The following is a 57,294-nucleotide window of genomic DNA, read 5'->3' as shown; positions in this document are numbered from 1 at the left end:
CCTCGGAGGCTGCGCGGTTCTTATTGTCCGTCAGACATTCAATCAAAATCGCGGTACCCTGCGGACCATACCCTTCGTACATGATGGTCTGGTAATCCACCGCGTCGCCGAGCTGGCCGGAGCCGCGCTTGATCGCGCGATCGATATTGTCCGCCGGCACCGATGTCTTTTTGGCCTTGGAGACGGCGAGTTCCAGGGACGGGTTGCCCACCATATCGGCGCCGCCGATGCGGGCGGCGACTTCAATGTTCTTGATCAGCTTGGCAAAGGACTTCGCACGCCGGCCGTCAATGACAGCTTTTTTGTGCTTGGTGGTTGCCCATTTGGAGTGCCCTGACATGCTTTACGCTTCTCCTCTAATCATGCGGATAAACAGCTCGTGGATGCGCCGCTCCCCCGTGACCTCCGGATGAAAGGAGGTGGCGAGCAAATTCCCGGACCGCACCGCCACTGCTCGGCTCGTACCTTCGATTCTAGCCGTCCGGTCGTTTTGAGGGTGCGCCGGGCCGCCAGCTGCCCGTAATTCCGCTCCCGTTAAGCCCGGCATGGACAATTTCGGGGCGGGCGGGAACTGCACAGTCGCCAACACCTCCACGGAATCGCCCACGCGTTCCACCCAGGGGGCCCGGATAAAAACCGCATGCACCACGGCCGCGCCGTGCCCCGTCGCAGCTGAGCCGGTGAGCGCGGAAAAATCCAGGTCCGTCTCGAAGGAGTCACGCTGGCGCCCGAAGGCGTTGCGCCGAACGGTGATGTCCATCCCGCCGAGCGTCTGCTGTGGGTTGCCGTCGCGGTCCGTGGCGGGATCCGCGATTTCGTTGGCCAGCAGGATCATCCCGGCGCAGCTGCCGTAGACGGGCAAACCGGCGGCAATGCGCTCCTTCAGCGGTTCGGCCAGGGAAAAGATTCGGGTCAGCTTGTCGATCGTTGTCGACTCACCGCCGGGCAGAATCAGGGCGTCGACGGCGGCCAGCTCGGCCGGGCGGCGGACGCTCACCGCGCGCGCACCGGAGGCCTCTATGGCCCGGGCGTGCTCGCGGACGTCCCCCTGCAGGGCCAGAATGCCGACGGTCAGCGGATGGTTGGAAGGTCTGGGAATGCTCACCAAGTCATCATAGTGGGCCCCCTCACCCGCGGGTCCGAGAGGGCACGCGGGCCAATCCGGCGGCGCCAACCCAGTAGCATTGACCGAGGACTGACGTACTAAAGATGAGGTTGGCAGTATGTGCGGAATCGCCGGTTACTACGGTTTTGGGGAAGATGAAGCTCTCCTGCGGGAGATGAATGCGTGCATTGTGCACCGGGGCCCCGACGGCGAGGGGTACTACACCAACGGAGAGGTGGGCCTGGCTCACCGACGGCTGTCCATCATCGACGTCGCTCATGGCCAGGAGCCCATGATCAGCCAGGACGGTCAGACCGTCCTGGTCTATAACGGCGAGGTCTACAACTATCTGGATCTGCGGGCCGAACTCGAGGCGTTGGGCCGGACCTTCAACACCGTATCGGACACCGAGGTGGTGCTGCAGGCCTACGAGGAGTGGGGCGACGACGCCTTCGACCGCTTCAACGGCATGTTCGGCTTTGCCATCCACGACGGGAAGAACAACCGGCTGGTCCTGGCCCGCGACCACTTCGGTATCAAGCCGCTGTATTACGCCAATGCCGGCACCGCCGAGGACCCGAAGCTGCTCTTCGGCTCGGAAATCAAGCCCCTGCTGGCAACGGGCAGACTGGAAACCGCCCCCAACGAGCGGATTCTCTACCGGTACCTGCAGTTCCGCATCCACGATGAGGAAGCCCAGACGTTCTTCGACGGCGTGTACAAGCTCATGCCCGGCGAAAAACTCGTGGTCGATACCAGCGCCGGCGCCCCGGCGGGCTTCACCGTCAGCCCCTACACGCGGTTCAAGGAAGAGCTCGCCGAGCTGGCCAGGATCGGCACCCCGTACAGCCAGGACGTCATAGCCGAATACCGCAGCCGTTTCACCGAGGGTGTTCGCCTGCGCCTGCAGTCCGAAGTCCCCGTGGGCACGGCCCTTTCCGGCGGACTGGACTCGTCCGCCGTCGTCGTGACGATCAACAAACTCATGCAGGAGAAAGCGGCGGCCACCGACTCCCTCGGCGCCACCCAGCAGACGTTCTCGGCGATCTTCCCGAACTCGATCAATGACGAGGAAAAGTACGCCGACGCCGTTCTTGCCACCTGCACGGGCAATGTCACCAGCCATAAGATCCTGCCCAAAGCGGAGGAATTCGCCAAGGACCTGGACGACTTCATCCGCACCATGGAGGAGCCAATCATCTCGTCCGGGCCCTACGCGCAATACCGGGTCATGCAGGAGGCCTCCAAGCACGTCACGGTGCTGCTGGACGGTCAGGGCGCCGACGAAATGATGGCCGGCTACATCCCGTACTATTTCGCCTACCTTCGACAGCTGAAAAAGAACGGCCAGCGGGCCAAGCTGGCCAAGGAGATGGCCTCCAGCGCCGACATTCTCTTCCGGCTGGGACGTTTCCGGGTGCGCGGCATGCTAACGGCCAAAAAGCCGCTGGCCATCTCGTCGCTGCTGAAGAAGGATTTCACCGCCGCGCACAAGGGCGAGAAGTTCTCCAATATTGCCGACAACCTCAAACTGCGGCTGATCGACGATCTGTTCCACAAGTCACTGCCGGCCGTGCTGCGCTATGAGGACAAGAACACGATGCGTTTCTCCCTCGAGGGCCGCGTTCCCTTCCTGGATAAGGAAGTGGTGAAATTCCTCTTCAGCCTCGATGATGAATCGATCATCAAGGGCGGCTGGAACAAGCGGATCCTGCGCGACGCCACCCGGGACCTGCTTCCGGAAATGATCAGCAACCGCCGCAACAAGATCGGGTTCACCACGCCGGAAGCGGAATGGTTCATCCTGATGAAGGAAAGAATCTACGAAATCTTCCTGTCCTCGTCCTTCGGGAACCGACCGTACTGGGACCAGAACGCCGTCCTTTACGCCTTTGAGGAGTACCTGACCGGCAAGAGCAGCGCCTCTACCATGGTCTTCTGGCGGCTGCTTAACACCGAGCTCTGGCTGCGTGAATTTTTCGACGAGCCGGAAGTCAAGGCTGGCATCGCAGACAAGAGCGACTACGTTCCGAACGCCGACAAGCAGCTGGACATTACGGTCGCCTCTGATGGCAAGGAAACAGGTGGCGGCACTTACCGCCGTTACCCGCTGCGCACCGAAGTGTTCTACAAGGACACCGACTTCGACCCGGCCGTTATGGGCTATGTGGAGCGCTTTTTCGCCGGACTTCCGGAGGCAGGCGACGAGCATCAGGCCGCCACGTCCGGAACGCCGTGGTACCTCTTCGTCAGCGAGAAGATCGTTGCCATGACGCAGGGACGGTCCATTCCGGTCTGGGACATCAAGGTCACCCCCGCCGCCCGGATACTGAGCCGCTTTGTGACCCGCAATCCGGGCGGCATCGGGCTGGCCAGCCCCTGGTCCATGCAGCTCGCCATCGACGAGGTCGGGCTCCCCCGGCTGCTGTACGCTGCCGGGCGCAGCGTTGTCGGCAAGCTGCAGGGCAAATCGGGAGTCTTCTACGAGGTCGTGGGCCACAACATCAACGCCATTGACGGAGCTGCCGGCTACCAGGTCGGCACCTCGACTCACTCCGTCAAGTACGCGCCGTTGGATCCCGAAGGTGTTGCCGTCCGGCTGAGCGCGCTGGTCCGTGGGCGCGTGCCCAAGGAATTCGCCGCCACATTCGCCGGAACGGCCATCATGGACGCCAATGACCTCGGTGTGGTCGCGCTGGGACACGACACCGGATTGGCGCAGACCGTCGTGGAAGGTATCTTCCGGGATAATCCGCAGGGCCAGACGACGGAGACCACGCCCATGTCCATGGTGTTCAGGCGCCAATAGGAGACGGCGGTTGGCCTGTCAGGCGCTGCCACGGCCGGTCCGGCTAAACGCGGCGGCGTTCATGCAGTACATCGGTTGCGTGAGCGTGTCCGGAACGCGCTGCTCCCAAGGCAAGTGACCGTCGTCGTCCGCCCAAATGGCCTGAAGCGCCCGGACCCCTTCGCCGTAGTACGTGTCCGCCGTCAGCAACACGGTGCTGGCCCGTGGAATGTCGAGCAGCTGAACCGACCGGCCCTGCAGCGCTACCAGCATGCCGGCCTCGAGCCGGCGGCCGCCGAAACGTACCATGTCGGCGAGTTCATTGAGCAGCCGCGCCATATCCTGCAGCGGGCGGCCGCTCATCAGCAGCTCCGGATGCCCCTGAAGGGCCGTGAGCCCCACGGTGTAGGCGAAGGCCGTGTTGGCGGAATCCCCCTCCACACCCTGAATGGCAACTCCGTACCGGTCAAGCATCCGGCGGAACTTCTCATTGGCTTCTTCGGCGGTGGCGCCATTGCACATGTCACACATCATGTCCTCCTTCGTGGAACAAATCCGTACGTTCATCATCGCGAGGAGCACCGACAGTTTCGGCGGCCAGTTCCAACCGGCGGAAGACATGATCGGCGGAAGAGCTGGCGCAGCTTTGAAGCAGGATGCCTGATGAAGCGGAACCGGCCTGCCGGTCAGCCCGTCCGGGTGAGATGGCGACGCCACGGGCGCCCGAAGCCCCGCCGCCCGGGGCCCAACCGTTCGGGACGCAGCCCGATGCCGATGATTCTCGCCGGCAGGACCTGCAGCATGGGTAGTCGACCGAGCAGCCGCAGCATTCGGGGCGCATTCACCGGCTCTGTGCTGCCCAGCATTGGCAGTACCAGGAAGCGCTGTGCCGTCCGCTGCAGCAGCTGTGTTCCGGCGGTCGGGAACCAACGACGCCTGTGGATCAAGGCGAGCGTCCGGCTGTCCGGGGTCCCGAGGTGCAGCGGGCCGGCCAGTATGCGGGCGGCACAGACCGCGTCCTGGATGGCCAGATTAATGCCGACGCCGCCGATCGGGGACATGGCATGCGCTGCGTCCCCGATGAACAACAGTCCTGGTACGGACCAGCGTCGTAGCCTGTCCAGCCGCACGGTCAGCGTGCTGACATCACCGAAATCGCGCACTTCGGCCACGGCGTTTGCCAGCGACGGGACCAGATCCGCTACAGATTCCCGCAGCACTTCGATGCCTGCCGCACGCACCCGTTCGTCCCCGCCTTTGGGGATTACATACGCGACCTGCCAGTACTCGCCACGGTCGATGGCCAGGAGTACGCGGCCCGGGCCAAAATGCATATCCAGCCCCTCGGCCGCTCCCGCTCTGCGGCTGAGGCGGAACCACAGTACATCCATGGGCGCCCCAAACTCCCGCGGCTGCAGACCCGCGCGCCGGCGCAGGACCGAGTTCCGCCCGTCGGCGGCCACGCTCAGTTTCGCCGTCACGTCCATGATGCCGTCCGGCCCCTCCACCCGAACACCGCGGATAACCCCGTTTCGTTCCAGCAGACCGACCGCTTCATGACTGCGCAGCAGCCGGAAGCCAGGCAGCTTCACGGCGGCACCTGCCAATACCGCCAGGAAATCCGACTGCGGCATAAAGCGGATGTAACCATGAGCCGCGTGCAGCCGGGAAAAATCGGCCACCCGATACGTGCCGTCGGCAAACGTTGTGCGCAGCTCCGCGACATCGCGGTGTGGAACCTCCGCTGCCGCCTCCGCCAGGCCCAGTTGATCCAGCACGTCCAAGGTGGACGGATGCACCGTGTCGCCACGGAAATCGCGCAGAAAGTCCGCGTGCTTCTCCAGCACGGTGACATCCACGCCCTGGCGCGCCAGCAGGAGGCCGAGCATCATGCCTGCCGGTCCGCCGCCAACGATGCACACATCAGTCTCCGGGTCCATGGTGCCTATCATGGACTCCGCATCGGCCCGATACAACCGCGTCCGTTACTACCGCCGCTGCGACCCAAGTCCGTTACGACCGGGTCCCGGCTGCCGGCATAATCCCGTTCCCTACCGTCGATGCCGGCTGGTCGCGACGCGGGATAGAACGGGTCCGCCACCGGATGGTGACGGACCCGTTCTCATGGTTACCAGCCGCGCGTGGCCAGACGATGCGGCTCGGGAATTTCGTCCACGTTGATACCGACCATGGCCTCGCCCAGCCCCCGCGAGACCTTAGCGATGACATCAGCGTCGTCATAGAACGTGGTCGCCTTTACAACGGCGGCGGCACGCTCCGCGGGATTGCCGGATTTGAAGATGCCCGAGCCGACGAAGACGCCGTCGGCTCCCAGCTGCATCATCATCGCAGCGTCGGACGGAGTGGCGATGCCGCCGGCCGTAAAGAGCACCACCGGCAGCTTCCCGGTCTGCGCAATTTCCTTCACCAATTCATACGGAGCCTGGAGTTCCTTGGCGGCGACGTAGAGTTCATCCTCCGCGAGCGTGGACAGCCGGCGGATTTCGGCGCGGATCTGGCGCATGTGGGTGGTGGCATTGGATACGTCCCCCGTGCCCGCCTCACCCTTGGAACGGATCATTGCCGCCCCTTCATTGATGCGGCGCAAGGCCTCACCAAGGTTGGTGGCCCCACAGACGAAGGGAACCGTGAAGTTCCACTTGTCAATGTGGTGGGTATAGTCCGCCGGCGTCAGAACTTCCGACTCGTCGATATAGTCCACGCCCAGGGACTGCAGCACCTGCGCCTCAACGAAGTGACCGATGCGCGCCTTCGCCATCACAGGAACCGAGACGGCTTCAATGATCTTGTCGATCATGTCCGGGTCACTCATCCGCGAGACGCCGCCTTGGGCGCGGATATCGGCGGGAACACGCTCCAGCGCCATGACAGCAACCGCGCCGGCATCCTCGGCGATGCGGGCCTGTTCGACGTTGATGACGTCCATGATGACGCCGCCCTTAAGCATCTCGGCCATGCCGCGCTTGACCCGGCTACTGCCGGTCACGTTCACTGTTGCGCCGCCGCTGACGGGACCGGACACGGGCGTTACCTCAGGTGTAGACACAAAAACCCCTATGGGAAAGTAGATGAGAGCCTCTTGCGTAAGGCATCACTAGACAGGTCAATCGTAGTCCTCCGGCCCGGCAGGACTTAATTCGGGCCAGGCACGTTGAGACACGCAGCGGATTACGGATGGCTGCCGGGTGTCTTCCGGGCTGTTGTGCCGCCGGACGGGACGGGGGCGCCCGGACGGGGCCGCGGGATCAGCGCTTTTGCCGTGCGGATTTGGGTCTCCGTACCGCACGCGCACGGGCACTATCAGTGCCGCCGTCGAGCCTGAAAGCCTGCCGGCGGACGGTCATGATTCGCTGGAAGATCGTAACCAAACTGGCCGCGGCCAGCAGGATCAGCACGATCAGCAGCAGAACTTCGCTGATGCCCAGGCCTACCAGCCCCGTGGCCACCAGCACGGAGACCAGACGGTCCGAACGCTCGGCAATGCCGACGTTGGCCGTCATACCCAGTCCTTCGGCCCGCGCTTTGGCATACGAGACGATGCTTCCGAGCACAAGACAGACCAGGGCCATGACCGCAATCACGTGATTGTTGCCGCCGGTGTAAAACCAGACGATGATGCCCGCAAAGACGGCGCCGTCGCCCACCCGGTCCAGCGTGGAATCCAAAAACGCACCCCAGCGCCCCGACCGGCCCAAGGCCCGGGCCATCAGACCGTCGATAATGTCCGAGAAAACAAAGACCGTAATGACCACGGTTCCCCAGAACAGCTGTCCCAACGGATACCAGATCAGCGCGCCGGCGGCGACACCCAGCGTCCCGGCAATGGTCACCGCATCAGGGGAGACACGGCAGCGCACCAGGAAATTGGCCACTGGGCTGAAGATGGCGGCAAAGAGCGCCCGGGCGTACTTATTGAGCATCGTTCCACGCCTCTGCAACCTGGCTCCGGACATCCCCGAGGGTCTGGGTAATGGCTTTGGTCTGGGCAATGATCGGCAAAAAATTGCCGTCACCGCCCCAGCGCGGCACCACGTGCTGATGCAGGTGGGCAGAAATCCCGGCCCCGCCGGTGACGCCCTGGTTCATGCCAAGGTTGAATCCGGAGGGGTTGGAGACCTTGCGCAGCACCCACATGCCACGCTGGGTGAGAGCGGCGAACTCCGCCGTTTCCTCCACCGTGAGGTCCGTATAGTCCGGGATATGCCGGTATGGACAGACCAGCAGGTGGCCGGGATTGTACGGAAAAAGGTTCAGCACCACGTAGACGCTTTCACCCCGGTGCACGATCAGGGACTCCTCATCGGAACGCGATGGGGCCACGCAAAACGGGCACTCATCGTTTTTGAACTGGTCCTGACCGCCCTGGATATAGGCCAGCCGGTGTGGGGTCCACAGGCGCTGGAATGCGTCGGGGACCCCGGGAAGCTCAAAATTGTCGTGCACGGTTCCTGCCCGCACAGTTCCAGCCTGTCCGGTTCCGGACGGTCCGGCGTCGTCCGATGCGTTGCTCACAGCAATCCGCCGATCCGTTACGCTGTCCGGTTCCGGACTGCCTCGACGATACGGGTCACGGCCTCATCAACCGGAACACCATTGTCCTGGCTGCCGTCCCGGAAACGGAAGGACACCGCCGAGGCATCGACATCATCGCCGCCCGCAATCAGCACAAACGGGACCTTGTCTTTGCTGGCCGTGCGGATTTTTTTCGGGAACCGGTCCGAGGAGACATCCACTTCGGCGCGGATTCCCTGCGCCTTGAGCTTGTCCACGACGTCGAACATATACTCGTTGAACGCCTCGGCCACGGGAATGGCCACCACCTGTACGGGTGAAAGCCACGCGGGGAATGCGCCGGCGTAGTGTTCGGTCAGCACCGCGATGAAGCGCTCAATCGAACCGAACAGGGCGCGGTGGATCATCACCGGGCGCTGGCGGGTGCCGTCCGCGGCCTGGTACTCAAGCTCGAAGCGCTCAGGTGTGTTGAAGTCCAGCTGAATCGTGGACATCTGCCACGTGCGGCCGATGGCATCCTTGGCCTGGACGGAGATCTTGGGACCGTAGAACGCGGCTCCGCCCGGATCCGGCACCAGGTCCAGGCCGGAAGCTTCGGCCACTTCAGCCAACGTCGCGGTAGCCTCCTCCCAGACTTCATCGGAGCCGACGGACTTTTCCGGATCCTTGGTCGACAGTTCCAGGTAGAAATCGTTCAGGCCGTAGTCCTTGAGCAGACCCAGCACGAAGTTCAGCGTTTTGGTCAGCTCATCCTTCATCTGCCCGCGGGTGCAGTAGAGGTGGGCGTCGTCTTGGGTCATCCCGCGCACCCGGGTCAAACCGTGGATCACGCCTGACTTTTCATAGCGGTAAACGGCACCGAACTCGAAAAGCCGCAGCGGCAGTTCGCGGTAGGAGCGCCCGCGCGAACGGAAGATCAGGCTGTGCATCGGGCAGTTCATCGGCTTCAGGTAGTAATCCACACCCGGTTTGCGGACCGTGCCGTCGTCGTTAAGCTCGGCGTCCACATGCATGGGCGGGAACATGCCGTCCTTGTACCAGTCCAAGTGCCCGGAGACCTCATACAGATGGCCCTTGGTGATGTGCGGGGTGTAGACGAAGTCATAGCCCGCCTCCACGTGCCGCTGGCGGGAGTAATCCTCCATGGCCTTGCGGATAATGCCGCCCTTGGGGTGGAACACCGGCAGGCCGGAGCCCAGCTCGTCCGGGAAAGAGAACAGGTCAAGCTCGGTGCCCAGTTTGCGGTGGTCGCGGCGCTCCGCCTCGGCCATCCGCTCCTGGTACGCCTTCAGCGCATCCTTGGTGGGCCAGGCCGTGCCGTAAATGCGCTGCAGCTGCTTGTTGTTCTGGTTGCCGCGCCAGTAGGCCGCGGCGCTGCGGGTGAGGGCGAAGGCGTTGGAGATCAGCTTGGTGTTGGGCAGGTGCGGGCCGCGGCACAGATCGCACCAGACGGTGGCGCCCTCTTTGCGCTCCACATTGTCGTAGATGGACAGCTCCGCACCGCCCACCTCAATGTTGGAGCCGTCGTCGACGGAGGCTCCAGCCGCGGCTGCATCATCCCCTTGGGAGCCCTTGATGCCGATTAGCTCCAGCTTGTATGGCTCGTCTTTCATCGCCTCGCGGGCCTCGTTCTCGGTGACGACGCGGCGGACGAACTTCTGGTTGCTGTTGATGATCTTCTGCATCATCTTTTCCAGCTGCTTCAGATCTTCAGGAGTAAAGGGCTCTTCGACGTCAAAATCAAAGTAAAAACCATCGGTGATGTATGGCCCGATCCCGAGCTTGGCATGCGGACGCAGCTGCTGAACGGCCTGGGCCATCACATGGGCGGTCGAGTGCCGGAGCACGTCGAGTCCTTCCGGGGAATCAATAGTCACAGGCTCGACGGCGTCGCCGGCCGCAAGCGGCTGGTCCAGATCCTGCAGCTCACCGTTCACGCGCATCACGACGACCTCGCGCCGCTCGAAAAAGAGCCCGGCACCCGTGGTGCCCGCCGTCACCGTGGTCGCTTCGCCGTCGACGTTAAGGGTGATCTGCGTATCCACTGGCACTGCTGGCTCCTAAATTCGGTTGAGTGGCTCCGTCTAAGCAACATACGAGGGGTGCTGTGAGCCACTTCCGATGGTACTGGGAACTTCCCACGCCGACCAACACACCGCAACTGCGGTGCACGCGGTTCGGCCGGTCACGGTCCTATATCCGCCAGTACCCTATCCGCCCGGTACTTTATCCACCCAGACCGGTGACGGCCAGGGTCCGGCGTGTCCCCCGCAAGGGGTCCTCCGGTGCGGGATCGCGGCTGTGTCCGCCCGTGGGTTGTGCCTTTGGAAGTGGGAGAGTCTCCACGCGGCTCAGATCCCAAGCCTCCAGCGCCTGCAGGCTGATCCCCCGCGGCCCCGTGCGGCGGGTCAGCCCCCGGATCAGCAGCATCCTCGTGCCGAACAGCAGCGGGCCCGACTTTTCCTGCGCCTCGTGGAAGAACGTCGCATCCACGCAGCCGGTGCCGTCGTCGATGCTGATGAAAACCACCCGGCGGCCGCCGCGCATCGGTGGGGTCTGGGTCGCCACCCGGATGCCCGCGACCAGCACCTCCGAATTGTTGCGCATCCCCAACAGTTTATCCGCCGTCGTCACCCCCAGGGACGCCAGCAGCGGGCGGTAGCTGGAGATCAGATGACCACTGACATCCAAAGCCAGCAGATCAAGCTCCGTGCGGATCTTCTCCACCGTGCTTGGCTCCGGCAGCTCATCCTTGAGATTATAGAGCTCCAGATCGCCGAACGGCAGCTGCAGCTGCCCCTCGATCGGTTCCGACCGTTTGCTGCGGGTGGGCAGGCTCTGCAGATGGGCAACCAGATCCGCCCGGCTGGCCGTTGACCCCGTCTCTTCCTTGGCTTTCCGGTGCAGCGCGTCAAATGCCCCCAACTGAGCGAGCCGTTGCATCGTCGGACGGCTCACCCGGGCCTGCGTCCGCAGATCCGCCAAGGAGGCATAGGGCTGGTGGGCCACAATACGTTTAAGCTCGGCGACGGAAAGCCCGTACACCCCCGCCAGGCTCATCCGGATGCCCAGCTTCCGTTGCCCCGTCCGGTCTTCCGGCCGCCGGATTGGAAAAGCCCCGGTCTCCACCGGCGCTTCGACCCACTCCACCCGGTACTCCCCCGAGCTCCGGTTAATGTCCAGCGGCAGAATCGGGATACCCATTCTGCGCGCCTCCGCGACCAGCAGCCGGCGCGGATACATCCCCGGATCGTGTTCCCAGAGACCCGCCAGGAAGGCCTCCGGATGATGGGCTTTCAGCCACGCCGACTGATACGTGGGCACTGCAAAAGCGGCACCGTGGGCCTTGCAGAATCCGAAACTACCGAAGGCCTTCAACGTTTCCCAGACCTGGTCGATGACATCAAGGGAGAAACCCCTCCCTCGTGCCTCTCTGCGGAAAGCGTCCTCCACCTGGGACTCGCCGGGCTCATTACCCAGACTCCGGCGGTACTCATCCGCTTGGGCCAGGCCGCAGCCGGTCATGACATCGAAAGTCTTCAGCACCTGTTCGTGGAAGACAGTGACCCCATGGGTTTCGGCCAGCGCAGGCTTCAGAAGCGGATGCGGGTAGACCTCCGGCGCAAAACCGTGACGATTTTCCAGATACGGCTTGACCATATTGGACTTCATCGGCCCCGGCCGGAACAGCGAAATATCAATGATCAAGTCATTGAATTCCCGCGGCGCCATCTTGCCGATCAGTTCCCGCTGTCCCGGGGATTCAATCTGGAAGCAGCCCAGGGTATGGGTGCTGCGGATCAGTTCAAAGGTGTGTTCATCGTCCAGCGGCACGGCATTAAGATCGATGCGTCCGTTGGCGCAGATATAATCCGGGCCGCTGCCCTGCTCATCCTGTGGATGGTTTCCGGCCACTGTCACCTCGGCCTTGGACGGATGGATCCGGATCACCTCCCGGATCGCATAGGCCATGGCGCTTTGCATCCGCACCCCCAGAATATCCAGCTTAAGCATGCCCATCGGGTCCATGTCGTGCTTGTCGAACTGGCTCATCGCCAATCCCAGCCCGCTGGGCTGCACCGGCGTACGGTCCAGCAACGAACTGTTCCCCAGAATCACCCCGCAGGGATGCATGGAAATATGCCGGGGCAGCCGGTCCAGCCGTTCGGTCAGATCCACCAGCAAATCCAGCTGCTGGCTTTGTTCAAATGCTCCGGCCCGTTGCCCTTCCACCCGCTCGGCAAACTCCCGAAGCTCAGGCTTTTCCGCCATAGCTTCGCGGAAATTACGTGCGGAAAAGCGCCACAGCTGTTTGGCAATGGTGCCGATCTCCTCCTCATCCATCCCCAGCGCCAGCCCGGCATCGCGCACCGCCCCCCGCGCGCGGTAGCCGTTCTGCATACTCATCAACGTCACCCGTTCGGGGCCGAACCGCTCAAAAACCCTGTGATAAACGTTGTGCCGCTCGGCGCTTTCAACATCGATATCGATATCCGGCAAGGTGGAGCGTTTCCCGGAGAGGAAGCGCTCAAAGATCAGATCATGCCGCAGCGGATCAACCTGGCTGATATCCAGCAGATAATTCACCAGGCTGGAGGCCCCGGAACCTCGGGCCGCGGCCCGCACCCCCATGTCAAGGATCATCCGGGACACTTCAGCGACCGTCAGGAAGTAGGAGGCGAAGCCCAGCATGGCAATCACACCCAGTTCCTGCTCCACCCTGTCCCGCGCACGGCGTTCGGCCGTGCCGGTGATGCCCGGGAACCGGCGCGTGATGCCGGCCTCACAGCGCTGTTTTAGTTCCAGCTGCGGTTCCTGCTCGATACCGAGCACCGAGGCCTCCGGCACCCCCGGCTGCTTCCAGCCCATATCCGTAACCGGATCCATCCGGCAGCGGTCCGCCAGTTGTTCTGTATTGGCCAGCAACTGCGCCAGCTCCGACGCGCCGTAGCCTGCTGCGTGCATAATTTCCTTGCCCAGCGACGTCATCTGGCCTGCCGATTTCAGCCACCCCTGCCCGTTGGGCTGGAGCCGGCGTTCAGCACCGGATAACACCGTCAGTGGGCTCAATTCCCGGGCGGAGTCCAGCACATCGGCTGTAGCAGCGCCGTCCCTCTCGCAGTAGCGCACCGCGTTGGTCAGCACAGCGGGGACACCGCATTCCTGCGCCAGTTTGAGCATCCGCACCGCCTGAGCCGTACTCAAGGCCTCACCCGGGGCGCTCAAATGGGTGACGATTTCAGCGGCCATGGTTCCCGCCGGCATCTGCTGATACCAGCGTTGAAACTTCCGACGCGGGATCAGATACTTACGCCCGCCCATGGCGCGGCCAACATCCGACGACGGACCCACCAGTACCGTCAGCACAGGTGCCAGTGTTTGCGGGTCCAAGGAGCGTGAGGCAAGCTGGGCCAGGGTCACTCCCACCGGGCTCCGCGGACCGGCATTGGCATGCGCATCCGACACCAGCCGGCAGAGAGCCCCGTATCCCGCGGATCTGGTCCCGCCATGGGCCAGAACCACCACCCGGCCGCTTTCGACCCTGCCGCTTTGAATCCGGCTGTTTTGAACCCGGCCGCTTTGAACCCGGCCGCTTTGAACCCGGCTGTGACCGGCGCCCCCATTCGCCGGTCCACGCTGATGGGCGCCGTCGTCGTACTGGCCGTCGTCGTACTGCTTGTCCGCCTGATGGTCATACTGGTCGCTGAGCTCCTCCAGAACCGCAAGGTCCACCCCCACCACCGGATCAATCCCCGCCTCCATGCAGGCTTTCACGTGTTTTACTGTGCCGTAGAGACCGTCCCGGTCCGTGCAGGCCAAAGCACCCGCTCCGTCAGCGGCGGCGGCCCGAACCAGATCATCGGGCCAGGAAACCCCGTAATGGGCGCTGAAAGCGGTGGAAACGTGCAGATGGGTGAAGCTCATAAGTAATCCAAAGTGTTGTTTCCCGAACCGGTCGATGTCCTGCCCTTGTCAGCAGCTGCTGCATACCAGTTGCTCGGCCAAGCGGGCGGTGCGGGCTGCATTTTTTAGGCGCTGCGCGCCTGTACGGCATCGTGGACCTGCAATAGGCGCCAGCGGCCGCTGTCCGGGTGGTGGCTCAGATCAAAGGTGCACAGCGGTCCCCGCCCGTCGAGCCTGGCCTGAATCCGCCAGATTTCATGGTCCACCAGCCCAGCGCCGTGGCCGCGCTCGGCCCGGCTTTCCTCCGCCCACCATTTGCGTCGTTCGTACCACCGCAGAGGTTCCGCCCCAATGATGTAGCTGCGCCCCTGCCAGTTCAGCCGCAGCGGCAGCCCGGCAGCGGAACGGATCACTTCTACCGGTTCGCTGAACGTCCCCATCGCTGCACCTCCGCTCCCCTTTGCCCGGCGGCTATCGGCGCCGCTCACCGTGCTGATTCCAATACCCGCGGTTTTCAAATACTTACGGTTGTGAATACGCGCAGTGTTCAAATACACGCTGTTTCAAATACACGCTGTTTCAAATACACGCTGTTTCAAATACACGCTGTTTCAAATATGTACTGTTTCAAATATGTACTGTTTCAAATATGTACTGTTTCAAATATGTACTGTTTCAAATATGTACTGTTTCAAATATGTACTGTTTCAAATATGTACTGTTTCAAATATGTACTGTTTCAAATATGATTGACTCGAACATATCTTCTAATAGATTCAAGTGTACGCCCGGCCCCGCTGAAGCACAACGGGCTCCGATCGCACAGGAAGCCCCCGCGTCACAAGTGCGTGACGAAATATAGCTGGCCCGGCAATTGCCGTCTAGCATGTGTGTACAGGCCATCGACGACGCTGGCAACGCCGCAACCTATGAGTCACAAGAGGAGCGCTCCATGACCAACATGGTCACCCTTATCGCACGGACCACACCCCTCGAACGAGACCTCAAAACGGAATCCCGGCCGGCAACCAGCACGGACATCCGCAAGCTTGGCGAGCTCTACTTCACGGCGTACGATCCAGGCGTTGCCAGCGAAAACGTGGAAGCCGCCGTCGCGGACGTCGAAGCGTCCTTCGAAGGCAAATACGGCACCTACCTGCCGGAGGCATCACACGTCGTGGTGGACGAAGCCGGTGAGATCATCGCGGCGATCCTGGTGGTGGAACGCGCCACGTGGGAGGACACCCCGGACGCACCCTTCATCATCGAACTCTTCACTGACCGGCAGCACCGCCGCCAGGGCCTGGCTGAGGACCTGGTGCGCGCCTCCCTGGACACACTCTTCCACGCCGGCCACAAGGAAGTTGCGCTGCGCGTCAACGAAGAAAACTCCGCAGCCCTGGCCCTGTATCTCTCACTGGACTTCCACCGCTGGTCTCCGGAGGAAAACGAAGTCTGACCCGGGGTAACGGATGGGTGCCGGTGCGCTGCCGGCGGAATTCAGCACGGGCCCTAGGCGCGATGTGACTGCACCCGAAGTTCGAGTTCAATAAACGCGCTGATCATGGCACGGTAGGTGGCTTCAGCCACCTCAGGATCCACCTTCTTCTCGGCGGCGAGCTGCCGCACACGATCGATGACCTGGTCGACGCGCGCCGGTGCCAGCACGGCCGCTTTGTCAGCCTTCAACGTTCCGGCGATCCTGACCAAGCGCTCTCGGCGTGCAATCAGCGTCACCATCTGTTCGTCCACTTCGTTGATGGCGATGCGGACAGCCGAGAGTTGGGCTTTCTGAGTCTTTTCACCTTTTCGGTCCATTTCATTAGCCTAACGAGCCTTGCAACCGTGGGTCCATCCAACACGGTGCGAGGTAGCCGCCGGCCCCACCGCGAACGGCGGGGTGGACACGAGGTCGACGACGCTGCTCAGGTGTGCGGCCATACTCCTGAGCTGCCCCGGCGGTGGCTGTCCAACAAGTGGGTGTCGAGGATCCCGATGGCTTCCATCAGTGCGTACATGGTGGTCGGGCCTACGAAGGCGAATCCTTTCTTCCGCAGTGCCTTGGACAGGGCCACCGACTCGGGACTGCGCGTCGGGATGTCTCCGAGGCTAAGCGGCGCCGGTGTTGCTGCCGGTTGGAAGGACCACACAAAGTTCACCAGTCCACCGTCTCCACGCAGCGCGATGGTGGCCTTCGCATTCGTGATCGCGGCCCGGACCTTGAGCTTGTTGCGGACGATGCCGGCATCACCGAGCAGCCGCTCGACATCGGCCTCGGTGTACGCTGCGACGGTTTCCGGGTGGAACTCAGCGAAGGCGCGGCGGAAGGCCGGACGCTTACGCAGGATCGTGGCCCAGGACAGGCCAGCCTGGAATGCCTCCAGGCTGATGCGCTCGTAGATCCCCTGCTCGTCACGGACCGGCATGCCCCATTCCGTATCGTAGTACTCCCGCAGCATCGGATCGACGGCAGCCCAGGCCGGGCGCGCCAGCCCGTCCTCCCCGACCACCACACCATTGACGGACCGGGGGCCAGGTGTGATGGTACCGGGGCCTCCTTCAACGGTGATCGAGGACAGCTCGGGGGTCGTGGTCTTCAATATACTTTCCATCGAGGGGTCTGCCTTTTTGTCCGGGTCTGGGTGCTGCCTACCCGACAGCGGCTCGTGTCGCCGATGCACAGCAGCTCGTGCCGCCGACGCACAGCGGCTCGTGCCGCCGATACTCAGCGGATTACACCGGCCCGCCGCCGGTTTCGTCCTTGTCCTGATGCATCCCCATTTTAGCGGTGTGATCACCGGGTGAGGCGGTAGGCCCCCTTCAGCCATGATGCGGCAGTGGCATGCCAGCCGACGCCGTCCAAGCGGTTCCGAGCTCGGCATCAATGACTCGATCCGGGACCACTGGTCATCAGTCAAAACTGCAGTACGAGACATACCGGCTACGCGGACATTAGGAAACACGCCCTAGCTTTTCGGCTCATACCGCATCGCCACCGCCCCCGAGCCGAACTCCAGCCGGCTCACGAGCCTCAAATCGACATGCCTCGATAGCCCCGCGAACAACGTCGGCCCGTGGCCCGCGAGCCTGGGCTGCACCACGAACTCGTACTCATCGATCAATCCCAGCTCCGCCAGCGCCAGCGGAAGCTTCACGCCGCCCACGAACAGTCCCTTACCCGGCTCTCGCTTGAGCTGCTGAACGGCCTTTCCCAGATCCCCGCGCACGAGCTCCGCGTTCCAATCGACCCGGTCCAGGGTGCTCGACACGACGTACTTCTTTGCCGCGTCGATCGTCCGGGCGAACGGTTCCATCCAATCGGGCCTCGCTCCAATCGGCGCCGCTCCCGTCGGCGCCGCTCCCGTCGGCGCCCGCCACGCTGCTTCCATCATCTCGTAAGTCACGCGGCCAAAGAGGAGGGCATCGGCCTGAACGAGGTTCTCGACCGCATGACGATGCAGGTCTTCGTCCGCGACCATCGCACGATGATCGCAGCACCCATCCAATGTGACGTTGATGGAATACCGAAGGGGTCGCATTACGCAAGCGTACCGATGGGGCAGTGAGCGTGCACACCACGATCAACCGTGCCCCATCAGCACGCGACGGACCTTCCCCGCGTCACGGGGGGGCTTTGTCGAGCCATCACACTCTGGCTGAGCGCATTTGGAGACTCGCCGTAGCGCTGCCCCATAATGAATACATGTGTGGCAGATACGTTATGGCGCGCAGCACCGGAGACCTTGTTGCATCCTTCGATGTCGCAGAGTCCTCCGTAGGGAACATTCGGCCGTCCTACAACATCGCACCGACCGACGAGGTCCCCCTTGTCATCGCGCGCAAGCCGTCCGGAGCTAATGAACTATCCCGGAAGCTGACCACCGCGCGTTGGGGCCTCGTCCCTTCATGGTCGAAAGACTCCAAATCGGGTGCGCGCCTCATCAACGCCCGGATGGAAACTGTGACCGAAAAACCGTCGTTCCGCCAAGCCGCCGCCAAGAGACGGGGGTTACTGATTGCCGATGGGTACTTTGAATGGCAGAAGACCCCGGACGGAAAAATACCGACCTACCTACACGGTAAAGACGAAGAAATTCTCGCCTTCGCCGGACTCTTTGAATATTGGCCCGATCCGGCGCTGCCAGACGATCATCCGGACAAGTGGCTGCGGACATGCACAATCATCACTACGGCCGCGGCGGACTCACTTGGCCATATTCACGACAGGACACCGCTGATCGTTCCACCCGATCTCTACGCCGATTGGCTGGATCCGGCAACTACCAATGCGGCTGAAGTGGACCACCTGCTTGACGCGATTCCCGAACCTAGGCTGGTGCCCCGTGTTGTCAGCACCGAAGTTAACAGCGTTCGAAATAACGGACCCCATCTGATCGCAACAGCTCCCGGCATCGACTGAGCGGATGGACTCCGCGAGGAGCAGACAGCGTGAGGACAACCGGAATCTTGGTGAGTTGTGAACTGGCCGTAGACATTCTCATGGGCTTTACTTTGGGCGCGCTTTTGCCACGAGCACGAGCGCAGGGCCTGAGCCAACCATTTCGTAGGCGATCGCCGCCGCGTCTGCAGACTGGACCGTTTGGGATGTCGTCATGGCGCTGTCCTCTCTCCTGCCGTCCCGGCTCATGCTTCCACTCCCGCGAGGACGGCGTCGAGCTTAATGAACGACTCGTTCCAGCTGTCACGGTTCATATCGCGGAGCTGTGGTGTGAAGGGGCCCTGCTGCACGGTGATGCGGGTCTTCCCGCCGTGATCGTGGAACTGAAGGCGCAGGATCTCGTTGTCGAGGAATCCTTCTCTCGCGTCATCGCACTCTGATATGGCGAGGCTTCATCCAGACGGTCGAAGCTGCCGTTCCAGAAGCGGCGAAACTTTTCCATGTACTCGGTCGCCTCCCTGAGGGGCCCTGCTTCGAGATGGCTGAAGCGGGCGGTTGCGGCCCGGCTCGGCGAGTTTGGCGACGTTGGCGTCACCTTGGCTGAGCCGGGAGAGGATGGCACACCTGGTCGGGTCCGCAAAAGCCGCAAAGACGTTCGTGAGCTGATCTTCCATAATATAACCATGTCGTTCTAGAAGCGAATAGTTACAGACTACTGCGTGATTGAGGCCGTCAAGACGGAGGGGTGAGTGAGCGGTGATGCCTGCGAACTTGGCGGCAGGTGTGCACGGACGACGGCGGCCGTCCCGCTTGGGCGCGTCGGGTGCGGTGCCGGAGCGCCGCTGCGGAATATCAGCGGCCCCCGCTAACGTTGAAATCATGGACCATGCGGTCCGCACGCCGGCGAAGGCATCACCGCCAAGCACGCGTTCAAAAAACCCGAGGAGCACCCGTGGACTACACGCCCGAAACCGGCACCATTACGATGTTTTCAACGTCCTGGTGTGGATACTGCCGCCGGCTCAAGAGCCAGCTGGAGGCTCAGGGAATCGGCTACACCGAAATCAACATCGAGGATGTTCCCGGCACCGCTGAATTGGTCGAGAAGCTCAACGGCGGCAACCAGACTGTCCCCACCGTCATCTTCCCGGACGGGTCCTCGGCCACCAACCCGTCGCTGCGCGACGTGCAGACCAAGCTGGCCGCCTGAGCCAACAAGGTTTCCCACTGGCTGTCCCGCCGGCTGCGCCGCAGAAGCCACATGAAGCCGCATAAAACTGTGCGACGCCGGTCGGACGGCCACCGCTGGCCTCCCGTTGACGGCGGTTATCCGTCCCTGCGACTCATTCCGGCAGGAATCGGCCCAGAGTGGACAACGAGGGCCGGACAGGCTGTGATAGACAGACAGAAGACAGAGCGGGCAGCCGCCTGCTGATTTCCCAGCTGAAGGAGAGAGCTCATAGTGGTGCATAAAGTTCAGGGCGTTGTTGCGCTGACCAAGGGAGCCCCTGTCACACTGGAAACCATTCTGGTACCCGACCCGGGCCCCGGCGAAGCCCTGGTGGATATCATCACCAGCGGCGTCTGCCATACGGATTTGCATTACAAGCTCGGCGGAATCAGCGACGATTTCCCCTTCCTCTTAGGTCATGAGGCCACCGGCGTCGTCAACGCCGTGGGGCCGGATGTCACCGAAGTCGCCCCGGGCGACCGTGTGATTCTGAACTGGCGGGCCGTCTGCGGCAAATGCCGCGCGTGCAAGCGGGGCCAGGCCCAGTATTGCTTCAATACGCATAACGCTACCCAGAAGATGACCCTTGAAGACGGTACCGAGCTGACACCGGCCCTGGGAATCGGAGCATTTGCCGAAAAAACCCTGGTCGCCGCCGGTCAGTGCACCAAGGTCGACCCGGAAGCCGATCCTGCCGCCGTCGGCCTGCTCGGCTGCGGCGTGATGGCCGGGCTCGGTGCCGCCATCAACACCGGCGGAGTAAAGCGCGGCGACTCTGTGGCCGTGATCGGCTGCGGCGGCGTCGGCTCCGCAGCCATCGCCGGCGCGGCACTGGCCGGCGCCACCACAATCATTGCCGTGGACATCGATCAGAAAAAGCTTGACCGCGCCGCCACCATGGGTGCCACCGACACGGTCAACTCGTCCGCGGCGGATCCCATCGAGGCCATCCGCGCCCTCACCGGCGGCTTCGGCGCAGACGTGGTGATTGACGCCGTCGGCCGTCCGGAAACCTACACCCAGGCGTTCTACGCCCGCGACCTAGCCGGGACCGTGGTGCTGGTGGGTGTGCCCTCGCCGGAGATGACGCTGGAACTGCCGCTGCTGGACGTCTTTGGCCGCGGTGGGTCGCTCAAATCATCGTGGTATGGCGATTGCCTGCCGTCCCGGGACTTCCCGATGCTGGTCAGCCTCTACCGTCAGGGCCGGCTGGATCTGGACGCCTTCGTCACGGAGCGGATCGGCATCGGCCAGATCGAGGAGGCCTTCGACAAGATGCGTGAGGGCTCCGTGCTGCGTTCGGTGGTGGAGCTCTGATGGGCCTGCGGATTGAGCGGCTGATCACCTCGGGCACTTTTTCGCTCGACGGCGGCACCTGGGATGTTGACAACAATGTCTGGATCGTGGGCGATGATCAGGAGTGCGTCATCATCGACGCCCCCCACGACGCCCAGGCGATCATAGACCAGCTCGACGGCCGCCGGGTCAAGGCGCTGCTGCTGACGCACGCCCATAATGACCACATCGGTGCGGCGGAGCGGCTGGCCGAAGACGCCCGCGCCCCTATTTACCTGCACCCCGCTGACCGGATGCTCTGGGACGCCGTGTATCCCGGCTTCGGCCCCGGCCACGAAGTCAACGACGGCGACACCTTCGACGTCGCCGGCGCCACCCTCACGGCCCTGCACACTCCGGGCCATTCCCCCGGCTCGGTCTGCTATTACCTGCCTGCCGAGGGCACCGTGTTCACCGGCGATACGCTTTTCAACGGCGGGCCGGGGGCCACAGGACGTTCCTTCAGCGATTTTCCCACCATCATCGAGTCCATCCGGAGTAAGCTGTTCGTCCTTCCCGCGGAGACCGTAGTCCGGACCGGGCACGGGGATTCGACGACGGTGGGCGCGGAATCTCCTGCCCTGCAGGACTGGATCGACCGCGGGCAGTAGGCGGCCCTCTTGGGCACAGATGGGGTACGGCGGTCATCAATGTGCGGACTGAGTTGAAGCGGTTTAAGTACGACGGCGGCCGGGCGGGTCAGTTGATGACGTTCAGTTCCGTGCGGGCGGCGTAGGCGCCCAGCACGGCCGCCGCAACCTCGTCGACCGTCAGTCCATGCACAAGGTCCGCCGCGCCGCCGGCCGTCAGTGGATTCCAGTCCAGCCCGAGCGCAGCGTAACAGTCCGTCAGCACCGAGCGCAGCGGGGCGGAATTCTCCACCACGATGACCGAGCTGAACAGCCAGGCGCCCGACACGACGCGCTGCGCGGTGCCCACCAGCTTGATCCGCCCGTCCCAGGACCCGTCGCCAAGGTCTGTTCCCGCGGCACCCCGACCGAATACCGTGTACTCCCCTGGGCAGTATTCCCGGGGAATCTCCCCCACACCGGCGTCCACACCCAGGTTCTGCAGCGCCTCGGCAAAAAGATCCCCGAAGTACCTGAACCGCGGCTTCGCGTGCACCATTGCGTCCGGCAGCGGCTCAATATGGTCCACAATCAGGCAGCCCGGGTGGTAGGCCGCAGCCCGGCCACCCGCCTTGCGGATCAAGGGTTCGAATCCCTGAGCCGCCGCCGCAGCGCCGGCAGCGGCAAAACCGGGAAGGTTGGCATCGCGTTGCCCGAAGGCCATCGTTGGCTTTGGACGGTACAGCCGCAGCGTCGGGCCGATCTCCCCCGCCCGCGCCGCCGCCAGCAGGCTTAGTCCGTGGTCAAGATCCGCCGCAGCACCGAGGGAGGTCTCCTGCCGCAGCACGGCAAGGGCAGGGGCCATGCTCACCAGGTCAGCGCTCATTCAGGCTGCCGGAAGCTGACGTACCGTGAGGATCTGGGATGCCACGCCGAACGGTCCGTGCGCGTCATTGAGCACGGAATTCGTCAACCCGATCCCGTCGGTCCCAAACGTCACGCTGGTGTCCAGTCCCAGCCATTCCCCCACCGGCTCCCGATGCAGGTGGATGGACAGATCCACGTTCGGGAACATGTAGCTGCCCGGCCCGGGAGGAATGCGGGAGGCGATGCCGTTGGCGGTGTCCACCAAGCCCATCAACCGCACCAGGTCGGTCGTCGGCTCCCCCTCAACCATTGGATACGGGCTGCGGACCCACACCTGACCGCGTCCGGGGCGGTGACCGGGGACCACCTTGACCTTTAGGGAGGCAATGTAGCCGCCGGGCCACTGATCGAGGTCGTGCCACGAGCCGGCCTCTTCCACCCCCGGCATCGCCTCGTCCTCAACGGCGGCGACGTCTGCAGTCTCACCGCGCTGAAGCCGCCAGGCGGTGGCGCGGACGGCCACCCGCTCATCGGCGATCAGCTCGGCCTGCAGCAACTCGATGGTCCTGCCGGGCCGTATCACCTTGGTCTCAATCCGGAACTTCCCGGCCGGAATGATGCCCAGAATATCGAAGCTGATCCGGGCCATCCGCAGCTCGGGTCGCGGCTGGTGAAGCTCCAGCCCACGGGTCATGATCCCTGAAACGGGCGCCATGTGCTGCTCGTGCGGGTTCCAGGCGCCCTGCGTATGGATGCTGGATTCGTAACTGCCATCGCCCAAGGACCGGTAAAAATAGTCCTGCCGTTCAGATCCGGACGGCACGTCGCCATGCTCCCTGAACATGACCGATCCGTCGTCGCCGGTTTTCTCACTCTGCATGCCAAAGACTCTACCTGCACCATGCCCGCCCCTTTGATTAGGACCCTCTGATTCGGGGCGGCGGCTCTGGAATTGCGCCTAGCTGAGGTTAACCCGGCAAATCGGCGTTAAGTTAACATGACGGGCACCGTCAATACGGCCCTCATCGTCGGTCCATGACGTCATCGCAGCTGTGTCTTGGCTCTTGGTGCAACAGCATCAGTTTCAGATGAAGCCACACATCGTGCCCTCAGCATTGGAGACCCATCCGTATTGGTGTAGGGCAAACGAATCGGGGGTAGCCGTAACGGCTACCCTCGATTCGCGTTGCGTTCAATTACTGCAAAGGCACTGTCCGGTGGTGGTGGTGCTCAGCCGTACCCGGCTTGATGGCCGCCGCGGTAACGATGACCGCAATGGCGCCTGTTATCCAGGACGTCCAGGCCGCACCCGACGCTCCGGTGTAGGACCCGATCCAAGGGGAGATGAACAGCAGCGCAGCCACAACCGCTTGCGCCCACTCCATTGCCTGCATCCCAGGCATCGCCAGATTCACCAGACCTGCGATTACCAGCAGTCCGCCGAAGATGATCATCAACGATGCGGAGGCTCCAGCATGAGTCGTCCACGTCGTCGCGAGCACCGCGTACAGACCGACTACGATGGCAGCCCAATCCTGCCAGCGCGTCCATTTCTTCATTAGAACCCATCTCCTTGAGACTTGGCTCCCGGGTGTGGGAGTCTCGACAGGTCCAGCTCCAAACAGGGGCCGGGCTCCACTTCCAGTCAACTCCTCAGCGGGCGGGCTGTCCAGTGGTTTTTTTCACCCAGGCTCCATCACCGCGCTTAGGCATAAACGGTTTTTTCGACCTTCCACTGCATCAGCCGCGGATATACCCAGAAGGTATAGATACCGAGGGTAATTATGCTTAGCAAGAACCACTTGATCCAGTGGCCGAAGATGCCCATACCGGTCCCAACGAAGCGCAGTTGCCGGCCATGCAGGTATGTATTAGTCGCCCGCCAGCGCTCTACCAGAACGACGGCGAACGGGTAGCAAATGCCGAGGGTGCAGACCGTTATCAGCGCCCCGAGAAGCCGAGTGCCGAACCACGTCGCCGCGCCTCCGCGGAATTCATAGATTCCAGAGCCGGCAATGCTGGAGATTTCCGTCTTGGGCGCACCGCCCGCCTGCCCAGAAGTCATTTGGTGCTGATTAATACTCATTCATTTCCCCAATGTTTAGAAGTCAGTGTTTAGAAGTCAGTGCGAACAGTAGAAGACTAATGCCCATTCCGGATTCCGCCGCTATTGGTCAATCTGCACCCGTGCCGCCTCCTGCATCAGCGGATCCGAGATCATCACCGTCGCCGTGCCCGGGGCAATGTCAAAGGCCACCGAGCCTCGCGCTTTATCGCCCGGAAGTACGTCGCCGGCTCCCAAAGGGTTCGCCACGAAGAGACTCTGATCCGCCTTGCGGCCTTCGGCGTCCTTGGCGGAGACATAGAACGGGTTGGAGCTTGTTTTCCCCTTCTCCGTCTCCCACAGGATGTCCAGGACGAGGAATCCGCCGTTCTTGCCGGCCACGGAGAAGGCTGGGTCGCCCACACTCTCCGTTCGCGTGGCGGAGACGATGGTGATCTTGGCGGTATTGCCGTTGCGCATGGTGACGGTGAAGGGCGTCCCGACGGTCGGAGCGGCGGGAGTGGTTTCCGCTGCGGCAGCCGGTTTGCCCTCCGCTGCCGCGGCAGCCGCATCGGGCGTTGCGGGGGCGCCGGAGCAGGAGCTCAGCGTGAGGCCGAGCAGGAGCGCAGCCGCGGGAACCAGGAGGGTCCGGCAACGGATCGCCGTGCGGGCCGGTGGCTTCTGCGGAAGTGACTTCTGCTGCGGTGCGGCGGACGAATCGGAGAGGTGGTGAAGTGTGGAGCGCATGGTGTGCCTTTCATAGGTCAAACGTGGCTGAAGAAGTTGCCGAAGAATCAATGGAGCAAGTACGAATCGGCGTTCGTGGTTACTGCTTTTCCCAGCTGCCGCAGCGGCTGGACTTGAAGTCCTGGCCGGCGGCGAGCAGCACACTGGGTCTGCCCCCGCCTGGGACATCGTTCTCGATGATCTGGCTGCCGTTGCTGCCGCTCTGGTAGATCCCCCAGTAGCATCCGGACTGCACGGCGGCGGCGGCCCGGTACGTCCCCGGCTCAATATCCGTGCCGACAACCCAGGTTCCGTCCCGGAAAGTGTTGGCTGCCTTTTGCTTTTCGACCCCCGCGACGGCGTCTTCACGCTTCTTCACGGCAGCCTGGGCATCCTTAAGGGCTGCTTCGCCCGCCCCGACAACCGTTTCCCGGGCCGTGACTTTGGCCTCGCGGTCGGGAACACCCTTCAGCAGGGCGCTATACAGGACGTTGACTCGTCCGTGATCTGCCCGCGCCGAATCCCGGTCCTGTTCAGCCGCGGATTTTTCCTTATCCAGCGCAACGTAAGCTGCGCTGGTTTTCGGATCAGGCATCGAATAACCCGCCACCGCGCCGCCGGCGAACAAGAGCACGGCCACCCCAATGCCCGCGGTCCATTTCACCGTCCACCGCCCCGGCACTTTGCCGGCCTGATGCTCCGAAACGTCCGTTTCCTCGTCGGGTAGAACTGTCATCTCCGTGGTCCTTTCAATCTTTCGGGGCGGGGCCCGCAGCGGATCCCTCACCACGTCTGCCGGGGTAGTCCGGCATCGTTACCGGTCCGGGAATGGCGCTGCCGAATAGCCTTCCGCTGGCCAGTCCGAGCACCGTACCGTCCGAGCCGTAGAGCAAAGTACGCGCTGGCGTCGAGGCGGTGTCGGTGGGAAGCCCAATTCGAGGGCCACGGTTGGTTCCCTTGGTCGGCTCGTTCACAAGGACTCCTAAGCGGGGACTAAAACGGGTCGGGTGCCGCGGCCCGTCCCCCAATCAAGGGACCGCAGCATCCGGCGGGTGCATTGCTGCTGTTCCCCGCCACTTCAAGCTAGGGCCCCGGATAGCGCCTCGCACTATTTATTGCTGATAACCCCACTTATCAACCGATGTCAGGAAAGCAGGCCGAACACCACTAAGCTAAAAGCCCAGTACAGCCATCGACAAGGACCAGGGAGGAATGCATGCCGGTTGCCGCAGCTCCCCTGGAGATGTCCCTGTCCGATGTGGCCGCGCTGGCCCGGGTGCAGCGGCCGGTCGTGTCCATGTGGCGGACCCGCAGCGCTGCGTCCGCTCATCCGTTTCCGCTGCCGGCGCGGACGGTGCGCGGGCGGGACGTCTTCGATGCCGCGGAAGTGGCCGCTTAGCTTGCGGCCACCGAACGCGGCAATAACGTCGAAGCAGCCGCGGACGTGGCAGCCTTTGCCACTCCTTCCGCGATTTCCGCGGATCCTGGCAGCAGCTTTCAGACCCTGACCGCGTTGCTGGCCCTGTGCGCACTTACAGGCCGGCAGGTTGGCACTCTGGCTGCCGATGAGCTGCTGGATGCCGCGGATGACTGCGATCCGGACGATGCGTTTCTCTTCCGCGAACTGGAGCAGACAGGGCAGCACTTGCCCGAGCTTGCGCGGTACACGGATGCCCTCGTCGATGCCGCCTTCAACGTCGCGGCGGCATTCGAGCAGCTCATGGACGGCCGGTTCCGGACCGGCCTGCGAGCGCATGCTGACGCCGCACTGACCCCGGAAGCCGTCGCGCTGGTGGCCGCGGCCGCCGGCGAACTTTCACGCCAGCTCGGACCGGACGCGGTCTTCGTTGATTCGACCCCCGGAGGCAGCGACGTGTTGCTGGGCATTATCGGGCAGAGCGGGGAGGAGCGGAGTCCGGTTTTCGTCACCGCCCAGAACGACGGCGACGAGGCGCGTCTGGTGCAACGGCGGCTGCGGGTGCACGGCGCGGATCACCGGAGCCTGCAGGTCGATGATTCGGGGGCGTTCGAGCTCGCCGGCCCGGCCGTCCACGTCTGCCAGTACCCCTCTCCTGCTTCCCCCGGCATGGCTCCCATGGACATGCTGCTGGGCATTGACAACACGCTGCTGCAGATGGATGACGCCCAACGTGCGGTGATCGTGGCCCCGGCCCGTGTGCTGTGCGACGCGCCGGGCCCAGGCGCGGGCCGGCTGCCTTCGGACCGGCTCCGCTCGGACCTGCTGCGTTCTGGCCGCGTCCGGGCGGTGATCAGGTTGCCGCAGGGGCTGGTGCGCAGCAAACCGCGCGAGGCCCAGGCCCTATGGGTGCTCGGCCCCTCTCTGGCCGGCGTGGATATCGCTGAGCGGTGGACCATGGTCGCGGATCTGTCCGGATACAGGCTCACCGAGGATGTGGTGCAGGATCTGATCGCCGATATTGCTGCCTCGATGGGAGGGGGCGCCGCCGTCCGGGCCCACTCCTTTCGGTTTGCCCGGCTGGTGTTCACCCGCTCCCTGCTGGCCGGGCAGGCATCGCTGGTGTCCGCAGCAGGGGAACGGGCACCGGCCACGCAGGGTTCCGGTGCTCAAGCCGTGCTGCGCGCCGACGAACTGCTCCGGCTGCTGGCCGCGGATCCGCCCCCCTTTACCCGCCACGGGTGCTGTCCTGCCTGCAGCCGAACCGGCCGGGGCTGCGGCGTCCACCATCGGCGCGCTGCTGGCAGCCGGGACACTGACGTATCTGCCGGGAAACCGCCTTTCGCCGGCCGACCTTGCCGCTGGTGGACCTGCCCACACCGGCGGCATTGCGTTGATTGGCTCAGCGGAGATATGCGTTCCCGGGCCGGAGCAGCTTTCAGCGCCGTCGCGGCGCAGCGTCGATTTGCTGCACTTTGCGGCCACTTATCCGAACGGCCGGCTCACAGAACCGGGCGACATCGTCTTCTGTACCAGCCCGCGGTCCGCCGCCGTCGATCAGACCGGTGGCGCCGTCGTCGTCCTTCCCGCACGCGTGCTGCGGATCAACGCCCGCGATCCGCGCGGGCTGCATCCTTTTGTTATTGCCGCAGACATCAACGCACAAACCGCCGGCGCGAAGGATTGGCGGACCTGGCGGCTGCGGCGCGTGCCGGATGCGCAGCGCGTTCCGCTGACCACTGCCCTGGAACAGCTCCAACACGCGCAGCGCGAAGCCCGGCAGCGCCTGGCCCGGCTCGAAGAACTGAGTACCCTGATTAAGGACGGTGTGGCCGGCGGAAGCCTGCGACTCGCCGTTCACCACGCTCCCCCGAAAGGAACCCCCTAGTGCCCCCGAAGTCTGCCGCGCCCAAGATTGCCGCGCTGCCCTCCACCATGAAGGAACTCAAGGACACGCTGTGGAAGGCCGCGGATAAACTGCGCGGTTCCATGGACGCCTCGCAGTATAAGGACGTGATCCTGGGGCTGGTGTTCCTGAAGTACGTCTCCGATGCGTTCGACGAGCGGCGCGGACAGATCGAGACCGAACTGGCCGCCGAAGGCTTGAACGCCGAGCAGGTGGCCCAACTCATTGACGACACGGACGAATACACCGGCCGCGGCGTCTTCTGGGTTCCCGCCCGCGCGCGCTGGACCTTTCTGGCGCAAAATGCCAAGGGCACCCAGGCCGGCGCCGCTGCCGAAGGCCCGGACGCCGGGGACGCCGCGGACGCCGCGGGGGCCGCGAAGACCATCGGCGAGCTCATTGATGATGCGATGGAACTGATCATGGGCTCCAACCCCACCCTCGCCGCCACCCTGCCGCGCATCTTCAACCGGGACAACATCGACCAGCGCCGCCTGGGCGAACTGCTGGACCTGTTCAACTCCGCCCGCTTCACCGGCCACGGCGCCACCAAGGCCCGCGACCTGCTCGGCGAGGTGTACGAATACTTCCTGGAGAAATTCGCCCGCGCCGAAGGCAAGCGCGGCGGCGAGTTCTACACCCCCGCCGGCGTGGTCCGCGTGCTGGTGGAGGTGCTCGAACCCACCCACGGCCGCGTCTACGATCCCTGCTGCGGCTCCGGCGGCATGTTCGTCCAGACCGAAAAGTTCCTGGAACACCACGCCAAAGAGGGCTCGGACATCTCCGTCTACGGGCAGGAGCTCAACGAACGCACCTGGCGGATGGCCAAAATGAACCTCGCCATCCACGGCCTCAACGCCAATCTCGCCACCCGCTGGGGCGACACCTTTGCCCGCGACCAGCATCCCGAGCTCACCGGCGACCGCGGCGCCGACTTCATCATGGCCAACCCGCCCTTCAACATCAAGGACTGGGCCCGCTCCGAATCCGATTCGCGCTGGAAATACGGCGTCCCGCCCGCAGGCAACGCCAACTACGCCTGGATCCAGCACATCATCTCCAAGCTGGCCCCCGGCGGCAGTGCCGGCGTGGTCATGGCGAACGGCTCCATGTCGTCGAACTCCGGCGGCGAAGGCGAGATCCGCGCCCAGCTGGTCGAGGCCGACCTGGTCTCCTGCATGATCGCCCTGCCCACCCAGCTCTTCCGCTCCACCGGCATTCCCGTCTGCACCTGGTTCTTCGCCAAGGACAAGGGCGTTGGACCGGGCGGCTCCGTGGACCGGACCGGCCAGGTCTTGTTCATCGATGCCCGCAACCTCGGCTATATGGTGGACCGCGCCGAGCGGGCTCTCTCCGATGAGGACATCGCGAAAATCGCCGGCACCTTCCACGGCTGGCGCGGCACCCCTTCCGCCGTCGATGCGGGCCTGGCGTACGACGACGAACCCGGCTACTGCTATTCGGCCACCCTCGCAGAGGTCAAGGCAGCCGACTACGCACTCACCCCAGGACGCTACGTTGGCGCCGCCGAGGTCGAGGACGACGGCGAACCCATCGAGGAGAAGATCGAGCGGCTCAAAGTGCAGTTGTTCGAGCAGTTCGACGAGTCCGCGCGGCTGGCAGCTGTTGTGCGGGAGCAGCTGCGGAGGGTCGATGTCTGACATCTCCGCCATTCGGCTTTACGAAGTCCTACAGGTTAAACATGGATTTGCGTTTCCTGGCGACGAGTTTGGTGACGATCCTGCCTACCCGACCCTGGTAACACCCGGCAACTTTGCAATTGGCGGTGGATTCAAGGACACCAAGCCCAAAACGTTTCTTGGTCCTTATCCCGAGTCATATAGGTTAGCGCCAAACGATTTAATTGTGACCATGACCGACCTCAGCAAGGAGGGCGATACCCTCGGCCTCCCGGCCCTTGTGCCGAGCACCGGAGAATACCTTCACAACCAAAGGATCGGACTCGTTGAAATCACGGATCCATTCCGTCTGGACAAGTTCTTTCTGAACTACATGCTGAGAACGTCCGCGTACAGGGCACACATCATCGGTACTGCTTCTGGCAGCACGGTCAGGCATACCAGTCCTTCCCGCATTGGTGATTACAAAACCAATATTCCGCCGCTAATGGTCCAGCGGGCCATTGCGGAGGTGCTGGGCGCGCTCGACGACAAGATCGCCGCCAACACCAAACTCGCCGCGACGGCCGTACAACTTATGCACGCCTCTTATAGACGAATGATGATCACTGTTCCGACGGAAACTAGGGTTGTCGAATCGTTGGTCGAGCGCATGCCCGCACCGCACAAAGTCACGAAGAGTGATATCCAAGCGGTCGGCGATACCCCCGTCTTCGACCAAAGCGAAGCTGGGCTCTTAGGCCATGTCTCCAATATGCCAAGCTTCATGGCCGATGAGGAGAACCCAGTCCTCTTTTTCGGTGACCATACGTGTAAGTTACGAATTTCGGTTCGAAATTTCGCGCTCGGCCCCAACACCATTCCGTTCAAGGCTCGTGAGTTGCCTGAAGTCGTTCTCTTCTGTGCCTTACAAGGCGTTCAACAACACGAAGAGTACAAGCGGCACTGGTTGAACTTAACAAAGAAGGAGGTTCGGGTTCCTGGGGCAGCCCATGCGGAATCCTTCAGGGCAACATTCTCTGGTGTTCTCTCACTCCTCCAGAGCCGAGAACTTGAAAGCCGAGCCCTGGAAGCCACTCGCGACGCACTCCTCCCGCAGCTGATGTCCGGCAAGCTTCGAGTCAGGGACGCGGAGAAGGTGCTCGAGACCGTGGTGCGAGCTTAGAGGCGACAGTTCCCAATGTTGCAAGGCAAACTTGCAACATTGGCCCGGGCATTTGTCGTAGCCGTGCGCAAACACAAAATCCAATTGTGCAACGGCTCGTTGCACAATTAGATCAGCTAATAGTGCAAGCGCTGCTTGCCCAATTGCCAGCTGCCAGGTTTTCGGCTTCGCCCGACTTCTCCACAGGTTGTAGCCCGGCAGCGGAAGAATGTCTGTGGCCGGCGATACGCTGCTGCCGCAGCTGAACCCCGGAAATCTCCGGGTCAGGGATGCGGGAGCCTTGGAGGCGGCACAGTGAAAAGCAACGAGCCGAAGGACAGCAACAAAGAAGATGAAGAGCCGGACGCGGGTGCATCGTTCCCTTCGACGCCGGCGCGCTCGGCGATGCCGGAGTGGTACCCGGAGTTACTCGCAACAGTCGCTCATCGCGTCTCGGCCGGACGAGCCCGTGTGGTCACATCGGTAAACCAAGAACTGCTTAAAACATACTGGTCGATCGGATCCGACCTACTGGAACGCGAATCTGCAGAGGGTTGGGGGACAAAGGTGGTCGACAGGCTTTCTGCTGACATCAGGGATGCCTTTCCCGAAACCAGAGGCTTCTCACCCCGTAACCTGCGCTATATGAAGTCTTTTGCGGAGGCGTGGACGGATGAAGCAATCTTGCAAGGATCCCTTGCAAGATTGCCGTGGTACCACCAGATAGCGCTCCTGGAGAAGCTGAAGGACAAGGATATTCGGCTCTGGTATGCCGCCGCGGCCATCGAAAACGGCTGGTCGAGAGACATTCTGGTGCACCAGATCGGCACCCGATTCCGCGAACGCTCCGGCAAAGCCATCACCAACTTCAAGGCAACCCTGCCGCCTTCGGACTCGGATCTGGCCCAGCAACTGACCAAGGACCCGTACGTCTTTGACTTTGTCGCCATGACGGACCAGCACAATGAGCGCGAGCTCGAAACCCAGCTAGTGTCCTGCTTCGTAAATTCGTTGAATAAGTGTTAAAATTGGTGTATGGCACGCACTGGACGCCCGAAGGCTGAACTGATCCTCACCGAGGAAGAACGCGATCAGCTTTCTCGGTGGACCCGCAGGCGCAAGTCCTCCCAGGCCCTGGCGCTGCGTTCGCGGATCGTACTGGCTTGCGCGGAGGGGATGGCAATCAAGGACGTCGCCACCCAGCTTGGGTGCTCGGCCCCGACGGTGACGAAGTGGCGCTCACGGTTTGTGGAACATCGCCTTGACGGGCTCAGCGATGATCCACGCCCGGGACGTCCGGCCACGATCACCACCGAGCAGGTTGAAGATATCGTGGTTGCGACCCTGGAAAGCACTCCGGAAAACGCCACCCACTGGTCCCGCTCCAAGATGGCCGAACGCGCCGGGTTGTCCAAGTCCACCGTCGGGCGGATCTGGAAGGCCTTTAGCCTTACACCCCACCGCACCGACGGGTTCAAACTCTCAAATGACCCGTTCTTCGTGGAGAAGGTCTACGACATCGTGGGCCCTGTACCTGAACCCGCCCGAATCCGCGGTGGTCCTCAGTGTGGAGGAAATCCCAGGTCCAGGCCCTGTCAAGATCACAACCGGCCTTCCCGATGATGCCGGGCATGCCCGAGAAACGGACCCATGACTATGCCCGGCATGGCACCACGAGCCTGTTCGCGGCAATGAACGTCGCTGACGGGACAGTGATCGCCTCCACCCACCGCAAGCACCGGGCCGTGGAGTTCAAGAAGTTCCTGGCCAAGATCGATGCGCAGGTCCCGGTGGGCCTGGACGTGCATATCGTCTGCGACCACTACGGGACGCACAAGAGTCCAACCATTGTGTCCTGGCTTGCCAAGCACCCGCGGTTCACGATGCACTTCACCCCCACCTACTCGTCCTGGATCAATCAGGTCGAACGGTTGTTTGCCGAAGTGACCCGGGAACTGCTCCAGCGCAGCGATCACCGCAGCGTACAGACCCTGGAGAAAGATCTGCGCAACTGGATCAAGGGGTGGAACGAGAATCCCAAACCGTTTATCTGGACGAAGACCGCCGAGGAGATCCTCGAATCACTGGGACGACTATTAAAACGAATTAACGGCGCGAGACACTAGTGAAGCATGTGCAGAAGTTCCTCCTGGAGCTGGGGCATGGCTTCGCTTTTGTGGGCGAGCAGGTCCGGCTGGTAGTTGGCGGAGACGAATTTTTCGCTGACCTGCTCTTCTACAACTTCAAGCTTCGCCGGTTCGTCGTCGTCTAGCTCAAGGCCACCAAGTTTGATCCGGGCTACCTTGGCCAGCTCGGAATGTACATGTCGGCGGTGGATGACCTTCTGGCGCACGCCGAGGACCAACCGACCATAGGCCTGCAGCTGTGCAAGTCGAAGAACAATGTGGTGGCGGAATACGCGCTGCGCGGCTACAAGTCACCGATTGGCGTGTCCGAATGGAAGACGGAGGTTGTGAACTCGCTGCCCGAGGAGTTTGCCTCCAGCCTGCCAAGCATTGAAGAGCTGGAAGCCGAGCTGTCCGAACATGGGGTGGATGACGCTGACCGCGAGCGATCCGGAGTCTAGTCGTAAGTGGGTCGGCCTTCTTCCTGGGGCGGGTGAACGACGAGCACGGGACAGTGCGCGTGAGCCACGCACGCTGAGCTGACGGATCCCAGCAGCAGGCCGCCGAATCCACCGCGCCCTCGCCTGCCGACCACGAGCATGGCTGCGCCCTTGCTGGCGTCGATCAGCGTGGATCGGGCCGGTCCCTGGACCATCCTGGCGGAGACGTTTGCCGGGGTGTCGCCGTCAAACGCTCCCTGCACGGTATCGTCGAGGAGTTGGCGAGCGGTCGATTCGAAGTCGCTGGCGCCGAGGGCATAGGGCGCCGCATAGAATCCGGGGAAGTCCCAGCAGATCATCGCATCCACGTTGGCCCCGAGGAGCGAGGCAAGCCGTGCAGCCTCCCGGAGCGCTTCAATGGACGCATCGGATCCATCGAGCCCGACGACGATTCTTGCCTGTGCATCTTGCGTGACCATGGTTTTGTCCTTTTGATCGTGCGGAAATGCGTGTTCTTCCAGTGTTGCCCGTGCCGGCGAGCGCCGGTAGGGGCCAAAGTCACATGCCCTCCCCTCCCTTCCGGTACCGAACGCGGCGGGTCGGGTAGCGGGGGTCTTTGGACCCTTGCTGCCGGATCGGCTTGGACGGAAGAATGGTCTTGTCCGCCACCGCGGACGCTGAGTGAAAAACGCTGAGTAGAAAAAGGTTCCGTGGCCAGTTCCGAATCCTCCAACACATCGCCATCCGGCGGTGTGCCGCCGGATGCAACAGAGCCGAACGACGCCAGGCATCCTTTGACGCCAGCGATCGGTGTTTACATCCTCGACGACCATGAACTGGTGCGCCGTGGGCTTGCGGAACTGCTGGAAGGCGAGGGGTTCGCCGTCGTCGGTTCGTCCGGCTCTGCGGCCGAGGCAACACGGCAGATTCCCGCGCTTCACCCCGATGTCTGTGTGCTGGATGCGCGTTTGCCAGACGGGACCGGGATCGAGGTCTGCCGGGATGTGCGCGCCGTGGACCCATCGCTACGCTGCTTAATACTGACCAGTTACGACGACGAACAGGCGGTGCGGGGGGCTGTGCTGGCGGGTGCGGCGGGGTACGTGCTCAAGGAGATCGGCGGTACTGACCTGGTCTCTTCCCTGCGCCGTGCCGCCGGTGGGGAATCCCTTTTTGACTCCGCACTCAAGGACCGTGTGGTCCGGGGACTGGCCGAACCTGCTCATCCGGATCCGAGGGTTGCGATGCTGACCGCCCAGGAACGGAAGGTGCTGAACCTGATCGGGCAGGGGATGACGAACCGGCAAATCGGCCAGGAGCTGTTTCTGGCCGAGAAGACGGTCAAGAACTACGTGTCATCGCTGCTGGCCAAGCTCGGCTTTGAGCGCCGCACCCAGGCAGCGGTGTACGTAACGCGGATCCCCTGACGCGCCAGGATATCGGTACGTCAACCCTCGGCCTCCGGCAGCGGCACGGACCAGCACAGCCGCGTCCCGTTTCCCGGCGCGCTGTCCACGCTCATGGACCCGTTGAGCTCCCGGGCCCGGTGGTCCATGTTCGCCAGTCCGCTCCGGTGCGCCGGGACGCCAAAGCCCGTGCCGTCGTCGTCCACCCTTAAGGTGACCCGGCCGTCCGCTATGGCAACTGTCACCTCGATGGTCTCCGCGCCGGAGTGCCGCACCGCATTACTCACACCTTCGGAGAGCACTGCCAGTAAATGTGCGCTGGTGGCGTCGTCAAGGGCGGTATCGACAGGCCCGGCCAGGTGCAGCCGCGGCGCGAAAGGAAGCTCGCGGGTGGCATTGCGGACACTGCGCAGGATCCGGCTGCTGAGCAGTTCCACATTCCCGGCGCTTTCCTGCAGGGAATAAATGGTGTCCCGCAGGTCCCGGATCGTGGCGTCCAGTTCGCCGGTCACCGCATGGATCCGCTGCATCGCCGTCGGGTTATCCGTGAGTCGGCCCAGGCTTTGGATGCTCAGCCCGGCCGCGAAAAGCCGCTGAATGACCACGTCGTGCAGGTCCTTGGCAATGCGGTCCCGGTCCGTCAGGACCACCAGCTGTTCGCGCAGCCGGTTGGTGCGCACCAGTTCCAAGGCCAGCGCCGCCTGGGCTGCATAGAGTCCGGCCATGTCCAGGAAGGCTGCCGAAAAGTTCCCGGCGCCGGCAGACCGGAGGAAAATCAAGACGCCATGAGCCATGTCCGCGGACCCCAAGGCCACGGCGAGGGCGGGACCATACGCCTTACCCGGGCCGGCTCCCATTAGCTCCGTGGCAGTCAGGGCCGCGGGCCCGCTCGTCTTCAGTACACGGCGGACGACGGCGGCATCAAGGTCCAGCGGTCGTCCCCGGAACGTTCCGGCGCCGGCACCGGCAGCAGCGGCGATATAGCTTGGTCCGCCATCGTCGGAGGGAACGGCGATCAGCACCATGGCCGCATCGGAGACCTCAAGCGCGCGCCCGGCGACCAGATCGGGGCCGGCTTCTCCGCCGCGCCTGCCGCTGCCCATGGCACCGGCTGCAACCTCCATGCAGGCCTCCAGCCACCGCGAGCGCAGCAGCGAATCGTCGAAGAGTTTCGCGTTCTCAATCGCGACGCCGGCAGCGGTCGCCAGCGCGACGGCCAGGTCCTCGTCCTCCTTGCTGAACAGCTCACCGTTCTCCTTCTCGGTGAGGTACAGGTTGCCGAAGACGGTGTCCCGGACCCGGACCGGCACACCCAGGAAGGTCCGCATCGGCGGATGGTGTGCGGGGAACCCATACGAGGCAGGATGATCGCGCAGGTCCGGCAACCGGATCGGCTGCGGCTCGCGGATCAGCAGCCCGAGCACTCCGTGGCCGGTGGGCAGGGGGCCGATTTTGGCGGCGAGCTTTGCATCGACGCCGACCGTAATGAAGTGGCTCAGACCACCCTCGTCGCCGATGACGCCCAAGGCCCCGTAGCCGGCATGCAGCAACGTGCACGCTGACTCGACGATTTGTTTCAGCACGGAGGCCAGGTCCAGCTCCACCCCGATCGACACCACCGCAGCCATCAGCCCCTGCATGCGCTCCTGCGTGTACAGCAGTTTGCCCGTTCTCGGGGAGTCGTTCATCCGGCACCTCCAGAGGGATCCGACTAAGTGCTGACAGACTACCGCGGGAGCGGGGGACGGCGGGGACGGGGCGGAGGTGGCGGCATTAGTTCGGCAGCTGTGAATGGAAGGTCTTGCTCTCCGTTATCTAAACCAGACGTCGTATAGTCTCTAATAACTCGCGTGGAGCGTGGTTTCACGCGGAGCCGCTCGAGAGGTCCGCCGCCCGGAGGAGCTCGTCAGCGCCGACGCAGCCTCCCTGGAACCATGGCAAGGAGACCCGAAGGACCACGTCATTCGCATCACTACGCTCAATCTCAGCGGACGACGATTCAGTGTGACGAAGCCGGACATCTGGAAGACCCCGCTGTCCGATCCGCGCCGCGCATCGTTCGAATAGGCGCCGCAAGGTCCTGAATGTCAGGGATGGTGGCTGTCGTGCCACTTCGCGTCCTGCTGTCCCGGAGTTCGCACAGGGTCCTTATGCCCTACTGCCCGCCGGCCGGCCGGATTACGCTCGGTTCCATGAGCACCAACCAGCCGGCCGCCCGCACCGAAATCCTCGAATCCAGCGTCTGTTGGGCACTGCTGCGCGGCGTCTCGGTGGGCCGGCTTGCCGTATGGGTGGACGATCACCCGGACATCTTCCCGATTAATTACACGGTGGATCATGCCACCGTGGTCTTCCGCACCGGTGAGGGCACCAAGCTTTCCGCGGCCGCGGGGGCAGTGCCGGTCGCCATGGAAGCCGACGGTGTGGACGCGGACACCGGAATTGCCTGGAGCGTCGTCGCTAAGGGTCCGGCATCTGCCATCTCCAGCACGGACGAAGTGCTGGAGACCTTTTCCCTGATGCTCTTTCCCTGGGAGGCCGGCCACAAGGACGTCTTCCTTCGCATTTCCCCCACCCTCATCACCGGCCGCCGCTTCCAAGTCACCCCGCCGGCGGAATGGTGGACCGCGCAGGCACAAGCTCCGCATTCAGCTCCCGAATAGCCATCAGCAACACGCAACCAGCTAAGGATCCTCTGTGAAAGCGCTCGTCTATCAAGGCCCCGGCAAGAAGAGCTGGACCGATGTACCGCAGCCGGTGCTGCTCAATCCCTCCGACGCAATCGTCCGGGTGGACACCACCACGATCTGCGGAACGGACCTGCACATCCTCAAGGGCGATGTCCCGGCCGTGCAGGAGGGGCGCATCCTGGGCCACGAGGGCGTGGGAACGGTGACGGAAGTGGGCAGCGGGGTCCACGATCTGGCGGTGGGCGACAGGGTCATTATTTCCTGCATCAAGTCCTGCGGCCACTGCATCAACTGCCGCTCCGGCCTCTACTCCCACTGCCTTGGCGAGGAAGGTGTGGCGGGAATCGGCTGGGTGTTCGGGCACCTCATTGACGGCACACAGGCCGAATATGTCCGCGTGCCCTACGCGGATAATTCGCTCTACAAAATGCCCGACGGGTCATCGACGCCGAGGCGGTCATGCTTTCGGACATTCTGCCCACGGGATTTGAAATCGGCGTCCAGGCCGGCGGAGTGAAGCCCGGTGACGTGGTGGCCGTGATTGGCGCCGGTCCCGTCGGACTTGCCGCCGTTATGACGGCAGGACTGTGCGGCGCTGCGACCGTCATCGCCGTCAACCTCGATCCGTCCCGGCTGGAACAGGCCTTTGACTTCGGGGCTACCCACACGGTCGTGTCCGGTTCCCCGGACTGGCGCGAGCAGATCCTCGCCTTGACCGACGGTGCCGGCGCGGATGTCGCCATCGAAGCCGTCGGCGTCCCGGAAACGTTTGCCATGGCCGTCGACGTCGTCCGGCCAGGCGGCAGGGTTGCCAACGTCGGGGTCCACGGACGCTCCGTTGAACTGCACCTTGAGGACCTGTGGATCCGCAACATCAGCATCAGCATGGGCCTGGTCAACACCAGCAGCACTGCCATGCTGCTCCGGCTGGTCACCCAGCACAAGGTCCAAGCCGACAAGTTCGCCACGCACCACTTCAGCTTCGATGAATTCCCGGCAGCCTATGACACATTCACCCGCGCCGCCGAAACCAAGGCGCTCAAGGTCATCATCAGCCGCCAACCCGAGGCCGATGAGTAAATGAGGTTTGGCCCTTATGGCACCTGCTGCGAAAGCCTAGGCTCATTCCATGAGAGATGAAACCCGAGAAGAAGCGTTAGTACCCGAGCCGGAAATCCTGGCAGCGGCCGAATGCTGGCAGCTGCTGACCGAAGTCAGCGTGGGCCGGTTGGGCATCGTCAGCGATAACCATCCGGACGTGTTTCCGGTCAATTTCAGGGTCGACAAGGAAACCGTGGTGTTCCGGACGGGCGACGGGACACAGCTGCACGCCATTGAGGCAGGCGGGAGCGTTGCCCTCGAAGCGGACAGCGTCAGCGCCGAGTTTGGCATTGCCTGGAGCGTCATCATCAAAGGCGCAGCCACAGTCGTGGAGCACTCGGATGCGGACCTGGACAGAATCGGCCGGCCCCTTTTCCCCTGGCAGGGAGTTGGCCAGGACCACATCATCAGGATTGAACCCACATCCATCACCGGCCGGCGCTACGCCACGAGGGCAGGGATGGAATAACGGCAGGGCTTAGACCCTTATTTCCAGTACCCGTCTGGGTGGATTTCCTGCCTGACCGTGACGTCGGCTGCTTCCCGAGGAGCTGGCCCTTGGTCCGGCCGAAAGGCACAAGCGGAGGTAGTTCCCGCTCCCTCAGGGCGCTCGTTGTGGTGGAAGGTATGTTTCTGCACCCCGATGAACTCCGGCAGCTGTCGGGTGAACTTCCCTCAGCGGGTATTGCGATCAGTATGCCGCGGTGGTTGTCAGTCCTGGGCACTACGAGCGGATGCACGAGCCCGCCGTAATCGATGATCATTTTCGAAACGGGTGACCTCGGTGGAAGACTGAGCTAATGGACCGTCAGCAAGCTCGAGAGCACACGTCCGTAGTGATCCGGCCCTACCAGCACTCGGATGCTGCAGAAACTCTGGCGGTGTTCATCTCGGCTGTGACAGAGACTGCTGCCGCGGACTACACGGCGGAGCAAGTACAAGCGTGGGCTCAGCCCGAGAGGCGCGACACAGGTACTTGGCACAAAGCGATGCTGGCCCGGAACAGCATCGTGGCCACCATCGGTGGCGAAATCGCCGGCTTCTCGGATGTGAGCCCCGACGGTTACGTGGACATGATGTTCGTCTCGCCGCCTCACCAGCGACGTGGCGTGGCGCACCAACTGCTCGCGCACGTGGAGGCGCATGCACGCAGCGAAGGGAAACCCGCGCTCTCAGCCGACGTCAGCATTACAGCGCGGCCGTTCTTCGAGCGGCATGGCTTCACGGTCGAAGCAGAACAGCACCCGGTGAAAGCAGGGGTAGAGCTAATTAACTTCAAGATGCGAAAAGAACTGCGATAAGGGGATGCGACGGACGAAGCGGACCGCGACAGCCCAGGTCACCGGCCGTAGGCTTCGAACATGTCGGAACCAGATGGTCCCAAACGGCTTGAACCGAGAATGACCCCGGGTAGCTTCCGGTTCCTGGTGTGGGCAGATGCCGGTCTGGCCGTTGTCAGCACCATACTCGCCCTGAATGCCCGGTTCTGGCGGGGTGCCAACTGGGACTTCTCAGCTTTCCTTCCGGCTGCCGCCTTGTTCCTGATCAGCGGGATTCTCCTGGGCTACCTGATCCACGTCCGGCGCAACGACAGGCCGTTCTGGAATGAGGAAGAGGCCAAGCGGGACGATTGGGACCGCAGGGGACGGCAACTCTAACCTTGGCAGCCTTCGTTTGTCGCCGTCGTCGGCCAGTGCGTTATTTCGCCCAGAGGAAGAGCCGCACGCCGCGGGTATAATCCGAAAATGGAAACCAATCAGCTGTTCCTTGCCTCTGATGCCGCCCTTCGCACCGTCATCGACCGTGTCACGCCCGAGGACCTCGACAAGCCCGCTCCGGCCGGATGGACGCAAACCCCCAATCCGACCATCCGCGGCATACTGAGAGCCCACGCCTACGACGAGGCCTGGGTCCCGCGAATACTCGCCGGCGGCTCGATCGCCGACGGAGACGACCTCCGCGACCGCGATCTGCTCGGCGACGATCCGATCGCAGCCTACGACGCTCTCAACGACATCGAGACAGCTGCCGTGCGCGCCGGCATAGACCCCGGTAAGACCTTCCGCTTCCAGTACGGCGACTACCCGGCGGAGGAGGGCCTGGTGCACCTGGCACTCTACCGCGCGTTCCAGGCCTGGCTGATCGCGAAGCACGTCGGTATCCCATTCCACCTCTCGACGGAGATAATCGCCGGAATGAACGAGCACGTCGTGCCCAACGCCGAGGACTGGCGCGGCTTCGGCGTGTTCCCACCCGCTATCGAACCACCGGCCGGCGCCGACGACGAGACGCGTCTGCTCTGCACCGTCGGGTTCTGGATCTCCTGAGCCCGACCACGACGCAGGCCGACTGCGCCGCGGCGCGTCATCGCCCATAGGCTGGCTCTGGGACACACGAGCCGTGGCGGCCATGGCAGTGATCAGCGGCATCGTGATGCTGTCTATCTTTGCAGCCGATGCGGTCTGTACAGTCCCGCAACCGTCCTCCACTGAGTGATGTGAAGCCGGCCATGGATGCCGCCGCCGTCACGTACTCGCGCCTCGTCTCATTTTTCCCGCCCACCCAATTCCCCATGAGGCCAGTTTCACTGCTGAGCCCGCCTCCGGGTATCACGTGCCACGGTGCCCGCGCACGTGCCGGCTCGGTGCGCTGAAGCGTGCTGCGCGTCGGTGGATATGGTGCTCGGCTGCACGAGGGGCCGGGGCCTTGTCCGGTTCCACGGTCCGGGCGAAGAATTGCTTCTTGGCGATTTCCACCAGCACCAGGTACAGCACCGTCATGGCCAACAGGGCCAGGAAGAACGGCACCGGGAGCGGATCGAAGCCAAGGAAATTTCCCAGCGGCGAGAGCGGAAGATAGATCCCCACGGCCACCACGGCCACAGTGGCCAAGAGCAGGCCCGCGGAGGGTCTGCTGCGGAAGAACGGCACCCTGCGCGTTCGGATGGCGAAAATGATCAGGCTCTGGGTGGCGATCGACTCGATGAACCAGCCGGCCCGGAATTCGCCAGGAGCCGCGTGGAAAATAAACAGCATCATCGCAAAAGTGGCGAAATCGAAGAGCGAGCTGATGGGCCCGAAGGTGAGCATGAACCGGCGGATAAAGGCAATGTTCCAGTGCGAGGGCGCGCGGAGCTGCTCCGGATCCACCCTGTCTCCCGGAATGGCCAGCTGGCCGGTGTCATAGAGCAGATTGTTCAGCAGGATCTGGCCGGGGAGCATCGGCAGGAAGCTGAGCACCACGGACGCCGCCGCGGCGCTGAACATGTTGCCGAAATTACTCGACGTGCCCATCAGCACGTACTTAATCGTGTTGGCGAAGATCCGCCGCCCCTCCCTGATGCCTTCGGCGAGGACGCCGAGGTCCTTGTCCATCAGCACGATGTCGGCGGCGTCCTTGGCCACGTCGGCACCACCGTCCACCGAGATGCCCACGTCGGCGCCGTGCAGCGCCAGGGCGTCGTTGACGCCGTCGCCCAGGAACCCGACGGATCTGCCCGTGGTGCGCAGCATCCCCACCAGGCGGCCCTTCTGCTCCGGGGAAACACGGGCAAAAATTCCGGTGACGCCCACTGCGGCACGGAGTTCGTCGTCATCCATAGCGTCAATCTGCGCCCCGGTCAGGGTCCTCCCGTAGTCCAGGCCAAGGTCCGTGCAGACCTTTTCGGCCACCCGGGCGTTGTCTCCGGTGGCGACCTTGACGGTTACCCCGAGTTTTGCCAGTTGCAGAAGCGAGTCCTTGGCGCTGGTTTTTGGATTGTCCAGAAAACACAGGAAACCCGCGAGTGCCAGGCCGGCCCGGTCAGCACCTTTGAGGCTTTCCAGGCCCGGGGATGCGCGACGGGCGACGGCGACAACCCGAGCGCCAGCGTCGAACTGGGCGTCCAGCGCCGCGCGCGCAGCCGCCGGTACGTTGGCACAGTATTGCAGGACGTCCTCAGGCGCCCCCTTGACGATCATCTGCCGGTTCCCGCCGCCGTCGTCGATCAGGACGGTGGTCATACGGCTCCGGTGATCGAAGGGAACCAGGTCCAGCCGGCGGTAGCTTGTGGGGTCCCAGGACTGGGCCGCGGGCGATTCCCACAACGCCGCGTCCAGGGAGTTCGCCCCAGCAGCACCGCTGCGCCCGTGTCCGAGGTCGGATTCGGTGGCGAGCAGGCCCAGCACATTCACCGCACTGGCCGTGAGCGTACTGTCGGTTGGAATCGCCGCCAGGAAACTGATCCGGTCATCGGTCAGGGTGCCGGTTTTGTCCGTGACGAGCACATCCATGTCGCCCAGATCCTCAATGCAGACCAGACGCTTGACCAGGACTTTCCGCTTGGCCAGTGCCCGGCTTCCGGCAGCAAGGCAGGTGCTGACGACGGCGGGCAGCAGCTGCGGCGTGATACCCACCGCGATAGCCAGCGAAAAGAGGAGGGATTCGATCAGGGGCCGGCGCAGCAGCAGGTTCGCGATCAGAATCAGGGAGGTCAGGACCGTGGCAACCTGCAGGAGCAGGTAGGAAAACTTTTTCAGGCCGCGCTGGAATTCCGTCTGCGGCTGATGCTCCCCCAGCCCGAGGGCGATCCGGCCGAATTCGGTGCGGCCGCCGGTGGCTGCCACCACCGCACTGCAGGTCCCTGACTGCACGATCGTGCCCATGAAAATGCACGAGCTAAGGTCCGCCAACGCTGCCGTTCCGGTAACCGGCGCCGGGTCCTTGGCTGCCGGCAGGGATTCGCCCGTCAGAATGCTCTCGTCGCAGAGGAGGTCTGTCGCGGTGAGGAGCCGCATATCCGCGGGGATGACCGCACCCAGGGTGAGCCGGACAACATCGCCGGGCACGAGTTCCACGACGTCCACGGTTTTTTCCGCTCCATCGCGGACGACGACGGCCCGGTGCCGGACGGAGGAATGGAGCGCCTGGGCCGCTAGTTCGGCCCGGTATTCGTTGCTGAATCCCAGGCCGACGCTGACCACCAGGATCACGCCGATGACGATGGAGTTGGTCGCATCGCCCAGAAAAACCGAGATTCCGGCGGTGATGATTAGCAACAGCAGAATCGGACTGGCAAGTTGGCGCACCAGTACCTTCCACGGGCTCGCTATGTGGGTCCGCAGGGCATTCGGACCGTACTGAAGCAGGCGCCGCCGGGCCTGGTCGGAACTGAGTCCGCCGGAACCCGTTTGCAGGGAATGCAGGACCTCGACACTGCCGGCGCGGGCCAGTTCCTTCAGGGCCGGGGGCTCAGCGGCATCCGGACGGGTGATCGTACTGACGGGGCGTTGCGGATCCAAACTGAATATCCAATGCTTGCAGGTGGTCCCCCGGAGCACCGCTCCGCCAGCCTTAGTGTAGGCCCCGGACCGGCGTCCGACTACGGCCGAAAGTCCCCTAATCGTTGTCGCACAGGCCGCTCTGTTTCATCTCCGGTGGTACGCCGGGGACCGCGGCCGGTCCTGGCTTCAGCGTGGCCGGCGTTTGCGCAGGGCCGTCCAGCCAAGGTAGGCGCCCAGGCTCCCGACGGCTCCGAGTCCGGAACCAAGCAGGGGTCGTTGCCATTGCTGCCAGCGGGAGGTGTCGGCGGTGGTGAGTTCACCGATCCCCCGAATGAAGGCTGCGGTCAACATGCCGACGACGAGCCGGTTGCCGATCCGTTCAATCCGTCCCACCAGCGGCTCGAGTTCAGCAGCCCGGAGATGGACTTCGAAGCCGTCGCGGTCCACGACGGCAAGGAGGCGGCGCAGCTGCCCGGGAAGATCCAGGCCCAGTTCGACGGCGTCGCTCCCGGCCTTACTGAGCTTTCGGGCGAAGGCAGCCACGGATATCCGCTCAACAGCAAGTTTTTGTACGTACGGACCGAGCACTTCTCCGAATTGAAAGGCCGGGTCCAGCAGCACCCCGAGTCCCTCCGTCATGAGCACCATTTTCAGCAGCATCGCCATCTCCCGCGGTAGCTGAAGATGATGACGGCGCAAAATGGCCAACGTTTCCTGAATGAGCCGGACAACCGGGACCTCTGCCAGCGGCTTACCTTCATAGAGGTCGATCAGCGACACCACATCGCGGTGCAGCCGGTCAGCTTCGTCAGCCCGGCGCGATGTGGCCAGCTCCAGCAGGGCTGCCGTGACGCGTTCGGGGTCGTGCCGGACCAACGCCAGCAGCAGTCCCAGCTGGGCGCGCAGTTTCTCGTCCACCTGGCCGACCATGCCGAAGTCGATCAGGCCGATTCGTCCGCCGTCTTCGATAAACAGGTTTCCCGGGTGCGGATCGGCGTGGAAGCCGTCCTCGAAAATCATTTTTGCCGCGGCGCCGGCCGCCCGTTTGGCCAGGTCCCGTCGGTCTATGCCGGCGGCGTCGAGGGCCGCAAGATCGCTGACCTTGATTCCTCGGATCCGCTCCATGGTCAGAACCCGCGAGGTAGTAAAGTCCCAGAAAATCTTCGGGATATGGATGCCGTCGTCGCCGGCGAAGTTGTCGGTAAAACGCTCAGCGCTCCGGCCTTCCTGCAGTTAGTCCAATTCGGCACGCAGTGTCTGCGAAAATTCCGCAGCGATGCCCACGAGGTCGTAATCATCGGCGACGGTCCATGGAGGTGGCCGCATGGGACTGGCCGATGGAGGCGCAGGCGAGCGGCTCGGGGTCAAAGGCCGCAAACAAAGCGGTCGGGAGGGCGCCAAGTTCCTGGACTATCAGTTCTTCGACGGTCCCTGCGGGCAAGGCAGGAGCGTCGTCCTGAAGCTTTGCCAGTTCATTTCTGAACTCAGGAGGCAGCAGGTCTGAACGGGTGGAGAGGACCTGGCCGAGCTTAATGAACGTGGGCCCGAGTTCCTCCAGGGCAAGGCGCAGGTGTTCGGCATTGCTCAGCGGGGCATCCTCCCGGTCCCCACCGCCCGCGCGGGAAGGGGACAAGCCTTTCGAGTCCGGTGGCACTGAGCAGCCAGGCCAGTCCGTGCCTGGAAAGGGTCTGAGCTACCTGGCGGTAGCGCTCAAGGTGGTTGGCCAATCCGGTCCTTCCAACGTTACGCAGCGAACCAGGGCATCAACAGTTACCCCAGCGTATCCGACGCGGCTCAGGCTGTGCGGGTGTGTCTTGGCCACGGCCGGTCCCGACGTGCAGAGCCTCCCGTTGGTGAGAGCCAATATGGGATCCTCCACAGGCGGACCGCTAAGGATAATCAGCTGACCTTTGTGGTCCCGACCAGCCTAGGATGGCCCTATGGACGCCAACGACGAAGTTCACTCAATCGAGCACCTCTCCACCCGCGAGTGCTGGGACGCGCTGCGCAGCGCGGACATCGGCCGGCTCGCCGTCATCATCGACGACCATCCGGAGATCTTTTGAGGTGGACGGCTACGATCGGTCCACCAACCAGGCCTGGAGTGCTGTCATCAAGGGCACGGCGTACCCGCCGCTCGCGCAGCATCGGTGAGGAGCTGGAAATAGAGTAGCCACATGTCGGCCCGGTCGTGAGAACACTGCGTCAGAAAATATCGGCCAGGTCCCCGTTGGCCTCTTCCACATCAAAGGCCTTGGGGTCCAAGGTCTCCCCGGACTGCAGGGCCAGCCATTCCCGGTACTCCTCGTGCTCCTCATGCTCCGGATCGTTGACGGCCTGCACAATTTTGGTCCAGCCCCAGGTTCCGCCGCTGTCCTCAGCCGGCGCGGCGCCCCTGCCGCCGGTGCACCGCGGAAGCTGCCCGCCGCAGTCGTCCGTCAGGATCTTTTCCACGGCGATGGCGTGCTCCCAGTCGTCGCCGAAATCATAGGTGTAGACCATTTTGCTGCCAACCTCCCCCAGCAGTTCGCCTACCGTGACCGTGGACTCGTCCAGGGATGGTTCGCCAAAGGAGTCGGAGAGGCCATCCGGATCTACCGGAGCATAGCTAGGGCCGCGGAAACCACCGGTCTGGAAGTTGTGCAGGTGGCAATCCAACCATCCGAACACGCTCTGAATGACACTGTGCAACTGGTCCAGCGGCATGTCGGCCGGGACCAGAACGCGTCGCCAGATGGGTGGTTTGGCATTTTTGAGCTGGATCTTCAGCTGCAGGACCGGTGCGGCGGTGGGAAGCTTCGCGTCGTCCACGGCTTCCCCGAGATGCAGGCGATCAATCACGTCATCGTCAAAGGCATCCAACACACAGCCGATCAACGCCGGTGGCACGCGGAAATGCGTATCGATGGTCAGCAGGCCCAGTTCAGCGAGCCTTTCCAGCCGGCCCACCGTCATGCGGCCGAGGATATCCGTAATCATCTTCTCCTCTTCCGGCACCCTGTCAGCCAGGGCGAGGACGCGTTCCACCGACGGAGGCTCAGGAGTCGACGCAGCGATCAGGAGCGACACCTCCAACCCGACCAGGGTCGCCGACATGTCGGGAAAGGCCGGGTCCATGCCCAGCACGGTCTGCTCCAGGAACCGCGTGGTGTAGTAGCTGTATTCCTCCAGCCGCTGGGCCGTACTGCCGGACAGGAAGCCGTCGGCGTCCTCGAACCGCATCACCTTCGTGGCCTTGATTTCAATCAGCTCGGCGGCTTCCATCGCGGCCCAGATCTGGGGCAGCAGCGGCACGTCCTGCATGGATCTGACGATGGGAATGGCATCGTCGGGCTGTGCGCCCTTGACGGCGCCGCGGACCGACACCCCGACGCACGCGGCCGCCGCTTCCAGGTCCTTCAGGCGCAGGGCTCCCGTGCCGGAGACGGGCCTGCCGTCGCCGATCCACCGCAGCAGGGCCATTGTCCGCTGGATGAGCGGCAGGCCGGCGAACACCTCGAGGGCTTCATCCTCGCCCAGGTCCGGTATCTCGATCAGGCCAAGTTGGTCGTCGTCGTCTTCCTCAACCGTTTTCAAGAAGTCCATGACCTGGGCCAGCTGCTCCGCCGAGCCTGTCCACCTGCCCGTTTCGGTGAGGAAATCGACGTACGCGTGAACGGCGTCGACGATGAACATGGCGTCCGTTTCCTCGTCCGTGGACACCAGAACATCGGTGGTGGCTATCGCCAGCGGTATGGGTTCGAAGACCGTCACCTCAGCTGTGGCCATGCCTTCCATGTATCGGCCGATGACGGCTTTGACTTCCGCCAGGTAGTCCAGAGCCGCCGTGGCCGCGCCGGCTGAACCGTCGTCGAACCACTGCACAAATGCCGGCGTGAGCGCGTCAATGGCGCGGCCCGCGCGGAACGTGCTCATCGAGGTCGACGCCGAACCAGCGGCACCTTTGCTGCCCTTCCGGGCCGCGGTGTCTTTGGCTTTATGCCGGTTTCTGCTGTTCCTGCTCATCGTATCCCTGCCTGGTTGCGGAATTGGCCGTATAACGACGGTACGTTCCGGGCGGCCGCGATGCCAGTTCGTGGTCTGGATTCCACGTTGTGGGCACCGCTCCTACTAGGATAAAAAGCCAGTTCCCGCGATGAAAGGCTTCCACCGGATGAGTAATGAGGCGCGGCGTAAACAACTGGGCAAAAGCGATGCCCCGGTCGAAGACGAAATCCAGGACTCGTTTAGCCGGATCGTGGATGAGGGAGCCCAGCGGCTCAACCGCACCTGGGCGTCTGTCCTCATAACCGGGACCTTCGGTGGCCTGGAAATCAGCGCCGGGATCATGGCATACCTTGCGGTAAAGCATGAAACCGGCAGCTCGCTGTTGGCCGGCGTGGCCTTCAGCATCGGCTTCATTGCCCTACTGCTGGCCAAGAGCGAGCTCTTCACCGAGGGCTTTCTGGTGCCGATCGCCGCCGTCGTCGCCCGCGAGGCAAGCATCGGAAAGCTGGCAAAGTTGTGGGCGGGTACGCTCGTTGCCAACCTGGTCAGCGGCTGGGCCTTCATGTGGCTGGTCCTGCGTGCCTTCCCGGAATGGACCGGGACGGTCCAGGAGTCCGCGCAGCATTTTGTCGGCACGCCGATGTCCGTGCAGAACATCTGCCTGGCCGTCCTGGGCGGCAGCACCATAACCCTCATGACCCGGATGCAGCACGGCACCGATTCCGACGTCGCCAAAATAGTCGCCGCGGTGGCCGGTGGCTTTTTGCTCTCCGGACTGCCGCTGTTCCACTCGATCCTGGATTCGCTGCTGATCTTCGGCGCCCTTCACGCCGGGGCGCCCATCACGTACCTCCAGTGGCTGGGCTGGTTCGGCTACACCCTGGTCTTCAACATGGCCGGCGGGCTGCTGCTGGTGACCGCGCTGCGCCTGCTGCGCAGCAAGGACCTGATTGCGGACCGGCGCCGAAACTCACCCAAGGACCCGGATGCGCCGCGGTAGAGGGGAGGAAATGCCTTCTACGACTGAGGGGACCCAGAAGGCAGGACGAAGCGTCCGCTTTGGCTTTGCCTTTATTGGTGTCCTTTTAATCGCCGTGAACCTGCGGGTTTCCTTTGTCAGCGTCGGGCCGCTGTTGAATGACATTAGTACCGACCTGGGCCTGTCCAGTACAGTTGCGGGGCTCTTGACCGGTCTGCCGTTGATCGTCTTTGCCCTCTTCTCTCCTGTTGCGCCGGCTTTCGCGCGCTGGCTCGGGTTGGACCGCGCACTGTGGGCTTCCTTGCTGATCCTCGCCGCCGGGATTGTGCTTCGCTCGGTGCCGATTATCGGCTTCGTGTGGATCGGGACGGGGCTGGTGGGAGTGGGCATCGCGTTCCTCAATGTGCTGGTGCCCTCCCTGGTGAAGCGGGACTTCCCCGCGCGTGTCAGCCAGGTGACGGGAAGCTACACGGCCGTGCAGGCGGCCGCGGCAGCCATCGGTACAGCGCTCGTGGTGCCGATCGCACAATCCTCTCCGGGTGGTTGGCGGCTGGCCTTGGGTATCTGGGTCGGGCTCGTTCTGGTGGCGATGGGGTTCCTGCTGCCCTTCCTCCGGCGCCGCCCGGCATTGGAGCGGGCATCCGGCCAGCGCCGAGCCGCATATTTCTCGCCGTGGAAATCGGCTCTCGGCTGGCAGGTCACCGCCTTCATGGGGCTGCAGTCTGTCTCGTTTTACGTCTTCATGGCCTGGCTGCCAAGCATTGAACACAGCCAGGGACTTTCCGAAGCAGCTGCCGGAGCACATCTGTCACTTTTTCTGCTGATCAACGTCGTGACCAGCTTCGCCGCCGGGGCCGTGCTGCATAGATTTCCCGATCAACGCCTCGTCGCGCTGCTCAGCAGCATCCTCGTGTTCATCGCCTATGCGGGCATGGCCGCGGCGCCTGGCTTGATGCTGCTCTGGATCATCTTTGGTGCCCTCGGCTGCGGAAGCCTCATCGTCGTCGCCCTGTCGTTGTTCAGCCTGCGCACGGTGCATCATTCACAGGCCGCAGCCCTGTCCGGGATGGCCCAGTCTGTAGGGTACGCCGTGGGAGCGGCCGGCCCCGTCCTTTTTGGCGCACTGCACGACTGGACCGGAGGCTGGACCCTGCCCCTGACCGTTATCGCTGCAGGTATGGCAGCCCTGTGCGTCGCCGCCGTGTATTCCGGCCGCGACCGGGTCATCGGGTCCGCGACCGGGTCATCGGGTCCGCGACAGCGAGCGGATTCCCGCTGACACGCTAAAGGCCCAGCCGAGAATTCCGGCCAGCGCCACCCGCTCCGCAAGGCCGAGGACGGCCGGGAAGAATCTGATGGACAACCCCAGGGAAACGAGGCCGACGGCGCCGACGCCGGCACATACGGTGGCCGCCCGGGACGTGCGCCGCAGCGGCGGGTAGCGCCGAAGCCATTGCGTCAGCACGGCGATTCCGGCCAAGGCGCCGACAAACCCCGTCCCCGCTACGACTAGGTGCACAATACCGCCGGGCGTAGCCGTTGCTGCTTGCACTGCCACGGACGCGCCCGCGGGCTCAGTACCCGCGGCGTCAGCGCTGGGGATAGGACCGGGGATGTCCGTAAAGATATCGGTGGAGAAGAAAGCCAAGACCCCGGACGACACTCCGCCGATGCCCAAAGGGTGGCGCCGGTGGTCCTCATCCGCGACGCGGGGCCCGTTCCCAGCACGGCACGCGCCACGGCGAACGTCGTGACCGCGCGGCCCAAAAAATTCAGATTCATCACCCAGCCGTACGGTCCCACCGCCAGATTGCTCTCTGCCTCTCGGATCGCGCTGTAATGCGGCGGCAACCGCTGCAGTACTGCGTCCACCCCTATATACGTGACGACACCTGCCATCGCCGCCGCGCAATATCGTCGCCGTGCGCGGATGGCGGCAGTTTGGATCGTTGCAGCCGGGAGTGGTGACACCGGGACGCGTTGCAGGATTTTCAGGGTGGCACCTCAGATTGGAGCGGCGGGCTGGTCGCTGGTTTTCCCCCATTATCCGGCGCCCGTACGTTAGCCGCCCGCCCAGTCCCGATGCGCGCAATGATGATCGCCAGGAAATGACTTCGTCGTGCCCCTCTTGGACCGACTGCTTCCGGGCATTGGCCGTGTCCCGCGTGTACGACGCAGGACCGACCAATTCGCGGACGACCTTGATGTCGATCAGCGGTGGATATGAAGAAGGCATGGCATTAACGGTACCGGCCCGCGAGGAACGGTCTGGCCCGTGAGAGCGGAGGGACGCAGCACCGGTGTCGCGGGGCCGCCCCGTCCTCGTTCGGCAGTGCGCCCTGGCCTGCCGGACCAGGCCGGAACGTTGATGGCCAGCACGCTGTGCCATTCATCGTCGTCGTTGTCGGCGATGGTGTCGGGAGGCAATACCGGCGTTATTGACGACGGCGGCGCTGCCGCCGAGATGCCGCGCTTCTCGTTTTCGGCAGTGGCGCACCTGGAGTAGTCGTAGCGCGCCGCTGACAACGGGGCGCGCCCACGAGAACGGTGCTGCCCGGCCCCGGTGTCGTGGGGCACCCCCGTTCTCGGGTGTACGGCGGCGGATCGGAGCCGCTGGGTCGGAGGACCTTGGACAGGAAAGCCTTTGGTCTGCTCGTGCTGCGGGTCGGTGCGCACGCGACGCGGATTGCCGGATTCGACATTGACTGGACCAAACCGATGTGGAAGGAGAACTCTGATGAAGACCGCGAATGAAGATGCCCAATCGAGCTTGGAGACGAGCGGGGCCTCGTTTCCATCAACACCGGCGCGGCTCGATGCCGGAGTGGTACCCAGAGTTCTTGGCAACCGTGGCAGCCCGGGTAACGACTGGCCGCGCTCGAGTTGTCGCGACGGTCAACCAGTAACTCGTGGCAACTTATTGGGCCATCGGCCAGGATATTGTTGCCCGCCAAGGAGAATAAGGATGGGGAACAAAAGTTATCGCGCGGCTGTGAGGGGACTTACGCTCTCAGTTCCCTAGCTAGCGAGGATTCTCTCCTCGAAATTTTCATTATATGCGCACCTTTTCCGCAAGTTGGGACGCCGACACAATTGGGCAAGCGCCGCTTGCCCAATTGCCGTGGTACCACCACATCGCCCTCATGCAGAACGTAGATGATCCCGCGACACGCGACGTTGGGCAGCTGGGTCGCGGAATATGCGCTGCGTGGTCTCAGCATGCCCATTGGCGTCGCGGGGTGGAAGACTGAACTCGTCGCGTCGCTGCCGGAAGAATTTGCGTCAAGTCTGCTGAGCGTGGCGGACATCGAAGCGGAGCTGTCAGGCCTGCCGAAGGATAGGCTAAGCGAATAGCCAAATGGGGGAAGACAAAACATGACACAAACGGCGACCGCGTTCTCCGAGGCCGATTGGGAAGGCCTGGCTCTCGAGCAGCTGGCTGAGCTTGGCTGGCGGCCCAAGCACGGCGAGGACATCGCGCCCGGTACCGGTGAACGCGATTCGTGGGACGAGCTGCTGATCCGTCCGCGGCTGCTGAACGCACTGCGGAAGTTCAATCCGTCCGTCCCGGAACAGTACCTGCAGCAGGCCGCGGCGGAGATCGCCGTGCCGAAGTCGCAGGATGCGATCACCGAGAATCATCGGATGCACAGCTACCTGGTGGACGGCTTCCGCGGAATCAGCTTCATCGAATCCGACGGCAGCGAGGCCAACCCGACGCTGCGGCTGCTCAGTGCGGACGAGGACGCCAACGATTGGCTCGCCGTCAGCCAGCTGACGTTGTGCGGGGCGATTATCGTCGCCGCTTCGATCTAGTCCTGTACTGCAACGGCATGCCGGTAAGCATCGTGGAACTGAAGAAGGCCGGCAGCCAGCACGCGGACGTTGCCGGCGCGCATGCGCAGCTGCAGACGTACCTGCGCGAGTTCCCCATGGCGTTCCGGTTCTGCATCTTCACCCTCGCCTCGGATGGAATTCTGGCCAAATACGGTACGCCGTTTACGCCGCTGAACCACTTTTCGCCGTGGAACGTGGACGACGACGGCGTCCCGGTTCCGCCGGGCTTCCTCTTGGAGGGGGAAGCCGTCACCCCGATGCAGACCGCTCTGGACGCCGGTACAACCTGACCCGCTTTCTGCAGCTGCTGCGGAACTTCACCGCCTTCGACGGGGGCTCCGCCGGCCTGACCAAGCGGATCGCGAAACCGCACCAGTACTTCGCGGTCACGCGCGCCGTGGGCAGCACCGTGCAGGCGGTCCAGAGCAACGGCAAAGCCGGCGTCGTCTGGCACACCCAGGGCTCGGGCAAATCCATGGAAATGGAGCTTTACACCAACCAGGTGATCCGGCACCCCAAGCTGCTGAACCCGACCGTCGTCGTCATTACCGACCGCAACGAACTCGACGGCCAGCTCTACGAGACGTTTAAGCAGAGTCTGCTGCTGCCCGAGGCCCCCCGGCAGATCCGCCGGCGCTCCGAACTGCGCGGGGAGCTGAGCAACCGGACCACCGGCGGCATCTATTTCACCACCTTGCAGAAATTCGGCCGCAGCCAGTCCGAGAAGGACGCGGGCACGGACCATCCCCTGCTCAGCGCCCGACGGAACATCATCGTCGTTGTCGACGAAGCGCACCGCAGCCACTACGACGACCTCGACGGCTACGCACGGCACCTGCGCGATGCTCTCCCGCACGCGACGCTGATTGCGTTCACCGGCACGCCGATTTCCTTCGCCGACCGCAATACCCGTGACGTTTTTGGCGATTACATCGACATTTACGACCTCTCCAGGGCGGTCGACGACGGCGCCACGGTGCCCGTGTACTTCGAGCCGCGCTTGATTAAGGTAGGGCTGGCGGAGAACATCACCGAGGAGATCCTGGACGTCGCCGCCGATGAGGCAACGCTGGGGCTCGACGATACGGAACGTGCGCGCCTTGAGGCCAGTGTCGCCGTCGTCAATGCCGTCTATGGCGCGCCGGAACGCATCGCTGCCCTGGCAGCGGACCTGGTGGAGCACTGGGAAAACCGGCGGGCGCGGATGCACAAGTTCATCAATGCCCCCGGCAAGGCGATGATTGTGGGCGGGACGCGGGAGATCTGCGCCAAGCTTTACAGCGCGCTCGTGGGGCTGCGGCCGGACTGGCACTCGCCGGATTTGGACAAGGGGCGGATCAAGGTGGTCTATTCCGGCTCGGCGTCGGATCTGCCCCCGTGTCCGAGCATGTGCGCCGGGATTCCGCCAACGCCGCGATCAAGGAGCGGCTCAAGAACGTCGATGATGAACTGGAAATCGTGATCGTCGAGGACATGATGCTCACCGGGTACGACTCCCCTCCCCTGCACACCCTGTATCTGGACCGGCCGCTCAAGGGCGCGCTGCTGATGCAGACCCTGGCGCGGGTCAACCGGACGTTCCGCGGCAAGGAGGACGGGCTGCTGGTGGCCTATGCACCACTGGCCGAGAACCTGGCCAAGGCCTTGGGCGAATACACCGCCGGGGACCAGGCGAACAAGCCCGTGGGAAAGAACATCGATGAGGCCGTGGCCCTGACCGTGTCCCTGGTGGACACCCTTGCTGCGCTGCTGGCCGGCTACGACTGGCGGAGGGTTCTCAACGCCGGCGGCAAACGGCCCTTCCTCAACGCCGTCAGCGGCGCCACCGCCTACCTGCGCGATCCTGCCACCCCGGGAAACCAGCCGGCCGCCGGCTAAGAGACCTCGGCCGCCAAGTACCGCCGGTTCTCCAGCCAACTGTCCCGCGCCTGGGCGCTCTGTTCCGGCTCCGAGACGCTGGCCACCCTCCGCCCGGACATTCAGGTCTACGAGGAAATCCGCATTTGGATGGCTAAGTACGATGCCGCTGACAGGCAGGCCAGCGGGGAACCCGTGCCAGAGGAGATCCAGCGGCTGCTGGGCGAACTCATCGCCACGGCAACGTCGTCCGGCGAAGTACTGGACATTTACGATGCCGCCGGCATGCCCAAACCGTCGCTGGATGACCTCACGCCCGAGTTCATCGCCAAAACCCAGCGGGCGCGAAACCCGCAACTGGCCATCGAGGCGCTGCGCAAACTCCTCGCCGACGAGACCGTCGCGTCCACCAGGAACAACGTAATCCGCCAGCGTGCCTTCTCCGAGCGGATCACCGAGCTGATGAAAAAATACACCAACGCCCAGCTCACATCCGCCGAAGTCATCGCCGAGCTGGTGGCGCTGGCACGTGAAGTTGCCGCCGAGTCCCAGCGCGGCGAACATTTCACTCCCCCGCTCAATTCCGACGAACTCGCGTTTTATGATGCCGTGGCGCATAACGAATCCGCCGTTCGGGTGCAGGGCGAAGGAATTCTGGCGGACATCGCCCGCGAGCTGGTCTCCGTCATGCGCCGCGACGTCCGCACCGACTGGACCGTCCGCGACGACGTCCGCGCTAAGCTCCGCTCCTCCATCAAACGGCTGCTGGTCAAGTTCGGTTACCCGCCGGACAAACAGCCCGGCGCGATCAAGCTGGTCATGGAGCAGATGGAATCCATGGCCCCCCGCTTCGCGCAGGCGCGCGGATAGCGACGCGACCTCTTTAGAACAAGAGAGCTTACGAAAACGGCACCATCCTCAATCGACCGCTCGGTCCAGTGACCGATTGCGTCTACGCCGACTGCGAGTACGTGCTCCGCAGCTCCATCTCACAGTTAGCCTCCTCGCTCGTTGGACCATATATAGTTCCATTGTCCCCCCACGGATTCGGTCTCCTCCACGGGCAGCCTCAACGGTTGTGCCCATGCGATACTGATGAGCGCGACTTCCTCTTCTCCGGCGAGATCACTTTGCGCAAGCAAGTCGAGTATCCCCAATCCGATCTCCTGCCGATGCAAGTCATCTGATAAGGACGCATCGAGAGCCCACTGCGCCCGTGTCCACCACTGAGACCGTTGATCGGCTAACCGTCGCTGATCCAAGGTATCGGCGTCTGCGCTTCGTGCCTGCTGCCAAAGCGCGGCGTAGGAAAATGCACGCTGGCGTCGACGACGGCCGTCTTCTGCGGGTATTTCGAGCCGATTCAGCCAGGATTGCGGCCAATGATAAAACGCTCATGTTTACTGTTCCTTTTCGTTGCCCCGGCGTTGTCGGTTGTCTGCAAACGGCGCGATCAGCCCGGACGGCTCAGCAGGGTCAACTGTGCAAGAGCAGCCCAGCCGTACCTGCTCTGCAGGGCGGCTCAGCAGGGCGGTCAGGGCCAACTGCTCGCCTGCGCCACGCTCGGCCCCAGCTGGTCCCGCAGCAATTGCCAGCTGGCCCAGTCCGCTGCGGCACAGGCAGCGAGGGTTAACCGTTCACGGTACCCCGGCTCTAACGGAGCGAGCTCGGCCGCGAAGAGTGCTTCGAAGGCAACACGGATGCGGCGCAGATTCTCCTGCAGGTTCTCCTGCAGTGCCGGTGAAAAGGGACGCTGAATGTCGGCGGCGCGTACCAGCGGCGCCACCGATTCGAGCAGCACGGCGCGCTGCTGGCAGTAGCGCTCGATCCGTTCAGGCAGCTCAAGGCCGGGTTCCAAGGACCCGAAGGCTTCATCCTGCCGGTCCAGCTGCCGCCGGACCGTGCCGGCCGCAGTCCAGCGCGTCCTGCTCCGCCTCGACGATGGTGACGGGGATTCCCGCGGCTGCCAGTGCCATGGCAATACCGCCGCCCATGGTTCCGG

At 63.5% G+C, this 57,294-nt stretch carries 54 protein-coding genes and 4 pseudogenes (2 of these 58 running past the window's edge); 29 read left to right on the top strand and 29 right to left on the bottom strand.

Annotated features, from left to right (window positions below; all coding sequences use genetic code 11):
* A protein-coding gene (locus QMG52_RS05075) for a YebC/PmpR family DNA-binding transcriptional regulator (RefSeq protein WP_283559332.1) crosses the window boundary here: on the bottom strand, positions 1-340 show its start. It extends 416 nt beyond the left edge of the window; 340 of the gene's 756 nt are visible here — the first part of the coding sequence; it begins with the start codon at positions 338-340; its stop codon lies off the left edge, out of view.
* Between the two features lie 3 nt (positions 341-343).
* Positions 344-1,105, bottom strand: a complete 762-nt coding sequence (pdxT, locus tag QMG52_RS05070; protein WP_283559331.1) for a pyridoxal 5'-phosphate synthase glutaminase subunit PdxT — start codon at positions 1,103-1,105, stop codon at positions 344-346.
* 118 nt (positions 1,106-1,223) lie between these two features.
* Between pdxT and asnB the strand changes: the two genes are divergently transcribed.
* Positions 1,224-3,914, top strand: a complete 2,691-nt coding sequence (gene asnB / locus QMG52_RS05065; RefSeq protein ID WP_283559330.1) for an asparagine synthase (glutamine-hydrolyzing) — start codon at positions 1,224-1,226, stop codon at positions 3,912-3,914.
* Between the two features lie 18 nt (positions 3,915-3,932).
* On the opposite strand, the gene QMG52_RS05060 is transcribed toward asnB, so the two are convergent.
* From QMG52_RS05060 to QMG52_RS05025, 8 genes are all read right to left on the bottom strand, one after another.
* Entirely contained in the window at positions 3,933-4,427 is a 495-nt protein-coding gene (locus QMG52_RS05060; RefSeq protein WP_283559329.1) for a DUF4262 domain-containing protein, read from the bottom strand.
* A 152-nt stretch (positions 4,428-4,579) separates the two neighbouring features.
* Positions 4,580-5,833 (bottom strand): FAD-dependent oxidoreductase, encoded by a 1,254-nt coding sequence (locus QMG52_RS05055; protein ID WP_283559328.1) that lies wholly within the window; start codon positions 5,831-5,833, stop codon positions 4,580-4,582.
* 188 nt (positions 5,834-6,021) lie between these two features.
* Entirely contained in the window at positions 6,022-6,936 is a 915-nt protein-coding gene (gene pdxS / locus QMG52_RS05050; RefSeq protein WP_434621456.1) for a pyridoxal 5'-phosphate synthase lyase subunit PdxS, read from the bottom strand.
* Between the two features lie 223 nt (positions 6,937-7,159).
* Positions 7,160-7,834 (bottom strand): phosphatidylinositol phosphate synthase, encoded by a 675-nt coding sequence (gene pgsA / locus QMG52_RS05045; protein ID WP_283559326.1) that lies wholly within the window; start codon positions 7,832-7,834, stop codon positions 7,160-7,162.
* Positions 7,824-8,372: an HIT family protein gene (locus tag QMG52_RS05040; RefSeq protein WP_283559394.1), complete on the bottom strand. Its 549-nt coding sequence runs from the start codon at positions 8,370-8,372 to the stop codon at positions 7,824-7,826. Before QMG52_RS05040 ends, pgsA begins: the two co-directional genes overlap by 11 nt.
* Before the next feature lie 71 nt (positions 8,373-8,443).
* Positions 8,444-10,477, bottom strand: a complete 2,034-nt coding sequence (thrS, locus tag QMG52_RS05035; protein WP_283559325.1) for a threonine--tRNA ligase — start codon at positions 10,475-10,477, stop codon at positions 8,444-8,446.
* A gap of 175 nt (positions 10,478-10,652) precedes the next feature.
* Positions 10,653-14,351 (bottom strand): DNA polymerase III subunit alpha, encoded by a 3,699-nt coding sequence (locus QMG52_RS05030; RefSeq protein ID WP_283559324.1) that lies wholly within the window; start codon positions 14,349-14,351, stop codon positions 10,653-10,655.
* A 104-nt stretch (positions 14,352-14,455) separates the two neighbouring features.
* Complete coding sequence (locus QMG52_RS05025) at positions 14,456-14,770, bottom strand: DUF6504 family protein (RefSeq protein ID WP_283559393.1); 315 nt, start codon at positions 14,768-14,770, stop codon at positions 14,456-14,458.
* A 446-nt stretch (positions 14,771-15,216) separates the two neighbouring features.
* Between QMG52_RS05025 and QMG52_RS05020 the strand changes: the two genes are divergently transcribed.
* On the top strand, positions 15,217-15,789 hold the full coding sequence (locus tag QMG52_RS05020; protein WP_283559323.1) for a GNAT family N-acetyltransferase: 573 nt from the start codon (positions 15,217-15,219) through the stop codon (positions 15,787-15,789).
* 53 nt (positions 15,790-15,842) lie between these two features.
* On the opposite strand, the gene QMG52_RS05015 is transcribed toward QMG52_RS05020, so the two are convergent.
* The 3 genes from QMG52_RS05015 to QMG52_RS05005 form a co-directional block, all read right to left on the bottom strand.
* Positions 15,843-16,148, bottom strand: coding sequence for a chorismate mutase (locus QMG52_RS05015; RefSeq protein WP_283559322.1), 306 nt, complete (start codon positions 16,146-16,148; stop codon positions 15,843-15,845).
* Between the two features lie 107 nt (positions 16,149-16,255).
* Positions 16,256-16,873 (bottom strand): DNA-3-methyladenine glycosylase I, encoded by a 618-nt coding sequence (locus QMG52_RS05010; protein ID WP_283559392.1) that lies wholly within the window; start codon positions 16,871-16,873, stop codon positions 16,256-16,258.
* A gap of 423 nt (positions 16,874-17,296) precedes the next feature.
* On the bottom strand, positions 17,297-17,869 hold the full coding sequence (locus QMG52_RS05005; protein WP_283559321.1) for a dihydrofolate reductase family protein: 573 nt from the start codon (positions 17,867-17,869) through the stop codon (positions 17,297-17,299).
* Positions 17,870-18,033: 164 nt separating this feature from the next.
* Between QMG52_RS05005 and QMG52_RS05000 the strand changes: the two genes are divergently transcribed.
* From QMG52_RS05000 to QMG52_RS04985, 4 genes are all read left to right on the top strand, one after another.
* A complete protein-coding gene (locus tag QMG52_RS05000; RefSeq protein WP_283559391.1) occupies positions 18,034-18,750 on the top strand; it encodes an SOS response-associated peptidase in 717 nt (238 codons plus the stop codon).
* Positions 18,751-19,681: 931 nt separating this feature from the next.
* Positions 19,682-19,939, top strand: coding sequence for a mycoredoxin (locus QMG52_RS04995; RefSeq protein ID WP_283559320.1), 258 nt, complete (start codon positions 19,682-19,684; stop codon positions 19,937-19,939).
* Between the two features lie 252 nt (positions 19,940-20,191).
* Complete coding sequence (locus tag QMG52_RS04990) at positions 20,192-21,277, top strand: S-(hydroxymethyl)mycothiol dehydrogenase (RefSeq protein ID WP_283559319.1); 1,086 nt, start codon at positions 20,192-20,194, stop codon at positions 21,275-21,277.
* Positions 21,277-21,906: an MBL fold metallo-hydrolase gene (locus tag QMG52_RS04985; RefSeq protein WP_283559318.1), complete on the top strand. Its 630-nt coding sequence runs from the start codon at positions 21,277-21,279 to the stop codon at positions 21,904-21,906. The genes QMG52_RS04990 and QMG52_RS04985 overlap by 1 nt, the downstream gene beginning before the upstream one ends.
* Positions 21,907-21,994: 88 nt before the next feature.
* Here the strand turns inward: QMG52_RS04985 and QMG52_RS04980 are convergent, their stop codons facing one another.
* The 7 genes from QMG52_RS04980 to QMG52_RS04950 all read right to left on the bottom strand — a co-directional run bounded on the left by QMG52_RS04980 (position 21,995) and on the right by QMG52_RS04950 (position 26,475).
* Positions 21,995-22,750, bottom strand: a complete 756-nt coding sequence (locus tag QMG52_RS04980; RefSeq protein ID WP_283559317.1) for a lipoate--protein ligase family protein — start codon at positions 22,748-22,750, stop codon at positions 21,995-21,997.
* Complete coding sequence (locus tag QMG52_RS04975) at positions 22,751-23,575, bottom strand: thioesterase family protein (protein ID WP_283559390.1); 825 nt, start codon at positions 23,573-23,575, stop codon at positions 22,751-22,753.
* Between the two features lie 352 nt (positions 23,576-23,927).
* Entirely contained in the window at positions 23,928-24,290 is a 363-nt protein-coding gene (locus QMG52_RS04970; protein WP_283559316.1) for an SPW repeat domain-containing protein, read from the bottom strand.
* A gap of 146 nt (positions 24,291-24,436) precedes the next feature.
* Positions 24,437-24,817 (bottom strand): DUF898 family protein, encoded by a 381-nt coding sequence (locus QMG52_RS04965; protein WP_283559315.1) that lies wholly within the window; start codon positions 24,815-24,817, stop codon positions 24,437-24,439.
* Positions 24,818-24,898: 81 nt separating this feature from the next.
* A complete protein-coding gene (locus tag QMG52_RS04960; protein WP_283559314.1) occupies positions 24,899-25,522 on the bottom strand; it encodes a DUF4352 domain-containing protein in 624 nt (207 codons plus the stop codon).
* A 79-nt stretch (positions 25,523-25,601) separates the two neighbouring features.
* Positions 25,602-26,237 carry an Rv1352/Rv1906c domain-containing protein gene (locus QMG52_RS04955; RefSeq protein WP_283559313.1) on the bottom strand — a complete coding sequence of 212 codons (636 nt, stop codon included), beginning with the start codon at positions 26,235-26,237 and terminating at the stop codon, positions 25,602-25,604.
* Between the two features lie 13 nt (positions 26,238-26,250).
* Entirely contained in the window at positions 26,251-26,475 is a 225-nt protein-coding gene (locus QMG52_RS04950; RefSeq protein ID WP_283559312.1) for a hypothetical protein, read from the bottom strand.
* 242 nt (positions 26,476-26,717) lie between these two features.
* On the opposite strand from QMG52_RS04950, the gene QMG52_RS04945 reads away from it, so the two are divergent.
* The 7 genes and pseudogenes from QMG52_RS04945 to QMG52_RS04915 all read left to right on the top strand — a co-directional run bounded on the left by QMG52_RS04945 (position 26,718) and on the right by QMG52_RS04915 (position 34,195).
* Entirely contained in the window at positions 26,718-26,900 is a 183-nt protein-coding gene (locus tag QMG52_RS04945) for a hypothetical protein (RefSeq protein WP_283559311.1), read from the top strand.
* 45 nt (positions 26,901-26,945) lie between these two features.
* On the top strand, positions 26,946-28,739 hold the full coding sequence (locus QMG52_RS04940) for a hypothetical protein (RefSeq protein ID WP_283559310.1): 1,794 nt from the start codon (positions 26,946-26,948) through the stop codon (positions 28,737-28,739).
* A gap of 114 nt (positions 28,740-28,853) precedes the next feature.
* Complete coding sequence (locus QMG52_RS04935) at positions 28,854-30,485, top strand: class I SAM-dependent DNA methyltransferase (RefSeq protein ID WP_283559389.1); 1,632 nt, start codon at positions 28,854-28,856, stop codon at positions 30,483-30,485.
* Complete coding sequence (locus tag QMG52_RS04930; RefSeq protein WP_283559309.1) at positions 30,478-31,629, top strand: restriction endonuclease subunit S; 1,152 nt, start codon at positions 30,478-30,480, stop codon at positions 31,627-31,629. The genes QMG52_RS04935 and QMG52_RS04930 overlap by 8 nt, the downstream gene beginning before the upstream one ends.
* Positions 31,630-31,923: 294 nt before the next feature.
* Positions 31,924-32,634 carry a DUF1016 N-terminal domain-containing protein gene (locus QMG52_RS04925; RefSeq protein WP_283559308.1) on the top strand — a complete coding sequence of 237 codons (711 nt, stop codon included), beginning with the start codon at positions 31,924-31,926 and terminating at the stop codon, positions 32,632-32,634.
* 9 nt (positions 32,635-32,643) lie between these two features.
* Positions 32,644-33,734, top strand: a pseudogene (locus QMG52_RS04920) (IS630 family transposase).
* A pseudogene (locus QMG52_RS04915) lies at positions 33,734-34,195 on the top strand (PDDEXK nuclease domain-containing protein). The pseudogenes QMG52_RS04920 and QMG52_RS04915 overlap by 1 nt, the downstream one beginning before the upstream one ends.
* Here QMG52_RS04915 and QMG52_RS04910 read toward each other — a convergent pair.
* Entirely contained in the window at positions 34,192-34,653 is a 462-nt protein-coding gene (locus QMG52_RS04910) for a universal stress protein (protein WP_283559307.1), read from the bottom strand. The pseudogene QMG52_RS04915 and the gene QMG52_RS04910 overlap by 4 nt on opposite strands.
* Positions 34,654-34,926: 273 nt before the next feature.
* On the opposite strand from QMG52_RS04910, the gene QMG52_RS04905 reads away from it, so the two are divergent.
* The gene (locus QMG52_RS04905) at positions 34,927-35,601 is read left to right on the top strand and encodes a response regulator (RefSeq protein ID WP_283559388.1); all 675 of its coding nucleotides are present in this window, start codon (positions 34,927-34,929) and stop codon (positions 35,599-35,601) included.
* A gap of 20 nt (positions 35,602-35,621) precedes the next feature.
* On the opposite strand, the gene QMG52_RS04900 is transcribed toward QMG52_RS04905, so the two are convergent.
* On the bottom strand, positions 35,622-37,268 hold the full coding sequence (locus QMG52_RS04900) for a GAF domain-containing sensor histidine kinase (protein ID WP_283559306.1): 1,647 nt from the start codon (positions 37,266-37,268) through the stop codon (positions 35,622-35,624).
* 169 nt (positions 37,269-37,437) lie between these two features.
* Here QMG52_RS04900 and QMG52_RS04895 point away from each other — a divergent pair, with 169 nt between their 5' ends.
* From QMG52_RS04895 to QMG52_RS04865, 7 genes and pseudogenes are all read left to right on the top strand, one after another.
* Entirely contained in the window at positions 37,438-37,647 is a 210-nt protein-coding gene (locus QMG52_RS04895) for a hypothetical protein (RefSeq protein WP_283559305.1), read from the top strand.
* 125 nt (positions 37,648-37,772) lie between these two features.
* Entirely contained in the window at positions 37,773-38,243 is a 471-nt protein-coding gene (locus QMG52_RS04890; protein ID WP_283559304.1) for a pyridoxamine 5'-phosphate oxidase family protein, read from the top strand.
* A 34-nt stretch (positions 38,244-38,277) separates the two neighbouring features.
* Positions 38,278-39,350, top strand: a pseudogene (locus tag QMG52_RS04885) (zinc-dependent alcohol dehydrogenase family protein).
* 49 nt (positions 39,351-39,399) lie between these two features.
* On the top strand, positions 39,400-39,840 hold the full coding sequence (locus tag QMG52_RS04880; protein ID WP_283559303.1) for a pyridoxamine 5'-phosphate oxidase family protein: 441 nt from the start codon (positions 39,400-39,402) through the stop codon (positions 39,838-39,840).
* Positions 39,841-40,171: 331 nt separating this feature from the next.
* The gene (locus tag QMG52_RS04875) at positions 40,172-40,672 is read left to right on the top strand and encodes a GNAT family N-acetyltransferase (protein WP_283559302.1); all 501 of its coding nucleotides are present in this window, start codon (positions 40,172-40,174) and stop codon (positions 40,670-40,672) included.
* Positions 40,673-40,732: 60 nt separating this feature from the next.
* Positions 40,733-41,029 (top strand): hypothetical protein, encoded by a 297-nt coding sequence (locus QMG52_RS04870; RefSeq protein ID WP_283559301.1) that lies wholly within the window; start codon positions 40,733-40,735, stop codon positions 41,027-41,029.
* An 87-nt stretch (positions 41,030-41,116) separates the two neighbouring features.
* Complete coding sequence (locus QMG52_RS04865; RefSeq protein WP_283559300.1) at positions 41,117-41,698, top strand: hypothetical protein; 582 nt, start codon at positions 41,117-41,119, stop codon at positions 41,696-41,698.
* A gap of 282 nt (positions 41,699-41,980) precedes the next feature.
* Here the strand turns inward: QMG52_RS04865 and mgtA are convergent, their stop codons facing one another.
* The 3 genes from mgtA to QMG52_RS04850 form a co-directional block, all read right to left on the bottom strand.
* On the bottom strand, positions 41,981-44,650 hold the full coding sequence (gene mgtA / locus QMG52_RS04860) for a magnesium-translocating P-type ATPase (RefSeq protein ID WP_283559299.1): 2,670 nt from the start codon (positions 44,648-44,650) through the stop codon (positions 41,981-41,983).
* A gap of 168 nt (positions 44,651-44,818) precedes the next feature.
* Positions 44,819-45,802, bottom strand: a complete 984-nt coding sequence (locus QMG52_RS04855) for an ABC1 kinase family protein (RefSeq protein ID WP_283559387.1) — start codon at positions 45,800-45,802, stop codon at positions 44,819-44,821.
* 124 nt (positions 45,803-45,926) lie between these two features.
* Complete coding sequence (locus QMG52_RS04850) at positions 45,927-46,286, bottom strand: AarF/UbiB family protein (protein WP_283559298.1); 360 nt, start codon at positions 46,284-46,286, stop codon at positions 45,927-45,929.
* Positions 46,287-46,572: 286 nt separating this feature from the next.
* On the opposite strand from QMG52_RS04850, the gene QMG52_RS04845 reads away from it, so the two are divergent.
* Positions 46,573-46,698 (top strand): hypothetical protein, encoded by a 126-nt coding sequence (locus QMG52_RS04845; protein WP_283559297.1) that lies wholly within the window; start codon positions 46,573-46,575, stop codon positions 46,696-46,698.
* Positions 46,699-46,837: 139 nt separating this feature from the next.
* Here the strand turns inward: QMG52_RS04845 and QMG52_RS04840 are convergent, their stop codons facing one another.
* Positions 46,838-48,637 carry a plasmid pRiA4b ORF-3 family protein gene (locus tag QMG52_RS04840; protein WP_283559296.1) on the bottom strand — a complete coding sequence of 600 codons (1,800 nt, stop codon included), beginning with the start codon at positions 48,635-48,637 and terminating at the stop codon, positions 46,838-46,840.
* 148 nt (positions 48,638-48,785) lie between these two features.
* Here QMG52_RS04840 and QMG52_RS04835 point away from each other — a divergent pair, with 148 nt between their 5' ends.
* Together QMG52_RS04835 and QMG52_RS04830 are read left to right on the top strand one after the other, a co-directional pair.
* Positions 48,786-49,619 carry a formate/nitrite transporter family protein gene (locus tag QMG52_RS04835; RefSeq protein ID WP_283559295.1) on the top strand — a complete coding sequence of 278 codons (834 nt, stop codon included), beginning with the start codon at positions 48,786-48,788 and terminating at the stop codon, positions 49,617-49,619.
* Positions 49,620-49,629: 10 nt separating this feature from the next.
* On the top strand, positions 49,630-50,877 hold the full coding sequence (locus tag QMG52_RS04830) for an MFS transporter (protein ID WP_283559294.1): 1,248 nt from the start codon (positions 49,630-49,632) through the stop codon (positions 50,875-50,877).
* Here QMG52_RS04830 and QMG52_RS04825 read toward each other — a convergent pair.
* Complete coding sequence (locus QMG52_RS04825; protein ID WP_283559293.1) at positions 50,842-51,276, bottom strand: DUF998 domain-containing protein; 435 nt, start codon at positions 51,274-51,276, stop codon at positions 50,842-50,844. The two genes, QMG52_RS04830 and QMG52_RS04825, sit on opposite strands and share 36 nt — an antisense overlap.
* Positions 51,277-51,873: 597 nt before the next feature.
* Here QMG52_RS04825 and QMG52_RS04820 point away from each other — a divergent pair.
* The 5 genes and pseudogenes from QMG52_RS04820 to QMG52_RS04805 all read left to right on the top strand — a co-directional run bounded on the left by QMG52_RS04820 (position 51,874) and on the right by QMG52_RS04805 (position 56,162).
* Positions 51,874-52,104: a hypothetical protein gene (locus QMG52_RS04820; RefSeq protein ID WP_283559292.1), complete on the top strand. Its 231-nt coding sequence runs from the start codon at positions 51,874-51,876 to the stop codon at positions 52,102-52,104.
* A gap of 122 nt (positions 52,105-52,226) precedes the next feature.
* The gene (locus tag QMG52_RS04815) at positions 52,227-52,352 is read left to right on the top strand and encodes a hypothetical protein (protein ID WP_283559291.1); all 126 of its coding nucleotides are present in this window, start codon (positions 52,227-52,229) and stop codon (positions 52,350-52,352) included.
* 302 nt (positions 52,353-52,654) lie between these two features.
* The gene (locus tag QMG52_RS22130; protein ID WP_502920447.1) at positions 52,655-52,849 is read left to right on the top strand and encodes a hypothetical protein; all 195 of its coding nucleotides are present in this window, start codon (positions 52,655-52,657) and stop codon (positions 52,847-52,849) included.
* Positions 52,755-52,952, top strand: a complete 198-nt coding sequence (locus QMG52_RS04810; protein WP_283559290.1) for a hypothetical protein — start codon at positions 52,755-52,757, stop codon at positions 52,950-52,952. Before QMG52_RS22130 ends, QMG52_RS04810 begins: the two co-directional genes overlap by 95 nt.
* A gap of 21 nt (positions 52,953-52,973) precedes the next feature.
* Positions 52,974-56,162 (top strand): annotated as a pseudogene (locus QMG52_RS04805) (type I restriction endonuclease subunit R).
* 664 nt (positions 56,163-56,826) lie between these two features.
* Here QMG52_RS04805 and QMG52_RS04800 read toward each other — a convergent pair.
* Positions 56,827-57,150: a hypothetical protein gene (locus tag QMG52_RS04800; RefSeq protein ID WP_283559289.1), complete on the bottom strand. Its 324-nt coding sequence runs from the start codon at positions 57,148-57,150 to the stop codon at positions 56,827-56,829.
* A gap of 13 nt (positions 57,151-57,163) precedes the next feature.
* On the bottom strand, positions 57,164-57,294 hold the final stretch of the coding sequence (locus tag QMG52_RS04795) for a 3-hydroxyacyl-CoA dehydrogenase NAD-binding domain-containing protein (RefSeq protein WP_283559288.1). It continues 433 nt past the right edge of the window; only the last 131 of its 564 coding nucleotides appear in the window; the start codon falls outside the window, past its right edge; the stop codon is at positions 57,164-57,166.

This window comes from Paenarthrobacter sp. PH39-S1 (assembly GCF_030063245.1).
Classification (GTDB): domain Bacteria; phylum Actinomycetota; class Actinomycetes; order Actinomycetales; family Micrococcaceae; genus Arthrobacter_M.
This window is presented reverse-complemented; position numbering and strand designations above follow the sequence as displayed.

Excerpts from the sequence above, each read along its gene's own strand:
- asnB (WP_283559330.1), top strand. The coding sequence starts at position 1,224 with ATGTGCGGAATCGCCGGTTACTACGGTTTTGGGGAAGATGAAGCTCTC.
- QMG52_RS05060 (WP_283559329.1), bottom strand. The coding sequence starts at position 4,427 with ATGATGTGTGACATGTGCAATGGCGCCACCGCCGAAGAAGCCAATGAG.
- QMG52_RS05055 (WP_283559328.1), bottom strand. The coding sequence starts at position 5,833 with ATGGACCCGGAGACTGATGTGTGCATCGTTGGCGGCGGACCGGCAGGC.
- pgsA (WP_283559326.1), bottom strand. The coding sequence starts at position 7,834 with ATGCTCAATAAGTACGCCCGGGCGCTCTTTGCCGCCATCTTCAGCCCA.
- QMG52_RS05030 (WP_283559324.1), bottom strand. The coding sequence starts at position 14,351 with ATGAGCTTCACCCATCTGCACGTTTCCACCGCTTTCAGCGCCCATTAC.
- QMG52_RS05025 (WP_283559393.1), bottom strand. The coding sequence starts at position 14,770 with ATGGGGACGTTCAGCGAACCGGTAGAAGTGATCCGTTCCGCTGCCGGG.
- QMG52_RS05020 (WP_283559323.1), top strand. The coding sequence starts at position 15,217 with ATGTGTGTACAGGCCATCGACGACGCTGGCAACGCCGCAACCTATGAG.
- QMG52_RS05015 (WP_283559322.1), bottom strand. The coding sequence starts at position 16,148 with ATGGACCGAAAAGGTGAAAAGACTCAGAAAGCCCAACTCTCGGCTGTC.
- QMG52_RS05005 (WP_283559321.1), bottom strand. The coding sequence starts at position 17,869 with ATGCGACCCCTTCGGTATTCCATCAACGTCACATTGGATGGGTGCTGC.
- QMG52_RS05000 (WP_283559391.1), top strand. The coding sequence starts at position 18,034 with ATGTGTGGCAGATACGTTATGGCGCGCAGCACCGGAGACCTTGTTGCA.
- QMG52_RS04985 (WP_283559318.1), top strand. The coding sequence starts at position 21,277 with ATGGGCCTGCGGATTGAGCGGCTGATCACCTCGGGCACTTTTTCGCTC.
- QMG52_RS04980 (WP_283559317.1), bottom strand. The coding sequence starts at position 22,750 with ATGAGCGCTGACCTGGTGAGCATGGCCCCTGCCCTTGCCGTGCTGCGG.
- QMG52_RS04975 (WP_283559390.1), bottom strand. The coding sequence starts at position 23,575 with ATGTTCAGGGAGCATGGCGACGTGCCGTCCGGATCTGAACGGCAGGAC.
- QMG52_RS04970 (WP_283559316.1), bottom strand. The coding sequence starts at position 24,290 with ATGAAGAAATGGACGCGCTGGCAGGATTGGGCTGCCATCGTAGTCGGT.
- QMG52_RS04965 (WP_283559315.1), bottom strand. The coding sequence starts at position 24,817 with ATGAGTATTAATCAGCACCAAATGACTTCTGGGCAGGCGGGCGGTGCG.
- QMG52_RS04960 (WP_283559314.1), bottom strand. The coding sequence starts at position 25,522 with ATGCGCTCCACACTTCACCACCTCTCCGATTCGTCCGCCGCACCGCAG.
- QMG52_RS04955 (WP_283559313.1), bottom strand. The coding sequence starts at position 26,237 with ATGACAGTTCTACCCGACGAGGAAACGGACGTTTCGGAGCATCAGGCC.
- QMG52_RS04945 (WP_283559311.1), top strand. The coding sequence starts at position 26,718 with ATGCCGGTTGCCGCAGCTCCCCTGGAGATGTCCCTGTCCGATGTGGCC.
- QMG52_RS04935 (WP_283559389.1), top strand. The coding sequence starts at position 28,854 with ATGAAGGAACTCAAGGACACGCTGTGGAAGGCCGCGGATAAACTGCGC.
- QMG52_RS04930 (WP_283559309.1), top strand. The coding sequence starts at position 30,478 with ATGTCTGACATCTCCGCCATTCGGCTTTACGAAGTCCTACAGGTTAAA.
- QMG52_RS04910 (WP_283559307.1), bottom strand. The coding sequence starts at position 34,653 with ATGGTCACGCAAGATGCACAGGCAAGAATCGTCGTCGGGCTCGATGGA.
- QMG52_RS04900 (WP_283559306.1), bottom strand. The coding sequence starts at position 37,268 with ATGAACGACTCCCCGAGAACGGGCAAACTGCTGTACACGCAGGAGCGC.
- QMG52_RS04890 (WP_283559304.1), top strand. The coding sequence starts at position 37,773 with ATGAGCACCAACCAGCCGGCCGCCCGCACCGAAATCCTCGAATCCAGC.
- QMG52_RS04880 (WP_283559303.1), top strand. The coding sequence starts at position 39,400 with ATGAGAGATGAAACCCGAGAAGAAGCGTTAGTACCCGAGCCGGAAATC.
- QMG52_RS04875 (WP_283559302.1), top strand. The coding sequence starts at position 40,172 with ATGGACCGTCAGCAAGCTCGAGAGCACACGTCCGTAGTGATCCGGCCC.
- QMG52_RS04870 (WP_283559301.1), top strand. The coding sequence starts at position 40,733 with ATGTCGGAACCAGATGGTCCCAAACGGCTTGAACCGAGAATGACCCCG.
- QMG52_RS04865 (WP_283559300.1), top strand. The coding sequence starts at position 41,117 with ATGGAAACCAATCAGCTGTTCCTTGCCTCTGATGCCGCCCTTCGCACC.
- QMG52_RS04845 (WP_283559297.1), top strand. The coding sequence starts at position 46,573 with ATGGACGCCAACGACGAAGTTCACTCAATCGAGCACCTCTCCACCCGC.
- QMG52_RS04840 (WP_283559296.1), bottom strand. The coding sequence starts at position 48,637 with ATGAGCAGGAACAGCAGAAACCGGCATAAAGCCAAAGACACCGCGGCC.
- QMG52_RS04835 (WP_283559295.1), top strand. The coding sequence starts at position 48,786 with ATGAGTAATGAGGCGCGGCGTAAACAACTGGGCAAAAGCGATGCCCCG.
- QMG52_RS04830 (WP_283559294.1), top strand. The coding sequence starts at position 49,630 with ATGCCTTCTACGACTGAGGGGACCCAGAAGGCAGGACGAAGCGTCCGC.
- QMG52_RS22130 (WP_502920447.1), top strand. The coding sequence starts at position 52,655 with ATGCGCACCTTTTCCGCAAGTTGGGACGCCGACACAATTGGGCAAGCG.
- QMG52_RS04810 (WP_283559290.1), top strand. The coding sequence starts at position 52,755 with ATGATCCCGCGACACGCGACGTTGGGCAGCTGGGTCGCGGAATATGCG.